At 66.5% G+C, this 52,672-nt stretch carries 52 protein-coding genes and 2 pseudogenes; 23 read left to right on the top strand and 31 right to left on the bottom strand.

The features are described 5' to 3' along the window. The 5 genes from G9373_RS27895 to G9373_RS27875 form a co-directional block, all read right to left on the bottom strand. Nucleotides 1–923, bottom strand: a 923-nt coding sequence (locus tag G9373_RS27895; RefSeq protein ID WP_346842853.1) for a hypothetical protein, incomplete at its 3' end; no start/stop codon positions are given. A gap of 160 nt (nucleotides 924–1,083) precedes the next feature. Beyond that, nucleotides 1,084–2,382, bottom strand: a complete 1,299-nt coding sequence (locus G9373_RS27890; protein WP_007298851.1) for a DUF4010 domain-containing protein — start codon at nucleotides 2,380–2,382, stop codon at nucleotides 1,084–1,086. Next, nucleotides 2,369–3,307: a universal stress protein gene (locus G9373_RS27885; RefSeq protein WP_167117825.1), complete on the bottom strand. Its 939-nt coding sequence runs from the start codon at nucleotides 3,305–3,307 to the stop codon at nucleotides 2,369–2,371. The genes G9373_RS27890 and G9373_RS27885 overlap by 14 nt, the downstream gene beginning before the upstream one ends. Nucleotides 3,308–3,309: 2 nt before the next feature. Then, a complete protein-coding gene (locus G9373_RS27880) occupies nucleotides 3,310–4,098 on the bottom strand; it encodes an ABC transporter permease (protein WP_265147509.1) in 789 nt (262 codons plus the stop codon). Between the two features lies 1 nt (nucleotide 4,099). Continuing rightward, complete coding sequence (locus G9373_RS27875; RefSeq protein ID WP_054245531.1) at nucleotides 4,100–5,011, bottom strand: ABC transporter ATP-binding protein; 912 nt, start codon at nucleotides 5,009–5,011, stop codon at nucleotides 4,100–4,102. A 156-nt stretch (nucleotides 5,012–5,167) separates the two neighbouring features. Here G9373_RS27875 and G9373_RS27870 point away from each other — a divergent pair, with 156 nt between their 5' ends. After that, nucleotides 5,168–6,181: a hypothetical protein gene (locus G9373_RS27870; RefSeq protein WP_054245532.1), complete on the top strand. Its 1,014-nt coding sequence runs from the start codon at nucleotides 5,168–5,170 to the stop codon at nucleotides 6,179–6,181. A gap of 25 nt (nucleotides 6,182–6,206) precedes the next feature. Here G9373_RS27870 and G9373_RS27865 read toward each other — a convergent pair whose 3' ends face one another. The 9 genes from G9373_RS27865 to G9373_RS27825 all read right to left on the bottom strand — a co-directional run bounded on the left by G9373_RS27865 (nucleotide 6,207) and on the right by G9373_RS27825 (nucleotide 13,563). Further along, nucleotides 6,207–6,674: a hydrogenase maturation protease gene (locus G9373_RS27865; protein ID WP_005257892.1), complete on the bottom strand. Its 468-nt coding sequence runs from the start codon at nucleotides 6,672–6,674 to the stop codon at nucleotides 6,207–6,209. After that, complete coding sequence (locus G9373_RS27860; protein ID WP_054245534.1) at nucleotides 6,671–7,963, bottom strand: nickel-dependent hydrogenase large subunit; 1,293 nt, start codon at nucleotides 7,961–7,963, stop codon at nucleotides 6,671–6,673. The genes G9373_RS27865 and G9373_RS27860 overlap by 4 nt, the downstream gene beginning before the upstream one ends. After that, entirely contained in the window at nucleotides 7,947–8,732 is a 786-nt protein-coding gene (locus G9373_RS27855) for an oxidoreductase (protein WP_064080041.1), read from the bottom strand. The genes G9373_RS27860 and G9373_RS27855 overlap by 17 nt, the downstream gene beginning before the upstream one ends. Then, nucleotides 8,732–9,580 (bottom strand): FAD/NAD(P)-binding protein, encoded by an 849-nt coding sequence (locus G9373_RS27850; protein WP_005571454.1) that lies wholly within the window; start codon nucleotides 9,578–9,580, stop codon nucleotides 8,732–8,734. Before G9373_RS27850 ends, G9373_RS27855 begins: the two co-directional genes overlap by 1 nt. Continuing rightward, nucleotides 9,577–10,038, bottom strand: coding sequence for a cyclic nucleotide-binding domain-containing protein (locus tag G9373_RS27845; protein ID WP_167117819.1), 462 nt, complete (start codon nucleotides 10,036–10,038; stop codon nucleotides 9,577–9,579). Before G9373_RS27845 ends, G9373_RS27850 begins: the two co-directional genes overlap by 4 nt. After that, nucleotides 10,035–11,192, bottom strand: a complete 1,158-nt coding sequence (locus tag G9373_RS27840) for a 4Fe-4S dicluster domain-containing protein (RefSeq protein ID WP_043792494.1) — start codon at nucleotides 11,190–11,192, stop codon at nucleotides 10,035–10,037. Before G9373_RS27840 ends, G9373_RS27845 begins: the two co-directional genes overlap by 4 nt. 126 nt (nucleotides 11,193–11,318) lie before the next feature. Next, nucleotides 11,319–11,606 (bottom strand): DUF1876 domain-containing protein, encoded by a 288-nt coding sequence (locus tag G9373_RS27835; protein ID WP_005257904.1) that lies wholly within the window; start codon nucleotides 11,604–11,606, stop codon nucleotides 11,319–11,321. A 69-nt stretch (nucleotides 11,607–11,675) separates the two neighbouring features. After that, nucleotides 11,676–13,097 (bottom strand): wax ester/triacylglycerol synthase domain-containing protein, encoded by a 1,422-nt coding sequence (locus G9373_RS27830; RefSeq protein ID WP_054245536.1) that lies wholly within the window; start codon nucleotides 13,095–13,097, stop codon nucleotides 11,676–11,678. A 211-nt stretch (nucleotides 13,098–13,308) separates the two neighbouring features. Continuing rightward, nucleotides 13,309–13,563, bottom strand: coding sequence for an SHOCT domain-containing protein (locus G9373_RS27825; protein ID WP_005257908.1), 255 nt, complete (start codon nucleotides 13,561–13,563; stop codon nucleotides 13,309–13,311). Nucleotides 13,564–13,777: 214 nt separating this feature from the next. On the opposite strand from G9373_RS27825, the gene G9373_RS27820 reads away from it, so the two are divergent. After that, nucleotides 13,778–15,016, top strand: coding sequence for a serine hydrolase domain-containing protein (locus G9373_RS27820; protein ID WP_005574439.1), 1,239 nt, complete (start codon nucleotides 13,778–13,780; stop codon nucleotides 15,014–15,016). Between the two features lie 22 nt (nucleotides 15,017–15,038). Here G9373_RS27820 and G9373_RS27815 read toward each other — a convergent pair whose 3' ends face one another. After that, a complete protein-coding gene (locus G9373_RS27815) occupies nucleotides 15,039–15,935 on the bottom strand; it encodes a universal stress protein (RefSeq protein ID WP_005574437.1) in 897 nt (298 codons plus the stop codon). 442 nt (nucleotides 15,936–16,377) lie between these two features. On the opposite strand from G9373_RS27815, the gene G9373_RS27810 reads away from it, so the two are divergent. Both G9373_RS27810 and otsB read left to right on the top strand, forming a co-directional pair. Then, nucleotides 16,378–16,911: a flavodoxin domain-containing protein gene (locus G9373_RS27810; protein WP_005257913.1), complete on the top strand. Its 534-nt coding sequence runs from the start codon at nucleotides 16,378–16,380 to the stop codon at nucleotides 16,909–16,911. 72 nt (nucleotides 16,912–16,983) lie between these two features. Continuing rightward, nucleotides 16,984–20,625, top strand: a complete 3,642-nt coding sequence (gene otsB / locus G9373_RS27805) for a trehalose-phosphatase (protein WP_054245537.1) — start codon at nucleotides 16,984–16,986, stop codon at nucleotides 20,623–20,625. A 38-nt stretch (nucleotides 20,626–20,663) separates the two neighbouring features. Here otsB and G9373_RS27800 read toward each other — a convergent pair whose 3' ends face one another. Beyond that, nucleotides 20,664–21,266, bottom strand: coding sequence for a hypothetical protein (locus tag G9373_RS27800; RefSeq protein WP_054245538.1), 603 nt, complete (start codon nucleotides 21,264–21,266; stop codon nucleotides 20,664–20,666). Nucleotides 21,267–21,562: 296 nt separating this feature from the next. Between G9373_RS27800 and G9373_RS27795 the strand changes: the two genes are divergently transcribed. The 4 genes from G9373_RS27795 (at nucleotide 21,563) to G9373_RS27780 (ending at nucleotide 25,387) form a co-directional block, all read left to right on the top strand. Beyond that, nucleotides 21,563–21,853 (top strand): hypothetical protein, encoded by a 291-nt coding sequence (locus G9373_RS27795; protein WP_054245539.1) that lies wholly within the window; start codon nucleotides 21,563–21,565, stop codon nucleotides 21,851–21,853. Nucleotides 21,854–21,948: 95 nt separating this feature from the next. Then, nucleotides 21,949–22,620 carry a response regulator transcription factor gene (locus tag G9373_RS27790; RefSeq protein ID WP_054245540.1) on the top strand — a complete coding sequence of 224 codons (672 nt, stop codon included), beginning with the start codon at nucleotides 21,949–21,951 and terminating at the stop codon, nucleotides 22,618–22,620. A gap of 45 nt (nucleotides 22,621–22,665) precedes the next feature. After that, entirely contained in the window at nucleotides 22,666–24,384 is a 1,719-nt protein-coding gene (locus G9373_RS27785; RefSeq protein WP_054245541.1) for a GAF domain-containing sensor histidine kinase, read from the top strand. 121 nt (nucleotides 24,385–24,505) lie between these two features. After that, nucleotides 24,506–25,387: a universal stress protein gene (locus G9373_RS27780; RefSeq protein WP_054245542.1), complete on the top strand. Its 882-nt coding sequence runs from the start codon at nucleotides 24,506–24,508 to the stop codon at nucleotides 25,385–25,387. 12 nt (nucleotides 25,388–25,399) lie between these two features. Here the strand turns inward: G9373_RS27780 and G9373_RS27775 are convergent, their stop codons facing one another. Beyond that, a complete protein-coding gene (locus G9373_RS27775; protein WP_054245543.1) occupies nucleotides 25,400–27,733 on the bottom strand; it encodes a heavy metal translocating P-type ATPase in 2,334 nt (777 codons plus the stop codon). Between the two features lie 204 nt (nucleotides 27,734–27,937). On the opposite strand from G9373_RS27775, the pseudogene G9373_RS46730 reads away from it, so the two are divergent. The 3 genes and pseudogenes from G9373_RS46730 to G9373_RS46720 all read left to right on the top strand — a co-directional run. Then, a pseudogene (locus G9373_RS46730) lies at nucleotides 27,938–28,372 on the top strand (cation-transporting P-type ATPase); the annotation flags it as partial. Between the two features lie 31 nt (nucleotides 28,373–28,403). Further along, nucleotides 28,404–28,871: pseudogene (locus G9373_RS48270) on the top strand (hypothetical protein); the annotation flags it as partial. A 76-nt stretch (nucleotides 28,872–28,947) separates the two neighbouring features. Continuing rightward, nucleotides 28,948–29,145 (top strand): cation transporting ATPase C-terminal domain-containing protein, encoded by a 198-nt coding sequence (locus G9373_RS46720; protein ID WP_242323422.1) that lies wholly within the window; start codon nucleotides 28,948–28,950, stop codon nucleotides 29,143–29,145. 11 nt (nucleotides 29,146–29,156) lie between these two features. On the opposite strand, the gene G9373_RS27765 is transcribed toward G9373_RS46720, so the two are convergent. From G9373_RS27765 to G9373_RS27735, 7 genes are all read right to left on the bottom strand, one after another. After that, complete coding sequence (locus G9373_RS27765; protein WP_005261629.1) at nucleotides 29,157–29,405, bottom strand: acyl carrier protein; 249 nt, start codon at nucleotides 29,403–29,405, stop codon at nucleotides 29,157–29,159. Between the two features lie 9 nt (nucleotides 29,406–29,414). Further along, nucleotides 29,415–30,599, bottom strand: a complete 1,185-nt coding sequence (locus G9373_RS27760) for a dihydrolipoamide acetyltransferase family protein (protein ID WP_054245544.1) — start codon at nucleotides 30,597–30,599, stop codon at nucleotides 29,415–29,417. A 15-nt stretch (nucleotides 30,600–30,614) separates the two neighbouring features. Continuing rightward, complete coding sequence (locus G9373_RS27755; RefSeq protein ID WP_005261633.1) at nucleotides 30,615–31,589, bottom strand: alpha-ketoacid dehydrogenase subunit beta; 975 nt, start codon at nucleotides 31,587–31,589, stop codon at nucleotides 30,615–30,617. Then, nucleotides 31,586–32,584, bottom strand: a complete 999-nt coding sequence (pdhA, locus tag G9373_RS27750) for a pyruvate dehydrogenase (acetyl-transferring) E1 component subunit alpha (protein WP_005563393.1) — start codon at nucleotides 32,582–32,584, stop codon at nucleotides 31,586–31,588. Before pdhA ends, G9373_RS27755 begins: the two co-directional genes overlap by 4 nt. Beyond that, nucleotides 32,581–34,350 carry an acetate--CoA ligase gene (acsA, locus tag G9373_RS27745; protein WP_043788178.1) on the bottom strand — a complete coding sequence of 590 codons (1,770 nt, stop codon included), beginning with the start codon at nucleotides 34,348–34,350 and terminating at the stop codon, nucleotides 32,581–32,583. The genes pdhA and acsA overlap by 4 nt, the downstream gene beginning before the upstream one ends. Before the next feature lie 9 nt (nucleotides 34,351–34,359). Continuing rightward, nucleotides 34,360–34,608: a dsRBD fold-containing protein gene (locus G9373_RS27740; protein WP_043788195.1), complete on the bottom strand. Its 249-nt coding sequence runs from the start codon at nucleotides 34,606–34,608 to the stop codon at nucleotides 34,360–34,362. Between the two features lie 68 nt (nucleotides 34,609–34,676). Beyond that, a complete protein-coding gene (locus G9373_RS27735; protein ID WP_054245586.1) occupies nucleotides 34,677–35,030 on the bottom strand; it encodes a hypothetical protein in 354 nt (117 codons plus the stop codon). Nucleotides 35,031–35,207: 177 nt separating this feature from the next. On the opposite strand from G9373_RS27735, the gene G9373_RS27730 reads away from it, so the two are divergent. From G9373_RS27730 to G9373_RS27720, 3 genes are read left to right on the top strand one after another with little or no spacing between them, the layout of a single operon-like run. Further along, nucleotides 35,208–35,765, top strand: coding sequence for a GNAT family N-acetyltransferase (locus G9373_RS27730; protein ID WP_054245545.1), 558 nt, complete (start codon nucleotides 35,208–35,210; stop codon nucleotides 35,763–35,765). 9 nt (nucleotides 35,766–35,774) lie between these two features. Next, nucleotides 35,775–37,286: a bifunctional aminoglycoside phosphotransferase/ATP-binding protein gene (locus G9373_RS27725; protein ID WP_054245546.1), complete on the top strand. Its 1,512-nt coding sequence runs from the start codon at nucleotides 35,775–35,777 to the stop codon at nucleotides 37,284–37,286. A gap of 54 nt (nucleotides 37,287–37,340) precedes the next feature. After that, nucleotides 37,341–38,294 carry a 1-phosphofructokinase family hexose kinase gene (locus G9373_RS27720; protein ID WP_167117816.1) on the top strand — a complete coding sequence of 318 codons (954 nt, stop codon included), beginning with the start codon at nucleotides 37,341–37,343 and terminating at the stop codon, nucleotides 38,292–38,294. On the opposite strand, the gene G9373_RS27715 is transcribed toward G9373_RS27720, so the two are convergent. Both G9373_RS27715 and ppsA read right to left on the bottom strand, forming a co-directional pair. Next, nucleotides 38,295–38,660 carry a hypothetical protein gene (locus G9373_RS27715; RefSeq protein WP_054245548.1) on the bottom strand — a complete coding sequence of 122 codons (366 nt, stop codon included), beginning with the start codon at nucleotides 38,658–38,660 and terminating at the stop codon, nucleotides 38,295–38,297. Next, entirely contained in the window at nucleotides 38,657–41,026 is a 2,370-nt protein-coding gene (ppsA, locus tag G9373_RS27710) for a phosphoenolpyruvate synthase (RefSeq protein WP_005563405.1), read from the bottom strand. The genes G9373_RS27715 and ppsA overlap by 4 nt, the downstream gene beginning before the upstream one ends. A gap of 157 nt (nucleotides 41,027–41,183) precedes the next feature. On the opposite strand from ppsA, the gene G9373_RS27705 reads away from it, so the two are divergent. After that, nucleotides 41,184–41,906, top strand: coding sequence for a hypothetical protein (locus tag G9373_RS27705; RefSeq protein ID WP_005563406.1), 723 nt, complete (start codon nucleotides 41,184–41,186; stop codon nucleotides 41,904–41,906). A gap of 136 nt (nucleotides 41,907–42,042) precedes the next feature. Continuing rightward, the gene (locus G9373_RS27700; protein ID WP_167117813.1) at nucleotides 42,043–44,946 is read left to right on the top strand and encodes an arylsulfatase; all 2,904 of its coding nucleotides are present in this window, start codon (nucleotides 42,043–42,045) and stop codon (nucleotides 44,944–44,946) included. Nucleotides 44,947–44,989: 43 nt separating this feature from the next. Here G9373_RS27700 and G9373_RS27695 read toward each other — a convergent pair whose 3' ends face one another. Together G9373_RS27695 and G9373_RS27690 are read right to left on the bottom strand one after the other, a co-directional pair. Continuing rightward, on the bottom strand, nucleotides 44,990–45,865 hold the full coding sequence (locus tag G9373_RS27695) for a 3-oxoacyl-[acyl-carrier-protein] synthase III C-terminal domain-containing protein (RefSeq protein WP_005261658.1): 876 nt from the start codon (nucleotides 45,863–45,865) through the stop codon (nucleotides 44,990–44,992). Beyond that, complete coding sequence (locus G9373_RS27690; protein WP_167117810.1) at nucleotides 45,849–46,952, bottom strand: 3-oxoacyl-[acyl-carrier-protein] synthase III C-terminal domain-containing protein; 1,104 nt, start codon at nucleotides 46,950–46,952, stop codon at nucleotides 45,849–45,851. The genes G9373_RS27695 and G9373_RS27690 overlap by 17 nt, the downstream gene beginning before the upstream one ends. A gap of 178 nt (nucleotides 46,953–47,130) precedes the next feature. Here G9373_RS27690 and G9373_RS27685 point away from each other — a divergent pair, with 178 nt between their 5' ends. The 4 genes from G9373_RS27685 (at nucleotide 47,131) to G9373_RS27670 (ending at nucleotide 49,657) form a co-directional block, all read left to right on the top strand. Next, on the top strand, nucleotides 47,131–47,730 hold the full coding sequence (locus G9373_RS27685) for a CBS domain-containing protein (RefSeq protein WP_005563414.1): 600 nt from the start codon (nucleotides 47,131–47,133) through the stop codon (nucleotides 47,728–47,730). A gap of 2 nt (nucleotides 47,731–47,732) precedes the next feature. Next, entirely contained in the window at nucleotides 47,733–47,990 is a 258-nt protein-coding gene (locus G9373_RS27680; protein WP_005563417.1) for a hypothetical protein, read from the top strand. A gap of 109 nt (nucleotides 47,991–48,099) precedes the next feature. Next, entirely contained in the window at nucleotides 48,100–48,996 is an 897-nt protein-coding gene (locus G9373_RS27675; protein WP_043788197.1) for a universal stress protein, read from the top strand. Nucleotides 48,997–49,093: 97 nt separating this feature from the next. Next, complete coding sequence (locus G9373_RS27670) at nucleotides 49,094–49,657, top strand: CBS domain-containing protein (RefSeq protein ID WP_167117807.1); 564 nt, start codon at nucleotides 49,094–49,096, stop codon at nucleotides 49,655–49,657. 6 nt (nucleotides 49,658–49,663) lie between these two features. Here G9373_RS27670 and G9373_RS27665 read toward each other — a convergent pair whose 3' ends face one another. Further along, the gene (locus G9373_RS27665; RefSeq protein ID WP_005261667.1) at nucleotides 49,664–49,978 is read right to left on the bottom strand and encodes a DUF1918 domain-containing protein; all 315 of its coding nucleotides are present in this window, start codon (nucleotides 49,976–49,978) and stop codon (nucleotides 49,664–49,666) included. Between the two features lie 443 nt (nucleotides 49,979–50,421). On the opposite strand from G9373_RS27665, the gene G9373_RS27660 reads away from it, so the two are divergent. Genes G9373_RS27660 through G9373_RS27650 form a run of 3 tightly spaced genes read left to right on the top strand, consistent with a single transcriptional unit; the run spans nucleotide 50,422 to nucleotide 51,570 of the window. Beyond that, complete coding sequence (locus tag G9373_RS27660; RefSeq protein ID WP_167117804.1) at nucleotides 50,422–50,880, top strand: Hsp20/alpha crystallin family protein; 459 nt, start codon at nucleotides 50,422–50,424, stop codon at nucleotides 50,878–50,880. A gap of 39 nt (nucleotides 50,881–50,919) precedes the next feature. Further along, nucleotides 50,920–51,078 (top strand): hypothetical protein, encoded by a 159-nt coding sequence (locus tag G9373_RS27655; RefSeq protein WP_037205825.1) that lies wholly within the window; start codon nucleotides 50,920–50,922, stop codon nucleotides 51,076–51,078. 57 nt (nucleotides 51,079–51,135) lie between these two features. Further along, on the top strand, nucleotides 51,136–51,570 hold the full coding sequence (locus G9373_RS27650; protein ID WP_005563426.1) for a CBS domain-containing protein: 435 nt from the start codon (nucleotides 51,136–51,138) through the stop codon (nucleotides 51,568–51,570). 53 nt (nucleotides 51,571–51,623) lie between these two features. Here the strand turns inward: G9373_RS27650 and G9373_RS27645 are convergent, their stop codons facing one another. Further along, entirely contained in the window at nucleotides 51,624–52,373 is a 750-nt protein-coding gene (locus tag G9373_RS27645; protein WP_167117801.1) for a hypothetical protein, read from the bottom strand. 87 nt (nucleotides 52,374–52,460) lie between these two features. After that, nucleotides 52,461–52,672: WS/DGAT domain-containing protein (locus tag G9373_RS27640; RefSeq protein WP_167117798.1), on the bottom strand; the 212-nt coding region annotated here is incomplete at its 5' end.

Below are 52,672 nucleotides of genomic sequence, written 5' to 3'. Positions count from 1 at the left end.
GTGCCCGCTCCCACCCTGATCAGAACCTGCGGCATCCCGTCCCCGGAAGACAGCTCTCGCAGCATTGTCCGTGTCGCGGCGCGTTCGGTCAGATGGGTGACGGGGCAGGTGGCGAGTCCGCGGTTCGTGCAGGCGAGCAGAACGGCGGAGAGTGCTTCGCCGCTCCGTAGCCAATCAAGTCTCGAATCCGTGGATGTGGAGAGCAGGAGGATCGCGGCGCGGTCTTCCGACGGGCTGCCGTCGGGTGTGCTCGCGCGGCCGGGTGGAAACTCACGTGAGAGGTGCACCGAGTGCTGCTGCGAGTCGGACGGACGCGCCTGCTCCGGCACTCCGTCGGGGAACAGTCCGCGCCCCGACCACCACCGCAGTTCGGCTTGGTAGGTGGGGTCGTCGTGCCGTAGACCGGTCATCCGGCGTGATGCGTCCTCGAGTGCGGGACGGCTTCGCTCGCCGAGGTCTTCGAGTTCGACGCCTGTTCCTGCAATGATTCGCACCAGCTGCTCGAGTGTCTCCGTCCACGCGGACGGTGCGTCCAGTGGCAGTCGTTCGGTTCGCCTCCGTTCGATCGCCGCCGCCATTCGGGCGACGAAATCTGTCGGTGTCGGAGCCGGGACGAAGCCGATCGTCGACAGGAGTTGCCGGTCGGAAGAACGCGGCAGCCGCTCGATCAGAGGACGCCAGCGATTCGCCGCGAATGCGTAGTCGAGGTGATTCAAGGCCGCACCGCAGGAGATCACCATCTGACGGCCAAAGCCATCGGTGGCGGGCAGCAGCCGGTCGGGATCGCTGTACAACCGCAAGGTAGTGCCCATCACCCAACGCCACGGTTGGCTGTTGTGCAGCGACGGCGCGCGGCACGCCAGCGCCACAGCTGATTCGACGGTACGTCGGTCGGGTACCACGGGCAGCTCTCGCGTGTTCACAGTGTGTCCGTGTGTGTGGTGGGTGCTCCGCCGGTCATCGTGTGTCTCCTGCTTGTCCTGGCTTCGAGTGTTGTGCTCGCGGCTCGGTGGCTCTAGGGCCGTAGGTCATCGACACCGTCCGGCGGAGACGGCACGGTCCGACCAGCGCATCTGCGGCTGATCACTGGATGAGCACGACCCACACGGTCGCGGCTGTCACAGCGACCGGTGGGGCCAGCCACGCCGCCAGCGTCACGGCGAACCGGAACGAACCGGCAACGGCGGCGAGGACCAGTTTGGTGAGCAGGTTCGTTCCGACGGCGACAACCGCCGCCACGGTCGCGGTGTCGACGGTGATCTCGGCACCCGCCGCGGACGCCGCGGCGAGCGACGAGGAATGGGCATCGGCCAATCCGCCGACAGCCGATGCAGCGACCACACCGCCACCTCCGAAGCTGTCCGCGGCGCCCTTCGTCATGACGAGGAGGACGAGCAAAATTCCTGCCAGTGAGAGTGTTGCCGGAACCGAGATCGGGCGGTCGAGCAAACCCGTGGCCGGCTGTGTCCCCTGGGCGCGGCTGCCCGACGATCGGTCGTGCGAGCCCCGGAGCACGAGAACGGCGGTCTCCGCGACGACGAGTGCGGCAGCTCCGCCGAGTATCAGTGCCAGCTGTGCCGACACCTCGGAGTTGACGACCCAGGTGATACCGACGACGAGCAGGATGGTGGACAGATTCACGATCAGTGCCGCAGGTAAAGCATCCGGCGAATCCCGTTCTCGGCGCGCTGTCCGCGCCATGACGGCGGTGGTCGCAGCGCCGGAGACGAACCCGCCGCCGAAGCCGACGATCAGCAGTCCCCAGCGTGGGCCGAGGATCCGGGTGGCCACATAGCCCACCCAGCCGATCAGGCTCAGCATGAGCACCAGTCGCCCGATCGTCGCAGGGTTCAACGCGCCGTAGGGCCCGACGTCACGGTCTGGAAGTAGGGGGAGGACGAGGAAGCCGATCGCGAGCAGTACGCAGAAGTCCGTGATGTCGCGTTCGTCGATCATGTGCTCCGCGAATTCGTGCATGGGGTATTTGACGGAGAGGAGGACGAGCACGATCACGCCGAGCGCAACGGCGAGTGACGGATAGTGCCAGGCGAGGGCACCGAGCAGGAAGGCCACCAGGGCGGCGAACGCGGTGGTGGTCCCGACGTCCGGTCGCGGCGGGATATGGGTGCGTACCCAGTACCACCCCACGACGAGGGCCGCGATCCCCACGAAAGCCGCCGTGACTACGGCGGTGCCGAGGTGCGCTGCGATGGCGCCGGCGAGGGCAATGAGCGGAAAGGTACGTGCGCCGGGCAACTCCCAAGACCCCGGGTCCGCACCGTCAGGTGGGGTGCGGGCCGCGTGTTCCCGCTCGATTCCCAGCCCGAGCCCGATCAGCAGGGCGGCGGCGTAGCCGTAGGCGTGGAACTCAGCGATGTCCACGGTCGCCGAACTCCGTGGCGCGATCATGAACCGAACCGGTGTCCCGGTGCACTTTGCTGATCATGACCGGACATCGGGCCCGGTGAAGCATGTCCTGGCTCGTCGACCCGAGAATCGCACGGCCGAGCGCGCCGTGCCCATGGCTTCCGACGACGAGAAGTTGCGCGTCCTCACACCAGCGGAGCAATACCTCACCTGCACCACCGGACTCGACAATCTCTCGCACGACCACGTCGGGATATCGCTCGACCCAGCCGGCGAGACTTTCCGCCAGAACTGCCCCTTCCCGTCGGCATGACCCGACCCCGACCGCGTCGTTCTCGGTATCGTGTGGAAAATCCGACCTCCACGAATGCACCGCGATCAGCGGCGCGCCAAATCGCCCGGCGAATTGGAAGGCGTCGGCCACGGCGGCGACACTGCACCGGCTGCCGTCCACACCGACGACGACCGCGCGTCGGTCGGGAATCGCGTGCTCTTCGGCTCCCCGCCACACCACGACCGGGCACGGTGAGTGATGGGCGAGTCGCAGCGCCGTCGCATTCAGATACCCCTCCACCGGGCCTCGTGCCGTCGACCCGATCACCACCATCGACGCTGAGTCCGCCAACGGCAACAGGATGTCGGCCGCCGTCGACCCGGTCGGTGAGGAACACTCCACGGCGAGGGCACGCCGGTCGGCCCTGATGCCGCGCAACGCGCCGGCCAGGAACGTTTCCGCGGCGATGCGGTCCTCGTCTTCCGACGGCAGGGGCCTGGGTTCTGCGTAGAAGACGGGGGGTGGGGTCAGCACGTGAACCAGGTGCAACGTTGTTCCCTGCTTCTCCGCGACCGCGGCGGCCCAGCGCGCCGCAGCTCTCGCTGCCGTCGAGCCGTCGACTCCGGCGACAACCGGCTCGAGAGAAGGTGTCCTCGCGTCGGTCACGGTTATCTCACCACATCGCGCTGGGCGAACCCCACGAGCGCGACTCCGAGCAACACTGCAATCGTGAGCGAGGAGACGGATGCTGCCGCGAACGAGAACCCATGGCGCAACGGATCATGGCCGGCGTACTGATAGAACGGTGAATATCGTTGCCACGGCGCCAACCACGCCACCACAGGCCCGAGCCCGTTGAGCACATATGCCAGTATCGCGGCCACGGCAGGAACCGAACGACTCAGTGCGGGGCGGCCGGTGACGGCGCCGATCGCGAATGCGAGTGCGCCGAAGACCAGCGCCAGAAGCGCCAGGTGAGTCATTGCCGCCGCGACGTTTCCCACCGGCAGATCCATGTCGGCGAGTATCCCCTCCCCGAGCAGGGCGAGTCCCATGACCGCCGACAGTGCCACGGTGCCCACGGCGAGGGCACCGAATTTCTCCGTCAGGATTCGCCCGCGGCTCAGGGGCGTGACGAGCAACTGATCGAGCGTTCCCCGCTCCTCCTCTCCGGCGACCGCCGCCGCGCCCGTTCCGACGGCATAGATCAGAAGCAGCAATGGACCCATGAACGACAGCAGTTCGATCTCGATGTATCCGACCGGGGTAGACATGTCGGCCCCGGACATCGCGAACAGGGCACGAAACGCCTCGGGCATTTCGTCGAGGAACTGATTCATCGACGGCTGGTCGCGAACACTGGGCCAGATCGCCACGTACATCGCCACCAACAGCGCGAGCCCGACGACCCATGCAGGGAACGCGCGGCGCTGATCGTACAACGTCTTGGTGAGCACGCTACGCAGCATTTCGGTCTCGACTCTCGTAGAACGCCATGAATGTCTCCTCGAGGTCGGCCTCGGCGCACTCGAAGTCGACGATGCGGAATTGCGAGATCCGACGAATCAGGGCGTCCAACGCTGACTGCGGTGCACTGCACGTGAGCGACGTGCCCGCGACGGTGAGGTCGCGGAGGCCGGCCACTTCACGGAAGTCCGATTCCCGGATCGGCGTCGCACATTCGGCGGTGACATGGTGCAGCGACTTCTGGCGTAGTTCGTGAAGACTCTCGACGGCGATGAGGCGACCCTCCCGCAGTACACCGACGCGGTCGGCTACTTGCTGAACTTCGCTGAGTACGTGAGACGACAGCAACACCGTTCCGCCGGATGCGGTGTGCTCGCGAACGATCGCATGGAACTCGTGTTGCACGAGCGGATCGAGGCCGCCGGTAGGTTCGTCGAGAATGAGCAACTGCGGGCCGGACATGAGCGCGAGGACCAACGCGAGCTTCTGGCGGTTTCCTTTCGACATCGTCCGGACGGTTCGGTCGAGGTCGAGATCGAGCCGATCGGCGAAAACTGTCGCCGCTTTGTCGCCCGGCTTGCCACGCAGGTGTCCGAAGTACGTGATGTGCTGGCGGCCGGTCATGCGGTCGTACAGTGCCAATTCGCCGGGGACATAGCCGATCAGACGATGAACCGCCGGCGCCGATGACCATGCGTCGAGGCCGAACAACTGGGCCGATCCCGCAGTCGGACGCAGCAAGCCCACGAGCAGACGCAGCGTGGTCGACTTTCCGGCGCCATTGGGGCCGAGATAACCGAAGACCTCACCCTCGACAATATTCAGGTCCACCGCGTCCAGGGCGAGCACGGAGCCGAACCGCTTGGTGAGGCCGACCGTGCGAATGGCGATGTCGCTGGACATCTTCTCAGGCTTACAGCGGCGCAGTTGCCGTCAGTAGGGTCTTCCGGCCCGAATCGTCCGCGGGTGTCCGGCAGTGACCATCGGCCCTAACCTCAGGCCACTGGAAGGCGAACACTGAGGTGGACGCACCGACCGTCCGACCCGGGTCTGGGCGGAGTGCGATTCACCGAGGAGGCGATCGTGGACACCACCATTCCCGACGAGAACGTCGTCCGCATTGCCGTGGACCTCGCCTGCCGGGCACCGTCGGTACACAACAGTCAGCCGTGGCAGTGGACGTACGCCGACGGGCAGCTCGACCTCTACACCGAACGCGGCCGGCTCTTGGCTTCCACGGACCCGTCGGGCCGGCAATTGGTCGTCAGTTGTGGTGCGGCGCTGAATCATCTCCAGACGGCATTGACCGGGCTCAAATGGTCGGTGGACATCCGGCGCGTCCCGGAGGGTCCACACTCGGGGCATCTGGCGACGATTCGGTTCCGCCACGACGCCCGGCCTCAGTCGCACGACTTCGATCTGCTTGCAGCGATCCGGCACCGATATTCCGACCGCAGGCCCTTCGGCCCGGTCAGCGTGAAAACCCCGCTGCCCGCGACATTGACCGATATGGCGCGGGGCATGGACGTCCACCTGACGGTGCTGGGACAGGACGCTCGTCCGACACTCGCGAAGGCGACGGAGCTGACCGCGGCCGCACGGAAATACGACTCCGCCTACCAGGCCGAACTCCACTGGTGGGCTGGTCATTCCATTCCTCAGGGTGGAATACCGTCGGATTCCCTCGCAACCGCGGAGAACCGTGACCGCGTCGACATCGGACGCCGCTTCCCGGCGGGCCGCGACAACGACGCGAGAACGGCGATCGACCGCTCGACGGTTCTCGTGTTGAGCACCGACACCGACGGCCGCGGTGCGTGGCTCCGGGCCGGTGAGGCCCTGTCCGCGGTGCTGCTGGAGGCTACCGTCGGCGGTCTCGCGACGTGTCCCTTGACGCACACGACCGAACTCCGTCAGAGCCGGGAGATGATCCGCGGACTACTCCCCGACCGCGGCTTCCCGCAGGCCCTGATTCGGGTAGGCACGACTGAGAAGAAGTCTCCGCCACGGCAGACTCCGCGACGCCCCGTCGAGTCGGTGTTCTCGATCGGCCGCCGCCACTCCGCTCGTTGACGATTCCGGCGACACCTGCGCACGGTCAGGACATTCGGTCGGAGGGCTCACCGATCACCGACAGCACCGCCGACACCGCCGTGTCGACAGCTCGACCCACCGCGGGTGAGAGCCCGCGGCCACCGCCCAGATCAGCGACCTCCACCGCCAGGACGATCATTCTGTGGGGCAGCCGATCGAGCACGGCGCCGAGGCGGATTGTCTGGTCGAGCGCGATTCCGTGTGTGCTGAACGTCCCCGCCCGAACGTCGCCGAGTTCGTCCGGAGTGAGCCGATAGACGGTGCCGGGTCGAGGCGGGTCGCATACGACGGCGTCCACGATGACGGCCAGCTGCGCACCGGTCCACGCTTCGAGCAGAGTGGCCGGGTCCCCATCGGACACCGACACGTACACGTCCGGGGCGACGTGGTCCGCGACCTGCCGCGCAACCGCCGGGCCGATCCCGTCGTCGCGGCGGAGATCGTTTCCCAGCCCGATCACCACGACGGTCATCGGCGGTCGACCGTGAGGGTCAGAAAGTGGGTGGCGCAGGAGATGCACGGATCGTAGTTGCGGATGGTTCGTTCGCACAGCGTTGTCAGATCGTCATCGGCCAGCATGAGATTCCCGTCCACCGCGCGCCGTAGATCGTGTTCGATGGCAGCCTGATTCTGCGAGGTCGGAGGAATGATGGTGGCGGCGCGGATCAATCCGGTGGGATCGAACTCGTATCGGTGATACAGCAGTCCACGGGGTGCCTCGCTGACCCCGTGCCCGACCGTGCGTATCGGTGGCCCGGCGGTGAACGGCTCCGCAGGCCGCTCGTAACGGTCGATGATCCGCAAGGCTTCCTCGACGGCATAGACGACCTCGACGGCGCGGACGACGATGCTACGGTACGGGTTCCGGCACTGCGCGCCCAGCCCGGCGTCGGCGGCGGTCTGCGCCGACACTCCGGCAAGCTGCGACGAATTGAGTGAGTATCGAGCCAGTGGTCCGGTGAGGTAGCGGCGGCCGTCGAGCTCGGCATGGAGTGCGGTCGAGTGCGGCACCTGACGCTCGACCACGTGTTTCGGGAATTCGTCAGCGGTGCAACGTAATCCGGTCGACGACCAGATCTCGCCGTCGTCGATCGCGTAGCGGGAGTCCTCGTGAAGTGCGAGGAGGTCGTGGTCGAGTTCGACGTCGGGGAAGTCGAAGGACGACACCCATCGGACGGTGGCCACGGCGTGATCGAGTGCCGTGCGCAGTTGGTCGGACAGGGGAATCAGTTCGGCTGTGGTCGGCATCCGGTGGAACCCACCGATTCGGACGTTGACCGGGTGGATCGGTCTGCCACCGATCACATCGAGGATCGCGTTTCCGGCCTTCTTCAAGGACAGGCCCCGCTCGACGGCCTCCCGATCGCGCCGGGCGAGGGCAATCGAATCCGGGAGCCCCAGAAAGTCGGGTGCGTGCAGGAAGTAGATGTGCAGCACGTGACTGGCAATCCACTCGCCGCAGTACAGAAGTCGCCGCAGATCCCTCACCGCGTCGTCGAGTTCGAGTTCGCATGCCTGCTCGATGGCATTGCATGCGCTCACCTGGTAGGCGACCGGGCAGATACCGCAGATACGCGAGGTGATGTCCGGGGGTTCGAGAAAGTGGCGGCCGCGGAGGAAGGATTCGAAGAAGCGGGGCGGCTCGTAGATGTTGAGTTCGACGCGTTCGGCCCTCCCCTCGCGCACGGTTACGTCGACCCGGCCCTCACCCTCGACCCTGGCGAGGGCGCGCACGGTCAGTTCCCTATTCCGGGGCGCCACGGTCGTGCCCTTCCGATCCGTACGCCGCCACGTTGAACGTGGCGAAGATGCGGCCGATGGCGTCCTCGTTCATCCCGCACGTGCGCAGCCAACCGCTCATCGCGGCGAGATTCGGGTCGGTGGTGGGACCGAAGCAGCCGTAGCACCCGCGGGAGACCGACGGACACAGCGCCCCGCACCCGGAGTGGGTCACCGGGCCGAGGCACGGTGTGCCGTCGGCGACCATCACACACGTCAGTCCGCGCCGCTTGCACTCGGTGCACACGCTGGTGTCGGGGATGTTCGGTCGCCGGCCCGACAGGTACGCGGTGATGACCTCGAGGAGCTGACGCCGGTCGATCGGGCAACCGCGCAGCTCGAAGTCGACGGGGACGTGCGCCGAGATCGCGGTCGAGGTGGCGAGGGTGTCGATGTACTCAGGCCTCGCGTAGACCACCGACAGGAAGTCGTCGATGTCGGCGAAGTTGCGTAACGCTTGGATGCCGCCCGCCGTCGCGCAGGCCCCGATCGTGACGAGAAACCGGGACTGCGCCCGCACCGCGCGGATGCGGTCCCGGTCGGCGGCCGTGGTGATCGACCCCTCGACCAGCGACAGATCGTACGGGCCCGCGGTGATCGTGTTCGACAACTCCAGGAAGTGGGAGATCTCCACGGCCTCGGACAGCGCGAGCAGCTCGTCCTCGCAGTCGAGCAACGTCAGTTGACAGCCGTCGCAGGAGGCGAACTTCCACACGGCGAGTTTCGGCTTGGTGTTCGGTGGTGCGCTCATCACAGCTCCGGTACCCGTAGGAGTGGTTCGGCGGTGGCGTAGTCGACGACGGGACCGTCCCGGCACAGCAGCAGTTCGCCGAGCTGGCAGTGTCCGCAGGCCCCGACGCCGCATTGCATGTTCCGTTCCACCGACACTTGAATGTCGCACGGACTCACCCGGTGGTCCGTCAACGCCCGGGCGCAGAACCGCATCATCGGCTCCGGCCCGCACAACAGTGCGGTGGTGTGTTCGGGGTCGACATCCACCCGGTGCAGGGATTCGGTGACGAATCCGACGCCTCCCGTCCATCCCGCGATCGGCTGGTCGATCGTCAACTCCACGGTGAGGTCGGTGCGGGCCTGCCATGCCGCGAGTTCGCTGCGGTAGAGGATGTCGGCGGGGCTGCGCGCGCCGACGACGAGAGTGAGTCGGCGGAACTTCTCCCGCGCGGCCAGTGCGGCGAGCACCACGGGGCGCAGAGGCGCCAACCCCACTCCCCCGGCGACGATCACGAGGTCGCGGTCCGAGCCGGCCGGCAGGTTCCAGCCCTGCCCGAAGGGGCCCCGCACGCCGATGATCGTGCCGAGCGGGGCGTCGTGGAGTGCCCGGCTCACGGCCCCGACGTCGCGGATCGTGTGGACGAGGGTCCCATCGGTTCGGGAGGGGTCTCCGGACACCGAGATGGCGACCTCGCCGACCCCGTGGGCGTACAGCATCATGAACTGGCCGGGGGTGAACCGCGGGAGCGGCATCGGAGGTTCAGAGGCCGGGACCAGGGTCATGGTGACCGAGTCGCGTGTCTCCACCGAACGGCACACGACCCGGTATCCGGTCGGCAGCATGCGGTCGGCCGGCACGACAGTCACCGTTCCCCTCGGTTCGCGTAGAGATCGAGCAGGCGGGCGCGGGTGGACTGCAGTCGGGCGATCAGCACCCCGGACAACGCGCGGGTGACGGCGTATCCGAAGTCGGGTTGGGAGAGCGCCATCTCCTCGAGCGCGGCGACGTCCACTTCCGCGGCGTCGGTGGTCGTCGCGGCCTGTGCATCGAACTGCCACAGCTGCCGGGTGCCGAGCCAGGACCAGCCGAGAACGTCACCGCCGTGCAGGGTTTCGAGTGCGACGGTGCCGCGGCCGGGTACCAGCGTGGTCAGGACGACACTTCCGGTGCCGAGCAGCCAGCACCGGGTCGCCGGCTCGTTCTCGCGGAAGACGACTTCCCCCGCGGCGAATCGAACCGGTGTGCTGAGTTCTGCGAGCCGCAGCCGGTGCCCGTGGCCGAGGTGGCCGAGGGCAGGGGGCAGCGGCGCTTCGTCGGCGTTCACCGTTGCTCCCGGTCGTCCTCCGGCCGATACGCCGGCATGAGCTGGACGAGCCGTGCGGCCTCTTCGGTGATGTCGATACCGACTGGGCACCAGTCGATGCACCGTCCGCATCCCACGCACCCGGAGCTGCCGAACTGGTCGAACCACGTGCCGAGTTTGTGGGACATCCACTGCCGGTACCGGCTCTCCCCTGACGTCCGGACGTTCCCGCCGTGGACGTGGCTGAAATCGGGTTCGAAACACGACGACCAGTGCTGCCAGCGCTCGGCGTGCTCGCCGGTCAGATCGGTGACGTCCTCACTGGTGGTGCAGAAGCAGGTGGGGCACACCATGGTGCAGTTTCCACAGGTCAGGCACCGGCTGGCGACGTCCTCCCAGACGTCGGCTCCGCGCGCGTCGCGGAGGAGGGCATGAAGATCCACCTCGGGCATTGCCCGTCCCATCCGGCCGGCTGCGGTGCTCACGGCGTTCCGGGCCTCGTCGACCTCTGCGGTCGCGGCGGTGCGGTGGGCGACCTCGGCGAGGACGGCGGCACCGGATTCGGTGCCGGCCTCGACGACGAAGCGGTGACCGTTGTCGTCGATGCGCTCGGTCAGTGCCAGGTCGTATCCGGGCCCGGCCGCCGGTCCGGTCCCCATCGAGGCGCAGAAACACACACCTCCGGGTTCGGTGCAGTGGGCGGCCACGATGAACAGTTGCCGGAACCTGCGGGCGGTGGTGCTGTCGGAATCGGGGTCCGGGCACAGCACCCGCCGCAGGACCGCGATCGCCGCGAGATCACAGCCTCGGACCCCCACGAATGCGTAGGGCCGCTCGTCGGGTGCCGGTGCGATGAAGGCACCGTCCCGGTCGACGGACCACTGCTGCTGTCGTGGCGGATGGAGGAAGCGTTTCCACGACTGCGGGCCGGCCGAGTGGCCGAAGACCGCGGCGTCGTCCCGCCGACGCAGCCGATACGTCCCGGGTCCGGTCGTCACACCCCAGCCGGACGGCAGCTGCGCGCCGGATTCGAGTTCGGCGAGAACGATGGCCGAGTCCTCGACGGTGGGACCGACGACGCAATAGCCGCGGGCGCGGAGTGTCTCGATCAGTTGGTCGAGGCCGCGGCGATCCAGAACACTCGCATCGGGGTGCACGGTCGGTTGCCCATCCATGCGCTCACTCCTTTGCCGGCCCGGCGGGTGTGGGCCCTTCGTCCATTGAGCCAGGCGCATCACCCCGGAACCAGGGCCGTTCGGCCTTTCCTCGGTTCGTGTCGAAGCCCACCCCGGCGGGCCCGGTTATTCGGTGAGGTGAACGCTGCTGTGAGTGGCCGCTTCCACATCGGCGGCGGTGAGCTCGATCAATTGGTGGGCAAGGTCGGCCAACGCACGTGCCGTGGCCAGTTCGTCCCCGATCTCGGGGATCTCGGTGTCCGCGGGATTCCGGCGTGCGAGCCCGACCCCGACGAGGGTGTGGGTATCGCGGGTTCGGAGCCGGGCCTGTGCCCGGGTCTTGGATCCGCCCTCGTCGGCGTCGTGTTCGTCGATGACGATCTCCACGGACCACTTCTTCTCGTTCATGTTCATCGGCCTCCGTTCGGTGTGGACGCGGTGTCGCGCCCTCGATGTGGTTCTCGGGTATGGGGTGTGCCGCGATCACGAGGCCACGACCACCCTCGTATCGGTTGTCTTCGCGCACAACCCGAGGACGGAGCGAAACCCGTCGGCTATCGAATCGGTCAAGGCGGCGAGATCCGGGACGGCATCGGCGTCGGCGTTGATCCCGACACAGCATCGTGAGGTGTAGGACATCAAGGTGACGTTGAACGCCGATCCGAGTGTGGGGCTGAACGCGTAGTAGTGCAGAATCTCCGACCCGGCGATGAACAGTGGCACCGGCGATCCGACGACGTTCGAGGCGACGAAGTCGACGTGTTTGAGCATGTTTCCGAGTGTCGAGGCCGGAAGCAGGTTCAAGGCGCCGGCGATCGTCGGTGACAGCGGAATCGCGGACTCGTGGCGCCAGGCATCCACCGCGGCGTGCACCCGGCGCATCAACTCGGCGGGGTCGTCGACGTCGGTGGGTAGTGCAAAACGTGCCAGGGTGATGCGGTTGCCTCCCATCGGGTCCGTCTCGGCACGCAGGCTGATCGGCAGCGTCATCCGCAGTTCACTGATCTCGGCGCCGTGCAGTCGGTGGTACTTCGCCATTCCCAGCAGGACAGCAGCGAGAAACGCGTCGTTGAGGGAACAGGCACCCGCCGCGGCCGCCTGAGCGAGGGCGTCCACCGGCACGTCGAGCACCGCGCAGTGACGCCGCGTGCTGCGTTTCGTCATCACCGGGGACAGTGTGGAGACCACGGGACGCGTGAGGCGCAGTGTGGAGCCGGCCAGGGCGACTGCGTCGCGCCAGGCGGCCCTCGGAGTCCGGAACAGTCGAACACCGTTGCGGCCGAGCGTGTTCGATGCCCGACGGGCCACGTCCGTGGCCGTGTCCCGGTACCAGGAGAGGCGGCCCGGCGGGTCAGGCGATTCACCGTCCGGCGTGGCGGTCCGTTGCTCGGTCCGGTCCGGCCGTGCCCCCCCGTCGCGGGTGAAATCCACGATCTCGCGGGCAATCTGCATTCCACTGACACCGTCGGTGAGAGAGTGATGCACCTTCATCACGAGGGCGGACTTGCCGTCGTGTAATCCGTCGAGAACGGTGAACTCCCAGAGCGGACGGCGCTTGTCGAACGCGGTCATCTCGGCGGTCCGGGCGAAGTCGAGAACCCCGTCCCATGTTCGGGGTTCGGGAAGGGTGTAGCGGCGCAGGTGCCAGCTGAGATCGAAATCCGGATCGTCTGCCCACCTCGGCGGCGCCAAGCCCATCGGGGCCTCGATCGCCGCCCGCCGGAAGAGGGGTACCAGGTCGACCGCCCTCCGCATCATGTCGACGAATCGGCTCTGATCCGGACTGCGGTCGAGTAGCGCGACCGCCACGATGGTCGAGCGGAGGATCGGATCCTCCTCCATCCGCCACGACATGAAGTCGGTCTGGGTCATGTATCGCTGATGCGTCGTGCTCACGTCGGTCAACTCGCTCGTGCTCGGGTGTGCGGTCGGTCTGGGTCGATGGGCTCGGGGTGGCCGCCGGGGACTCGATCCCTGTGGTTCCCGGCGGGCGACGGAGTCACATCGGCATCATGTGCATGGGTGGGAGAACACCCATGCTGTGCAGCCACATCATGAACATGTGGAACATCGGCATCGCATCCATCACGGTCACCTCCTTCGACGTGCGCTCATGTCAGGGTGTCGTCCCGGCGCGCAGAATGGAGAGGCGACTCCGGTATTCCTGCTCGTCGATCTCACCGCGTGCGAACCGCTCGGCAAGGACCGCCTCGGCACTGCGAAGCGGCGGTGCCCCACCGGGCGGTGCCGGGAACGGGTGACTCACATAACGGATCAGCAGGATGATCCCCACGATCAGTAGGCCCCAGAACAGCGCCATCCCGGTGAACATCAGTGCATACCCCCAACCGCCGAAATCGTTGTCGTACATCACGGGGCGGCCTCCTACGGTCTGTTCGGCGGTGTGTGTCCAGGTCGGTCCGCCGTACTACCAGTGTCCAACCGTGCGAGGGGTCGTTCACAGGGTCTTTCGGCCGTTTCCGGTGGTTTTCGCCCCGGCGGAATCAGGGCGCCGTATCCGGCGTTGTATACAAGCATTGGTGGTGGCATCGGGCGACCGCCGAAGGATAGAAGACGTGCACACCATGACGAACCCTCGCGAACTCGCCGCAGGAAATCCGCCGGCCCGCAAGCGTACGGTGGCGCGTCCGGACCTGCCCACGCCCAGCATGATGCTCGTCGATCCCCGGTTCGGTGAGCTGGCCGGTCAGTTCTTCCGACTGTTCGGGCAGCCCACCGACGGGGGTGGCGCTCTCGCGCTCTACCTGCACGGTGAGCCGGTGGTCGACATCTGGTCGGGATGGGCGGCGCGCGACACGCGCTGGCGATCCGACACCGTGTCGGTGTCCTTTTCCACCGGCAAGGGTGTGGCGAGCACGGTGCTCCACCGGCTGGTGGACCGCGGGCTGATCGACTACGACGCACCCGTTGCCACGTATTGGCCGGAGTTCGCGAGTGCAGGCAAGGAGTTGGTGACGGTACGGGAGCTGCTGACCCACCGGGCCGGGCTGCACCGTGTGCGCGGACTGGTACCGGGGCCGTCGGCCCTGTTCGACCACGACAGCGTCGTCGGCGCTCTCGCATCCGCGGCACCGGATCGCCGCCGCGCCGTCATGCCGGGCTATCACGCCGTCACGTTCGGATCACTGGTCGCGGAACTCACCACTCGGGCGACCGGCTCGTCGTTCACCGACCTGGTCCGCACCGAGATCGCCGAACCCCTCGGAATCCGCGAGTTCTGGTTCCAGGTTCCCGCGGAGGAACGCCACCGCATCGCGAAGTCCTTCCCTCGCATCACTCCGTTCGGGGTGCCCTGGGAGACGGCGTCCTTTGCTCTGTCGTGCTTGCCTGTGCTTCGGAACATCGCACACGCAGGCATGCCGGAGGGGTTCGACGAACTGGTCCGCAATCCTGCCATTCACGACTACGTGATGCCCGGCTGGAACGGTGTCTTCAGTGCCCGCGCCCTCGCCCGCATGTATGCGGCGATCGCGAACAAGGGCATGGTGGGCGGCAGGAGGTTCCTGACCGAGGAAACTCTCGCGCAGATCGGTGAGGTGCAGACGACGGCACGCGACTATGTGCTCGGTATCCGGATGAACTGGCGCCTGGGCTATCACGCGGCGTTCGTCGCCAGCCGCAATCAGTATCCACACGCATTCGGCCACTACGGACTCGGTGGTTCCGGTGCGTTCGCGGACCCGGAGACGGGGCTGTCGGTGGCGTTCGTGACGAACAGGATGGGCGGTGCACTGACCCCGCTCGCCGACCTGCGCCTGGCGAAACTGGGCGCGCAGGCAGAATCGATCGCTCGGCGACTGTAAGCGTGGTGCCGCAGCCGTGGGTCTAGCTCGCCCGGCGGCAGATCGTGATCGGGCAGGCGACGTGATGAAGCAAATTCTGACTGGTCGATCCCAGAAACGCGCCGGCCAGACGGTTGTGGCCGTGGCTGCCGACGACGACCAGCTGCGCGTCGCGGGCATATTCGAGGATCAGCTCGGCCGGATTGGCCTGTTCGACGACGGTGGTCAGTTGCAGATCCGGACACTTCTCGCGCCAGCCGGCGAGATTTTCCGCCATCAGAACGGATTGTTCTTCTTCGACGACGGCCCAGTTCACCATCGGCAGGGCGGCAGGGCGCTCCGAGAGGTCGCCGGCGCCCCAGCCGTGCACCGCGAGGAGCGGTACCTCGAAGAACGTGGCGAATTCGACGGCCGTGGTGATGGCGAGTGAGCTCAGTTCGCTGCCGTCGACTCCGACGACGACAGGACGGTGGTCGGGCACCGGGGACGGTGCCTCCGATCGGAACACGGTAACCGGACAGTGCGCACGGTTGACCACCTGCATGACGGTGGAGCCGGTGACGAGCGTTTCCAGCGCCCCCGCACCGGTGGAACCCACCACCACCATCTCGGCGTGCGCGCTCAATCCTGCGAGTGCCGGTCCCGCAGGGCCGGGATGGGTGCTGCACGAGACCGTGACGTCGGGGAACGCGCTCTTCACGTGCCGTTCGGCCCGATCCAGGATCTCGTGGGCAGACTTCTCGACTTCCTGGGCGAACTCGTTCTGGAAGAGAAGCGCGGCTTCGCTGTAGTGGTATCCCGGACTCGGCAGGACGTGAGCCACTCGCAGTGGCACGGACTTCCGCTGAGCGACCGCCGCTGCCCACACAGCGGCTCTCATCGCTCGTTCCGAACCGTCGACACCGACGACGATGGACTTTCGTTGCGCGAGAACGCTCATATTCTCAACTCCTCCGGTCACCGTCACGGTCCCAGACGCGGCAACGGCGCCGGTAGAGGCATAGGTCATCTGCCTGCAACGCGGCGGTGCCCGACGCCTGCGCACGCGGCAGGGGCGTGCAACGTCCCGGAAAGTGACGGTAGACCCTACTCGGTGGGCGACATCGTTGGTTGAATCCGAAGTGACACGACACCTCGGAGTTCGCCATGAATCCCCCACCTCACCATCGTCGACAGGGAAGTCGGTCGACGACGAGACAAACACAGCCATCCGCGCCCGATACCGATGACGATCGGATCGAATGGCCCGATCCGAGTCCGTTGGCCGACTGGTGGGCACGCGTGATGTTCGGTGCACACCAGTCGACTTGACACCATCGGCCGGAACATCCTCGTGCACAGAGCGCCGGGACCGAGCGGTACCACCCATAGAAGGAGTCGACATGCGAACACTTGTGGTCTACGAATCGATGTTCGGAAATACCCGGCACGTGGCAGAGGCGATCTCCCGCGGTCTCGAGTCCGCGGGCGCTGTGACGGCGATCCCGGTCGCCCGAGCCGGCGACGAAGACTTGTCCGGTTACGATCTCGTGATCGTCGGCGGTCCGACGCACGTCCACGGGATGAGTCGCGAGTCGACCCGCCACGGGGCCGCCGTGACCGCCCACAAACCGGACAGCACCGTGGCCTTGGAACCCGACGCGGAAAGCGAAGGCCTCCGCGAGTGGCTCGACGGGCTCCCCCCGAGCCACGGGAAGGCGGTGGCCTTCGACACTCGGTCAGGCGGCCCTGCGCTCCTGACCGGCCGAGCATCGAAAGGTATCTGCCGAAAGCTGCGCCTGCGCGGGTTCGATCTCGTCGCCGAGTCCGAGAGTTTCCTCGTCGACAAGGAATCGCGGCTCGAGGAAGGCGAGGAGACACGCGCCGAGCAGTGGGGTCGGACACTCGCCCAACAGGTCAGTTCCACTCCCGCCTAGCACATCCCGCGCCGACCGGGCTCGTTATCGGCCCGTGACTGCGACCGCGTTCGCCACCCGGGAGCTGAGCCCATGGCACAGACTGCGATCGATCTGCGTCGGCACGATGCGGTCATCCTCGACCTCGACGTCGTGACGACCGAGTCCGCCGGGGCCGACACCACGATGGCACTCGTCGGTCGATTGCAGAGTCTCGGGGTGGCGACAGCGATCTTCTCGTCCGATCGCGACGTTCAGCCGATGCTCGACTCCGCTGGGATCGCCGAGGTGTTTCCCGTTCGGGTCGCAGGCGCGTCGCCGGCCGACGCCGCCGATCGGCTGGGGGCGCGTCCGGGCAGCGCGGTGGTCGTCACGACCTCAGAAGCAACGGCAGCCGCGGCCAGCCGTGGCGGCTTCGCTCTCGTCATCGGGGTCGCTCCCGACCGTCGCGCCGACAGGTTGAGTCGATGTGGAGCAGACGTCGTCGTCGCCGACACCTCCGAGATCCAGGTCCGCGCAGGCGATCTCCGGTTGTCCGAGATTCCGGACGCGCTGACGTCTCGGCACGAACTCACCGCCTTCCTCCGTGTCCGCCGGCCCGCTGTGTTTCTCGACTTCGACGGCACCCTCTCGGATATCGTGTCCGATCCGTCGGCGGCCGTTCCGGTCGACGGTGTGGCCGCCGAGTTGGCCCGGTTGACACGCGAATGCCCGGTGGCCGTGATCAGCGGACGCGACCTCGCGGATGTGCAGGCACGGGTCGGCATGGCGGAGATCTGGTACGCGGGCAGCCACGGCTTCGAGTTGGCGGGGCCGCAGGGGCAGTACTACGAGAACCCTGACGCTCTCGCCGCGGTACCGGTACTGCATCACGCCACCCGCGCGCTCACCGACCGCCTCCGCGACGTGCCGGGCGTGTTGATCGAGCCCAAGAAGTACACCGTCGCCGTGCACTATCGCAATGTTGCCGCCGACCGGATAGACGAGGTCGTCGCCACGGTCCGTGACGTCGCCACGTCCGGGGAGGTCCGGCTCAGAGTCACCGGTGGGCGCAAAGTAGTCGAACTCCGTCCCGACGTCGATTGGGACAAGGGACGCGCACTGAACTGGGTCCTCGAGCACATCCACGACGCGAGATCCCTGCTTCCGATCTACGTCGGTGACGATCTCACCGACGAGGACGCATTCGACGCCGTGTCGGCGACCGGGGTGGGGATCGTCGTCCGCAGCAGTGAGATCGGGGATCGACGGTCGGCGGCAAGATTCGCCGTGAACGATCCGGCTCAGGTCCGCGAACTGTTGCAGCGGCTGGGGGATCTTCTCGGCCGCGACCCCGAGACCGCGTCCGCGGCCGATGCATGGATGCTGTTCTTCGACGGCTACGAACCCGCGACCGAGAAGCTACGGGAGGCCATCTGCACTCTGGGGAACGGCTACTTCGCCACTCGCGGGTGCGCCCCCGAGGCAACCGCCGGCACCGTCCACTACCCGGGCACGTATCTCGCGGGTGTGTACAACCGCTTGAGCGACGAGCGTGGCGGGATGGCGATCGTGAACGAAAGCATGGTGAATGCACCGAATTGGCTGACGACGACCTTTCGTATCGAGGGCGGGCCGTGGTTCGACGTCGATGCCGTCGACCTGCTCGAGTACCGCCAGTACCTCAATCTGCGTCGCGCCGTGCTCACCCGCCGGTTTCGGTACCGGGACGACGCCGGGCGCACGACGTCGGTCATCCAGCGGAGATTCGTTGCCATGCACTTACCCCACGTCTGTGCGCTGCAGACGACGATCATCGCGGAGAACTGGTCCGGCTCGTTCGAATTGCGTTCGGCTCTGGATGGTTCGGTGCGCAACACCCTCGTCGAGCGGTACCGTGATCTCGCCGCCGAACATCTCGTGCTACTCCGTTCCGGCGCGCTGTCGGCGGACTCCGTCCTGCTGGCGATGCAGACCAATCAATCGGGCATACCGGTGGCCATGGCGGCACGAACCACGCTGTCGCCCCACGACCGACACCGCGCGTCCACGTACCGTCTGCTCGACCGCGACGGCCGCATAGGCCACGACATCACGGTAGACCTCGGCGTGGGTGAGTCCGTGACGTTCGAGAAGATGGTGACAGTGTTCACGGGGCGCGATCACGCGCTGTCCGAGCCGGCCGAGGAAGCAGCACGCTGGGTGCCGTCGATCGGCGGGTTCGAGGAAGTGCTGGACGGTCATGTGCTGGCCTGGGAGCACCTGTGGGACCGTATCGGCATCACTCTCGGTGATTACCAGGACGTCCTGCGCATCGCCAGGCTCCATCAGATGCAACTGCTGCAGACGGTGTCGCCGAACACTGCCGACCTGGACGTCGGTGTGCCGGCCCGAGGATTGCACGGCGAGGCGTATCGGGGTCACGTCTTCTGGGACGAATTGTTTGTTTTCCCGGTCCTGAACCTGCGGGTGCCGACCTTGACCCGGTCGTTGCTGCGCTACCGGTACCGTCGCTTGCCGGAGGCCCGCCGCGCTGCGCGGGCGGCCGGTTATCGCGGCGCGATGTTCCCGTGGCAGTCGGGTAGCGACGGCCGGGAGGAAAGCCAGCAAGTGCATCTCAATCCGCGGTCCGGTCGCTGGCTCCCGGACCCGAGTTGGCGTCAACACCACATCGGCATCGCGATCGCCTATAACGTGTGGCACTACTACCAGGTCACCGGGGATCTGGAGTTTCTCAGTGATTTCGGCGCCGAGATGCTGGTGGAGATAGCCCGATTCTTCGCCGGCCTCGCCTCCTACGAGGGGACCCGCGGTCGCTACACGATCCGCGGAGTGATGGGACCGGACGAGTTTCATTCCGGCTACCCCGAGGCACCGCACGAGGGAGTCGACAACAACGCGTATACCAACGTCATGGCCGTGTGGGTGATCCTCCGGGCGATCGAGGCGCTCGATGCGATTCCGACCCCGAACCGGTCCGATCTCGTCGACTCTCTGAGCTTGGATTCCCACGAGATGGCGCGGTGGGCGGACGTGAGCCGCCGAATGTTCGTTCCTTTCCACGATCGGGTCATCAGTCAGTTCGAGGGGTACGAAGAGTTGTCGGAACTGGACTGGGCCGGCTACCGGGAGCGGTACGTCGACATTCAACGGCTCGACCGCATCCTCGAGGCGGAGGGGGATGACGTCAACCGGTACCGGGCGTCGAAGCAGGCCGACGTTCTGATGCTGTTCTATCTGCTGTCCGCCGACGAACTGCGAGATCTGTTCGAGCGACTCGGATATCAGTTCGAACCGGAGGCAATACCGCGCACCATCGATTACTACATCGCCCGGACCTCGCACGGTTCGACGCTGAGCGCGGTGGTGCATTCCTGGGTGCTGGCCCGCGCCAATCGTGACAAGGCCATGGAATTCTTCGAAAAGGTGCTCGCGTCCGACATCACGGACATCCAGGGAGGTACGACTTCCGAGGGGATCCACTTGGCAGCCATGGCGGGAAGCATCGACCTGCTTCAGCGCTGTTTCACCGGACTTGAAACGCGTGGTGATCGACTCGTCTTCAGCCCGGAATGGCCGAACGCGCTCGGTGCGCTGGAGTTTCCGATCGTCTATCGCGGGCACCAGTTGTGGCTGACGATTAACGGTCGACGCGTTCAGGTCAGCGCGGGCGCCGGAAATCGACGCGCGATCGAGATCTCGTGTCGTGACCAGATGGTCCGACTGGAGCCGGGGTGCACGGTGAGTCTGGGCTAGCGGCTGCGTAGCCCGTCCGGGACAAGCGCATCACGATGTCAACTGACCGGCCATCCCGGTGTGCGGCCGAGATCCTTCCATTCTCGGTCCCACTGACGCATCCGGCTTCGTCCGTTCATCCACCGCACCCCCATATACAGCAGGAGGGAGCAGACCGCCGCGGCGACCCAGACCGTCAGTGCCGCGCTCACGGCGATCGCCGCGTTCTGCACCCCTGACCGGGGTTCGTCGACCACGTTGCCGTTCGTGTCCACCCACACGGTAACGGTGTCGCCGCTATGAGTGCCGGGTGTGGTTTCCACGGCGGTCGAGCGCAGGGTGCCGTCCGGTGCAGTCCACTGAGCCGTCGCACGGTCCTGGGTTTCCGGTGAGCGGCTGGGCGCGTCGGCGACCACCACTTGTCGCGGATCATCGATGAGAACGGCTGATTGTGCATGTCTGGTCTGGAGTTCGGCATGAGACCGTTCGTTCAGGCCGGTGTACGTCACGGTTCCGAACGCCGCGGCGAACGGGACCACGATCAGGACGAATGTGATCAGGACGGCCGCGACGACGGAGTCGCAACGGTCCGTGGCTCGCATGAGCGGATTTCGGCTCCAGGGCGCCAGCCGCCACCAGCGCAGTGCCTGATCAGTGGTCATCACAGCCTCCTCGGACCGTCCTTCTGTTTCCGAGTCTTCCGCGTACGAGGAGGACAGCCTAGGGCACAAGGTCATAGGCAGGGGTTGCCCTGTCCTGCAATGTCATTCTGCGATCTGCCGGTATCGGAGCGCGGCTTCGCTGCACGCCGGATGGCACACCATGCTTCGCCGTCCTCCCGCAGAGATCGACAGGAGTGACTTTCGGCCCTGGAATCGGGCGCTCCGTTATCGCACCGTTGTGGAAGAGGCCGACGCACAACATCGGAACCACCCGTCGGCGAAGGAACGAGGACCTCATGTTCGAACGTCACACCACCGCGTCGCCGCCGCGCGACGACCGTCACCGGCGCGACGACGAACCCGGCGAGTTCCTGTACCTCCACCCGATCGGGCTGGTGCTGGCGCTGTTGTCGGGAGCAGTGACCGCAGGCCTGGTCGTCCTGCTCGGCGCCTGGCTCGCAACCCCGCTGGTCGGGGTCGGCGCGGCCGCGACACTCGTCGCCACCGTCGGCCTGGCCGTGGCGATGTTGATGCCCCACCGACCACGCCGGCACGGGGCGCGCCCGGTCCGTCCAGCTGCTCGATGAGCACCGGGCTCCTCGGGCGACGCTTCTGATGCCTGCTGCTCCCGGCGTAGTCTGATCTTCCGGAGCGATCACACAGCAAGACTGGAGGTTGCGGCATGATCAACGTCTTTCTCGTGGACGACCACGAGGTCGTCCGGCGCGGAATCGCCGATCTCCTCACCGCCGACCCCGATCTGACCGTCGTCGGTGAAGCCGCGTCCTACTCGCAGGCGATGGCACGAGTGCCGGCCCTGAAACCCGACGTCGCGGTCCTCGACGTCCGTCTCCCCGACGGCAACGGAATCGAACTGTGCCGCGAACTGCACTCGCTGATGCCGGAGTTGCATTGCCTCATCCTGACCTCGTTCACGGACGACCAGGCGATGCTCGACGCGATTCTCGCCGGGGCCAGTGGATACGTCGTGAAGGACATCCGGGGTATGGAACTGACCCAGGCGGTCCACGACGTCGGGGCAGGAAAGTCGCTCCTCGACAGTCGCGCCGCCGCCGCCCTGATGATGAAGATCCGCGCGGACGCCAGTGAGAAGGACGGAATCTTCGGGCACCTGACCAATCAGGAACGGACGCTCCTCGCCCTGCTCGGTGAAGGGCTGACCAACCGTCAGATCGCTGCACGGATGTTCCTCGCGGAGAAAACCGTCAAGAATTACGTCTCCCGGCTGCTGACCAAACTCGGAGTCGAACGCCGGACTCAGGCAGCGGTACTTGCCACGAAGATGCCGTCGAGACCGTCCGACACCTCACAGGCGAAGCCCCGAGCCCAGTAGCGGTTCCGCCCCGGCGCGCCTCCACGACGTGGGACAATACGTGTCGTGACCCGTCAACCCGATGAACGGGACAGCGCACCTCGTCTCGGCAGCCTCTCCGAGCTCCGGCTCCGTGAACTCCTGACCGAGGTGCAGGAACGCATCGTGCAGATCGTCGATGCCCGGGAGCACGTCGACGGACTCCTCGAGGCGATGCTCTCGGTCACGTCTGGCCTCGACCTCGACAACACGCTCCGCACCATCGTCCATGCCGCGATCAATCTCGTGGATGCCCGGTACGGTGCGCTGGGGGTGGTCAGCCCGCGCGAGGGCTTGAGTGAGTTCGTCTTCGAGGGCATCGACGAGGAGACACGCGAACGTATCGGCGACCTGCCCCGCGGTCGCGGGGTACTCGGTTTCCTCATCACCAATCCCAAGCCGGTCCGACTGAAGGACCTCTCCCATCACGCCGCCTCGGTAGGATTCCCCGACCACCATCCGCCGATGAAAACCTTTCTGGGCGTTCCTATTCAGATCCGAGACGAAGCGTTCGGGAATCTGTATCTCACCGAGAAGGCGAACGGTGCACAGTTCACCGAGGACGACGAGGTCCTTCTCCGCGCACTCGCGGCCGCCGCCGGGATCGCGATCGAGAACGCCCGCCTGTACGAGGAGTCCCGGACGAGGCAGGCGTGGCTCGAGGCGACGCGTGAGATAGCGACCGAACTACTCGCGGGCAGCGAGACCGCCGAGGTGTTGCAGGTGATCACCGACGACGCGCTCTCCCTCACCGATGCCGACAGCGCGTTTCTCGCGGTGCCGGACGACCCCGACATCCCGTCGGACGAGGTCACCGAACTCGTGGTCACCGCGTCGGCCGGAACGGTGTCGGCTCGCATCGGCCGAACGATTCCACTCGAAGGGTCGACGTCCGGCGAAGCCTTCCGTGAGCGGACACCGCTCCGCGTCAACGCTCTGGCCTTCGATCCCGGGTTCGAGACGGGAACCCGGTTCGGTCCGGCGCTGGCGCTGCCGCTGCGTGCAACGCAATCGGTGGCCGGTGTACTGGTGGTGCTCCGTCATGCCGACGCAGCGCCGTTCACCGAGGACCAGCTGGCGTTGATGTCGGGGTTCGCCGATCAGGCGGCCGTCGCGCTGCAGCTCGCCAACAGTCAGCGCCGGATGCACGAATTGGACGTGCTGTCCGATCGGGATCGGATCGCGCGGGATCTCCACGACCACGTCATCCAGCGGCTCTTCGCGGTCGGCCTGTCGCTCCAGAGCACTCTGCAGAGGGCGAAGTCACCCGAGGTCAAGCAGCGACTCGGGCAGTCGGTCGACGATCTTCACGATATCGTGCGTGACATCCGTACCGCGATCTTCGACCTTCACGGCGGTTCGGGTGCCGTGACCCAGTTCCGGCGGCGGTTGCACGAGATCATCGCCGAGATCACCGCGGATTCAGGGCTGCGCACGACCGTGCACATGTCCGGGCCGCTGTCGGTCATCGATGCCGTCCTCGCCGAACATGCCGAGGCGGTCCTGCGTGAGGCACTGAGCAACGCGGTGCGCCACGCAGCGGCCGGCACAGTCACCGTCAGCATCTCCGTCTACGACGATCTCGTCATCGAGGTCGCGGACGACGGCAAAGGGTTTCCGGAGGGCGTCTCCCGAAGTGGCCTGGACAATCTGGCTGCCCGAGCACAGGAAGTCAACGGGCGCTTCACCATCGACACCACCCCCGGCGGCGGAACCACTCTCCGGTGGTCGGCTCCACTGCCCTGAGCCGGGATCGGCTCGCCCGTCCGCCGAGGTGGGGACCTTCTCCCCTACGCCGGCGTCGGAGGCACCGTAACGATGAGAGGTAGCGGCAACTCCTGCCGCGCGTTGCCCCGAGGAGAACACCATGACCGCCCGCCGCCCGATCGTTGTCGGAACAGACGGTTCACCGTCGTCCCTCCAGGCCGTCGCGTGGGCCGCACAGGAGGCGGCGTTGCGTAATGCCCCACTGTCGGTGGTCTCGACCACGTTCGTGCCCGGCGCCTACGGTGTCCCGATCGGCATGCCGGAGAGCTTCTTCGACGACGAGGAACGCAACGGGAAGAACCGGCTGGCTGCCGCGGCGGAAATCGCCGCCCGAGCGGTACCTGGACACTCCCTCGACATTCACACCACGCTCTGCACCGGAACGCCGGCCGGTGAACTCCTCGAAAGATCGAAATCCGCCGCGATGGTCGTCGTCGGCTCGAACCGGCAGGGAATCATCGAGCGCGGCTTCCTGGGATCGGTCAGCGCCGCGGTCGCCACCCACGCACCGTGCCCGGTGGCGGTCATCCGCGGGCTTCCCGATTCCGAGGTCACCCGACTCGAGGGGCCCGTCGTCGTGGGTGTGGACGGGTCGGAACACAGCGAGCCCGCCATTTCGATGGCGTTCGAGGAGGCCGCCCTGCGGCAGTGCGAACTGGTGGCCGTTCACGCCTGGTCCGACGTCGACCTCCCGGTGCACTACGAGGGCGGTAGCGTCTCCGGGTGGAAGCAGGTCGTCACCCAGGAAACGGCCCTCCTGTCGGAGAGTCTCGCCGGCCGGGCCGAGGATTTCCCGGACGTCAAGGTTCGGACGATGGTCGTGATGGACCGACCGGTGCGCAACCTGCGCGAACAAGCCGACAACGCGCGACTTCTCGTCGTGGGCAGCCGCGGACGCGGCGGCTTCACCAGTATGTTGTTGGGATCCACGAGCAGGGCCTTGATGCACTCCGTCCGCTGCCCACTCCTCGTCGTCCGGTAGCGCCGACGGCTGTCAGTGATCGTCGTCGACTCTCGGGGCGAGGGCGAAGTAGTCCTCTTCCTCCTGGGCGAAATGCAAACGCAGCACCGCATACAGCCCGTACAGGCAGGCAAGAAGGTCATCACGCTGGTCCGGGCGGACTTCGCCGTGCGCCTCGACCGCGCCGAGGTGAGTTCCCAGGCGCCGGCTGAGTCGATCGATCTCCGCATGAGCCCTACTCATCGGGGCGGTGGCCTCCGCCGTTCCGAAGGCGTCCGCCAGCGCGGGATACAGTTGGGTCTCCTCGGCACGTTCATGGGGCAGGACCTGCTCCACCAGGACGGTGTGTGCTCTACGCACCGCCGCCAGTGTCTCGGTTCCGGGTTCGGCGGTCACCCGCTCTGCAGCGTCACGTATCAGCGCCAGAGCTCCCCGCAGATCGTCGTGCTCACGATCGAAACGCTGCAACAGCAGGCCGGTTTCTCGCGTCACCGTGAGTTCGGAGGAGCGGCCGCCGCGAAGGGCGCGCAGGGCGTTGAGGATGACCGCCACGTCGATTCCTTCCTGCAGCAGGGCGCCGGGCGCGGGAGCGATCCAGCCGAACGCCGCGGCGATCATCGCCAGCAGCGACAGCGTCATGCCGATCCCGGCACTCTGGATCGCGATCCGCCTCGACCGTCGTGCGATCTCCATCGCGTCCGCCAACCGGGCGAGGTGATCGGTCGTCAGCACGATATCGGCAGCCTCCGAACTGGCCGTGGCTCCCCGCGCCCCCATCGCCACTCCGACCGACGCCGCCGCCAGGGCGGGGGCGTCGTTGATCCCGTCTCCCACCATGATCGTGACAGCCTTGCGCTTCTCCGCCTGAACTGCTGCCACCTTGTCCATGGGAGTTTGCTCCGCGAGCACGGCGTCGAGTCCGACGATGGATCCGATTTCGAGTGCGGGCGCCGGGCGGTCTCCGGTCAGCATGATCAGTCGGTCCAGTCCGGCTGCCCGCAATCGCCGCAATGTGCGAGGCGCGTCTCGACGAAGAGGATCCCGCAGCAGGATCGCCCCTACCAGTGCGTCGTCGACCTGTACCCAGGCCACCGCCGCGCCGTCCAGGGCCGATCGCGTCGAGACGGCCTCCGCCCAGTCCGGCAACACGCCGTGATCCGAACCGACCTTCACCGCACGACCGTTCACGATGCCGGTGACCCCGGTCCCCGCCTGCTCGCTGACATCGGTGGGCAGTGGAAGCGGACAGCCCCGTGCCCTCGCGAAGCGGACGATCGACTCGGCGAGAACATGGGGTGACAGCTGGTCGACGGCTGCGGCGAGTTGAAGTACCTCGTCGGGATTGTGGCCGGGGGCGGTTGCGACGTCGAGTCCCGATGGCCTGCCGGTCGTCAGGGTTCCCGTCTTGTCCATCACCAGGGTCCGAGCTCGCCCGAGTGTTTCCAGTGCTCCACCACCGCGGATGACGACACCGATCCGTGAGGCGCGGGACAGCCCCGACACGATGGCGACAGGGGCGGCGAGCAGCAACGGACACGGGGTCGCGACCACGAGAACTGCGACCGCGCGCACGGCGGAACCGCTCAGCCACCATGCGACGGACGACACCAGGAGGGTCAGGGGAAGGAACCAGACGGCGAAGCGGTCCGCGATCCGTACGATCGGTGCCTTGTCGGCAGCGGCCTCCTGCGCCAGTCGGACGATGCCCGAATAGGTGCTGTCCGCGGCGCTCGCGGTGGCGCGCAGCTCGATCGTCGATCCGACGTTCACCACCCCACTGCGCACCGACTCCCCGACCCGTCGTTCGACGTGGAGAGACTCCCCGGTGAGCGCGGACTCGTCGAGGACGGCCGATCGGTCCGCGACGACGACGCCGTCGACGGGGACAACCTCTCCGGAGGCGACGACCAGCAGATCGGTGGGCTCGACCTCGTCCAAGGGGACGAGGAGGACGTCGTGGCCGATCCGTTTGTGTGCTCGTCGTGGTGCGTGTTCGAGAAGGGCGCGCAGATCGCGTGACGCGCGCCGCTCCGCCGCGGATTCGAGCGTGCGCCCCGTCGCGAGCATGAACCCGATGAGGGCACCTGCCAGATACTCGCCGACCGCGAGTGTTCCCGCGAGGGCGAGCACGGCGATGAGGTCGACACCAGCTGTGCGCTGACGGAGTGCCACGACGACCCAGCCCACAGCGGGCGCCAGGGACACCACCGTGCCGATCGCCCAGCACGCGTCCGCGACGCTCGGCCGACCGAGCGAAGTGGCCACCACGCCGGACACGAGCGCCACCGACGTGACTGCGAGCAGGGTGGGTGCCAACAGCCTCGTCAGGCGCGCATTCCACGTTTCGCGGGTTCGTGTGTCGTGCATATGCCTTCCCTCGTCGAGGGCCGACGCGTGAGGACGCGTGTCTCCATCGTCGCAGCCCGGACCCGGTTCGGGCTGCGTGCGACCGTAAGAGAGGACCAAGGTCCCTTTCCCCGCAACCGTCGATGGCGCACCGTCGGAGAAGAACCCCGCCGGGCCCGTCCCACGTGATCCGTACCGGATCGACCCGACGACCAGGAGTGCGCGATGGTGACGCCGACGAAGACAGCTCGCGTGGACCCTCAGGAGTCGACCGACCGGCTACTGCGTGACCTCCGCACCAGACGGGATGGATTGTCACGGAGGGAAGCGGAGCGACGAACACTCGTCTACGGGACCAATGAACTGATTCGGCATCGCGGTCGCACCTGGCCCCGGCAGTTACTGCGGCAGTTCACGCATCCGTTGGCGCTGCTCTTGTGGATGGCTGCCGTACTCGCCGTCTTCAGCGGCTCAGCGCCGCTGGGTGTCGCGATTGTCATCGTGATCCTGCTCAACGCCGCGTTCGCGTTCGTGCAGGAACGACACGCCGAGCAGGCGGTCGAAGCATTGGCGGCGTTTCTGCCGACCAGGGCGCGCGTCGCCCGTCAGGGAACGACGGAGACGGTCGACGTCCGGTCGCTCGTGCCGGGGGACGTGATCTTCCTGACCGAAGGAGACCGCGTGTCCGCCGATGCGCGACTCCTGCCGGGATCGCTCGAGATGGGTCTGGCGTTCATCCCGCTGGGGACGCTCATGGCGGGGTTGTCGCTCGACGATTCGGTCAATTTCGCAATCGGGCTCCTGGTCGCCAACGTGCCGGAGGGCCTACTGCCGACGATCACGTTGGCTCTCGCGGTGGGCGTGCGTACTCTCGCCAGACAGGGCGCCCTGGTCAAACGTCTCTCCGCTGTGGAAACACTCGGCTCCACCAGCGTCATCTGTACCGACAAGACCGGCACTCCTCGTCCGGTCGTGGGGTCTGCTGGGAGGTGTGTCGGCAGTATTGGTGATGACGCTCTTCTTCGCGACACTTCTCGAAGGTGGCTGGTATCTGGGTGCCGATGTGGGTGCCGGAATCCTGCACCACACCTGGCAATCGGCGACGACGATGAGCTTCCTCGGCATCGTCGCCTGCCAGATCGGCACTGCGTTCGCCTCGCGAACCGAGCACGCATCGCTCGCAAAGGTTGGAGTCGCGTCCAACCCCCCTGTTGCTGTGGGGAATCGCCTTCGAAGTGTGTTTCGCCGCGCTGGTCGTCACGGTGCCGGTGCTTCGACATATCTTCGGAACCGTGATTCCGCAGTGGCATCAGGTGCTGTGGCTCCTTCCGCTGCCGTTCATCGTCTGGGGATGTGACGAAGCGTGGCGGTGGCACCGGCGACGGACACCCGGGAGCGTTGCGCCCCGGTCGCCCGCCGAGGTCCCGCAGTAGCCGCGTCGCCCTCACGTGTGTGTTTGCGAGGCAATGTATTCGACGATGTCCTCCACGGTCACCAGTGTCGCGTAGTCGGATTCCGGGATATCGACGCCGAACACGGCATGCAGGCGCACGAGGAAGTTCAGCCAGTCCATCGAATCCAGATCGACCTGATCGCGCAACGGCACATCCGAGGACAGTTCCTCGTCCTCGATCTCCGGTGCGATCTCCCGCAATGCGCGTATGACTCTCGAGTCGATCGTCTCGCTGTTCATCTGTCGTCCTCACCACTTGTCCGGCTGTTGGAGCAGTTCGTTGATTCTGGTCAGGAACTGTGCGCCCCGTGTTCCGTCGCTGGCACGGTGATCGGCGGCGAGGGTAGCTGTCACGACCGTCGCGACCTGCAGATCTCCGTCGAACACCCAGGGGCGTTCACTGGGCCTCCCGAAACCCACCAACGCCACCTGAGGCGGATAGATCACACCGAAAACCGAGGTGACCCCACGTTCCCCGAGGTTCGTCACGGTCAACGTCGGGTCCGACATCTCGGAACTGCGCAGCGAACCGGCACGGGCCCGGGTCACCAGATCGCCGAGTTCCACCATCAGCTGGGAGAGGGGTTTGTCGGCGGTGTCGTGGACCGCGGGAGCGACCAGACCTCCGTCTCTCAGAGAGATCGCCACCCCGAGGTGGATGTGGGGTGCCGGCCGGAACTCGCCGTCCAGCCAGAACCCGTTGAGGTCCGGGAACTGCCGGGCAGCGAGCGCCACCGCCTTGAGTTGCACAGCGGCGAGGAGGACTCGTTCGGTGATCGGACGGGCGGCATTTTCGGTGCGCAACCAGTCCGTCGCCGTCCGCAGTGGAATCTCGTCCATCAGGTAGTAGTGCGGGATCTCCCGCTTGGAGCGGCTCATGGAAGCAGCGATCGCGCGACGCATATCGCGGGTCTTGGCCGTGGCCTCGGCCTTGGCCTTCGCCTCGGCCGGTCCAGGCTCGATGCTGTGGGCTGCCGCGCGCTGAACATCGTCGAGCGTGACCGCAGCACCGGCGCCTGTCCCGGTGACACCGGCGAGATCGATCCCTGTCCTTTCCGCTTCCCTGCGCGCCCTGGGCGAGACCTTGCGCCGTGGTGCCGGTGCTGGTTCCGGTGCCGGTGCTGGTTCCGGTGCGGTGGCGACCGTGGTGGTGCCGGGCACCGCATCGGCAGACGGTCGCTCGGGCGGTGGTGATTCTCCGGGACTCGACAGCGTTGCCAACGGGGTTCCGACCGACACGGTCGTTCCGGGCTCGACGAGCAACCGGTGAACGGTGCCGCTCTGCCAGATCTCCACGTCCACGGCCGCTTTCACGGTGTCGACCGTCGCTATCGCCTGACCGCGCTCGACCTCGTCACCGGGTTTGACCAACCAGTCCGTCAACGTTCCCTCATCCATGTCGGCGCCCAGGGAAGGCAGCGTGAAATCAAACATGGCTATGCCTCGTTCCTACCGATCGCCGATCACATTCCACGCCGTGGACACAATGGTCTCGACCTGAGGAAGGGTCGCGTATTCGAGATGCTTGGCGTACGGGACCGGGACCTCGGCGCTGCACACGCGGCGAGGTGGCGCGTCGAGCTCGTAGAATTCGCGTTCGACTATCTGCGCCATGACTTCCGCCGCGAGACTGCCGGTGCGCCAGCCCTCGTCGACCACCACGGCACGGTGTGTCTTCCGGACCGACGCGGCGATGGTGTCGGTGTCGAGGGGGCGCAGCACCCGAAGGTCGACGACCTCGGCGGCGATTCCCTTCTCTGCCAGTACGTCGGCGGCGGCGAGGGCCTTGGGCAGCGAACCGCCGTACGTGATCAGGCTGATGTGGTTTCCCTCCCGGCGTACCGCTGCCGAGTCGATGTCGACCGGGACGGGCCCCTCGAGGTCTTCCGACGAGTTGTACAGCTGGGTGTGTTCGAAGATGATCACCGGATCGGGGTCCGCGAGGGCCGGTCGGAGCATGCCGCGCGCGTCCGCCACTGTCGCGGGCGCCAGGACCCGGATTCCGGGGATGTGGGCGTACCAGTTCTCGAGGCTGTGCGAATGCTGCGCGGCGAGTTGCCTGCCGGCGCCGGTCGCCATGCGCACCACCACGGGGACGGAGAATTGTCCGCCCGACATGTGCCGGAGCGACGCTGCGGTGTTTACGATCTGGTCGAGCGCGAGCAGGCTGAAGTTGACGGTCATCACCTCGATGATCGGGCGCATCCCGCCCACGGCCGCCCCGATCCCCACTCCCACGAAACCCAACTCCGAGAGCGGGGTGTCGCGGATCCGCTCGTCCCCGAATTCGGCGAGCAGGCCCTTGGACACCGCGTACGTGCCGCCGTAGCGTCCGACATCCTCACCCATGAGGAACACCCGCGGATCGGAGTGCATCGCCTCACGGATCGCTTCCCGCATCGCGTCCCGGTAGCTGATCTTCACGACGCCTCCTCTGTTCGCGCCGGCGTGAGCACGTCGCGCAGGAGGTCCCCGGGCGCCTCCCAGGTGCCTGCCTCGGCGAAGTTCACCGCGGCATCGACCTCCGACATGACGCGGTCGTCGATGCGGAGGAACTCCTCCTCCGAGAACAGCCCGAGCGCTTTGAGCCGCGCCGAGAAGGTGTGAATCGGACCCCTCTCCTTCCAGGACTCCACTTCCGCCTTGTCGCGATACAGTTCCGGGTCGAACATCGAATGGGCACGAAATCGGTACGTCTGGAATTCGATGAAGAAGGGGCCGCCGGTCGTGCGGACGTGCGCGGCGCCGGAGCGGGCCGCGTGCAGGGTAGCAATCACATCCATGCCGTCCGCCTTGAGCGTCGGGACGTCGAACGACGCGGCTTTGACGCACAGATCCGTTTGAGATTCCGAGCGGGACAAGGCCGTGCCCATGGCGTACAGGTTGTTTTCGCAGCAGAACAGCACCGGCAACTGCCACAGCGATGCGAGATTCATGGTCTCGTGAAAGGCGCCCTCCGCCATCGCGCCCTCGCCGAAGAAGCAGGCCGTCACTCGGCGCTTACCCTGCATCTTGTCGGCCAACGCCAGACCGGCCGCGAGCGGCAGACCGCCGGCGACGATCGCATTGCCCCCGTAGAACCGGGTGGCGGCATCGAACAGATGCATCGATCCGCCTCGCCCCCTCGAACAGCCTTCGCGTTTCCCGAACATCTCGGCCATGATCGAGTTCATCGGGACACCGTGCACCAGCGCGTGGCCGTGCTCGCGGTAGGTCGCGACCACCGCATCGCCCGGAGACAGGGCATGCAAGGCCCCGACCGCGACCGCTTCCTCCCCCACATACAGATGCAGGAACCCGCGGATCTTCTGGGCGCCGTACAGCTCCGCAGCCTTCTCCTCGAAGCGTCGAATGCGCAGCATGTCCGTCAGCAACTCGACCGCGAACGCCTTGTCGTAGGGAAAGTCCGGGGCAGTCATCCACCCACCTCCAAAGTCGATGTGTCCCCCTCCGGCAGACCCAGTTCGCGTGCCTTCAGCAGCCTGCGCATGATCTTGCCGCTCCGTGTGTGCGGGAGAACCTCCACGAACTCGATCTCCTTGGGGGCGACCGAGGCGCCGAGTTTCTTGCGGGAGTACCCGAGAAGTTCACGGCGCAGGGCGTCGTCCGCGTTCCAGCCCGTCTTCACGGACACGAAGGCTTTGACCACGGCACCCACGATCGGATCCGGCTTGCCGATGACTCCCGCTTCGGCGACCGCGGGATGCTCCATGAGGACGTTCTCCACCTCGAACGGACCGATGAGGTGACCCGCCGATTTGATGACGTCGTCGGCCCGACCCACGAACCAGTAATAGCCGTCCGCGTCGCGCTTGGCCAAGTCGCCGGTCAGGTACCAGTCGCCCGCGAAGGCGCGCCGGTACCGGTCGTCATTGTGCAGGTAACCGCGGAACATCGAGGGCCAGCCTCGGCGTATCGCGAGTTCCCCCTCCACATTCGGTGTTTCGACGGTTTCGATGCCGCCGTCCCCTGTGCGTCGGACGATGGCGGCGTCGATGCCCGGGAGGGGTCGTCCCATCGATCCGGGTTTGATGGCGAAACCGGGTGTGTTGGCGATCATGATGCCGCCCGTTTCGGTTTGCCACCAGTTGTCGTGGATGGGCCGACCGAGCACGTCTCGTCCCCACAGAACGGCGTCGGGGTTGAGTGGTTCGCCGACACTGGCGATGAGCCGCAGGTGGGGGTAGGAGTATTTGTGCGCCAACTCCGGCCCGGACTTCATCAGCATGCGGATCGCGGTCGGCGCGGTGTACCAGACCGTGACGGCCTGCTCCTCGAGGATGCGGTACCACCGTTCGGCATCGAATTCGTTGCTGTCGACGATCGACGTCACGCCGTGCAGCAACGGTGTGATCACCCCGTACGACGTGCCGGTGACCCAGCCAGGATCCGCCGTGCACCAGAATACGTCCGATGGATGCAGGTCCAGGGCGAACAACCCGGTCGCATAATGGGTGGCCACGGCGCCGTGGACATGGACCGCGCCCTTCGGGGTACCGGTCGTTCCGCTGGTGAAATGTAGCAGGGCAACATCGTCGGCGCAGGTCGGGGTGATATCGCAGTCCCCGTCGGCGTCCACCATCATGCTGTGGAAGTCGAGCGTGTCCGGAACGTCGGTGATCGAACCGGCATCCCCCACCACCAGCACGTGGCGCAAGGACGGCACCGAGTCGCGGATCTTCTCCACCCGCCGCCGATACAGCTGCTCGGTGGTCACCAGGACTTGGGCGTCGCCGAGCCGAAGTCTCGTGGCCAACGGCTCGGGGCCGAAGGCGGAGAACAACGGGGAGACCACGCTTCCGTTGCGCAACGCCCCGAGGATGCTGACGTACAGCTCCGGAATACGACCGGTGAACACGAAGACGGGGTCGCCCTTCCCCACGCCGAGTCCGCGCAGCACGGCGGTGAACTTGCGGACTCGGTGCGCGAAGTCACCGAAGGTGACCTCGGTGACGGGTAGCTCGCCGGCGCCCTTGTTCGGACCCACGAACCGGAACGCGACCTTGTCCCGCTGCGGCCCACAGTCGTGGCGGTCGACCGCGTAGTACGCGATGTTGCAGCCACCGGGGGCCGGCCCGAGTCGACGCTCGATGGCAGACCACGAAAACCGGGACCGTTCACCGTCGTAGTCGGTGAAGTTCGGTGCCACTCCACTGGTGGGCGGCGATGTGGGAGTGATGCTCATGGCCGCTGATCACAATCCGCGTCCGCATGCAGCCGCGTCCTCTGTGGCTGCCAGCTCGAACAATTGGTGCGCCAAGTCGGTCAATGCACGAGCAGCAGCCATCTCGCGGCTGACCTGTACTGTGCCGTGTCGAGAGTGGCAGCCGGCCTCTCCCCGTCCCTCGAGGAGGGTCTTGTCGTGTGTACGCAGGCGCGCCCTGGCCTGGGAACGGGTCGGCTCCGCGTCGGGTTCGTATATCTCGATCTCCACAGGCCACATAGTTGCGGGCAGCGGTCTGGTCACCGCCGCTCCGGGCCCCTGCACATCGCGCCCGTGCCACTGGTCCGTCATGGCCACTCCTGTTCGATTGCTGTGTGGTGACGCTCGGTAACGGGGCCCGGTCCCCCGGATCGGTGGGCCACGATCACTCGGTTGCGCGGTGTGGGATCACAACGCTCGGACGTCGACCGTTCAGGATGCCGTTCGAGTGCCGTGACGAGCCGTTGCCGGGCAACTCGCTCGGCCAGTTCCGGTATGTCGGCGATCGGCACCCCCGCGAGATCCGAAATGCTGCCCGCGACTATCCGGGCAATCGCGTCCCGCGTGAAACTCCCCCCGAACTCGGGAATCAGCCGCTCCACCACCGGGGCCTGCGCATGCACCATCGACGTGGTCTCCGTGTCACTGTTCGTGCTGGTCATTGCGTTTCGAGGATCCTTCGATGCCGGGTGGGCGTCCTTGGTTTCCTTCAGCATCGCGAACCCACCGACACCGGCAATAGAGGCGAAGGACCGTAGTCGAGGACCAAAGGCTCTGACGCCGCGTCCGCCTCCCACGCTTGAATGAATTCCGACGGCCGACGACGGAGGTGACGGTGCATGAAAGCCCGGATGCCACGCGCGGTCACCACGGGTGTCGTCGTGCGCTCCCTTCGACCCACCGACCGAGACGACGTGCAGTCTCTGCACGAGCGGATGGACCAGCACGACGCGTACCTGAGGTTCTTCGGCGCCCGTCCGACGCATCTCGGGGATCTGGCCGCGTCACTGTGCCGGCAAGACCCCGGGCATTGCGCACTGGGCGCCTACATCGGTGGCGTCCTGGTAGGAGTCGCGAACTACGTGAGCCCGGTACACCAGTTGGACAACGACTCCCCGTTGGTCGAATTCGCGCTGGTGGTCGATCACAATTACCAATCGCACGGAATCGGAACGATGCTGCTGACCCGGCTCGTCGACGCAGCGAGGGCGCACGGTATCGGGCGGATGACGGCGGAGGTGCTGGCGCAGAACACCGTGATGCTCGAGGTGATCCGAGAGCGGGGGTGGGCCCACGCGCTGCGTCGTGACGGGACCACGCTTCACCTCGACCTCGACCTCGATGAGGACGCGCAGGCTGACGGACCTTCGGCGCTGCCCCGGCCCGTCGTGATGTGACGCACCATCATGTCGGCGACCGAGAGAACTCAGAGGTGTTCGCCACCGCAGGCAGTCGGTGGCCTCGAGGTGGACGGAGTCGAGACGCACACGGCCTATGTCGTCATGGTCGGTGATGTCGTCTTCAAGGCGAAGAAGCCGATCCGGACGGCGTTCGCCGACTTCGGCACCGCCGAAAGGCGTCGCGCGGCCTGTGAGCGTGAAGTGACATTGAACCGCAGGCTGTGCCCCGACGTGTATCTCGGAGTCGCCGATTTGACGGACCCGGCGGGAGGACCGACCGAAGCGCTGGTCAAGATGCGCCGGATGCCGTCGGACCGACGACTGACCCGGCTGCTCTGCGGGGGCGGTGACGCCACCGCACACGTGGATGCGATCGCCGCCGTCGTCGCCCGATTCCATGCCGGAGCGGACCAGTCGGCGGACATCGATCGTGACGCCATGCCCGGCGCGGTGGCCGCGCGGTGGTGCGCCAACGTCTCCGAGGTGACGAGTTACCGGTGCGATGTCCTCCCGGCTGCGGACGTCGACGAGGTGGAGCGACGGGCCCTCAGGTATCTGAAGGGGCGGAAACAGCTGTTCGAGAACCGCATTCGGGAAGGCCGGACAGTCGATGGTCACGGCGATCTTCTGGCGGACGACATCTTCTGCCTCGACGATGGGCCGCGCATTCTCGACTGTCTCGACTTCGACGACCACCTACGCCACGTCGACGGTATCGACGACGCGGCATGCCTTGCCATGGATCTCGAGTACCTGGGACGCGAGGACCTCGGGTTGCGGTTCCTCGATCGATATTGCGCCGCGGCACACGACCAGCCCCCGACATCGTTGCGGCATCACTACATCGCCTATCGGGCGTTCGTCCGCGCGAAGGTGGCCTGTTTGCGGTACACGCAGGGCTCCCGCGTTGCCCGCGAGGATGCCCGGGCGCACTGCCGCCTGGCCTTGCGGCATCTGCGCGCCGGAACCGTGCGAATGGCTCTGGTCGGTGGGCTGCCCGGCACCGGAAAGTCGACGCTGTCACGCGGATTGGCTGATGTCACCGGATCCGTCGTCATCTCCAGCGACCGCGTCCGCAAGGAACTCGCCGGCCTCGATCCGCATTTCGGTCAGGTGGCCGGATTCGGTGAGGGCCTGTACAGCGGCACCATGACCGACCGCACCTACGCCGAGGTGCTGCGGCGCGCTCGCGACCATCTCACGGCGGGAAGGTCGGTCGTGCTGGATGCGTCGTGGACCCACCCGATGCTCCGGGAGCGCGCTGCGCTCGTCGCTTCCTGCACCCACAGCGATCTCGTCGAACTCGTATGCAGGGCACCACGCGCCGTGGCGATCGCGAGAATCGGGAGCCGTCCAACCGGCGACTCGGACGCCACCCCCGTCGTGTACGACGCGATGGCCGCGAGTGCCACGGCGTGGCCCTCGGCCACCGCGGTCGACACGGACACGGCCGCCGGGGACAGCGTGCAGACGGCGGAGCGGATCTGGCATTCCACGTCGGGGTGGCGAGATGAGTAGTCACAGCTACCGTTCGCCGGTAACGGCCCGGCGTGCCCGACGACAGGAGAGCCCATGCCCGACATCGTGACGTTGACGATGAATCCTGCGCTCGACATCACCACGAGCACGAATCGGGTGGTGCCGACCGACAAGGTGCGCTGCGGCGCACCTCGCCGCGATCCCGGCGGCGGCGGACTGAACGTGGCCCGGGTACTGCACGTTCTCGGAACTCCCGCGACGGCGGTGTTTCCTTCGGGCGGCCATACCGGCCGGGCCCTCGAGGATCTCGTGGCCACCGAGGGTGTCGGGATCCGGAGTCTGACGATCCGCGGTTCCACACGGGAGAGCCTGACGATCAACGAGAACGAGACGGGTCTGCAGTACCGTTTCGTCCTGCCGGGACCGACAGTGACCGCAAGGGAACAGGTGGCCTGTCTCGACCTGGTCATCGAGGTCGCGTCGGGCGCCGACTATGTGGTGGTGAGCGGAAGTCTGCCACCGGGTGTGCCCGCCGATTTCTACCAGCAGGTGGCAGACGTCGTCGGCGACCTCGGTGCGCGAGTCATCGTCGATACGTCCGGTCCGGCCCTGAGACAACTTCGGGGTGGTGTGTTTCTCGTCAAACCGAGCATTCGCGAACTCCGGGACTGGACGGGGCGGGAGTTGTCGGCGATCGACGACCAGGTGGCTGCGGCTCGGGAAGTCATCGACCGGGGGATCTCCCAGGTCGTCGTCCTCTCGCTCGGTGCCGATGGCGCTCTGCTGGTCACGCGGGACCGTGACGAGTATCTCCCGTCGGTCCAAGTCCCGGTGGTCAGCGGTGTCGGTGCGGGCGACAGCATGGTCGCCGGCGTGGTGTGCGGCCTGGCACACGGTCGTTCGTTGAGCGACTCGGTGCGGTACGGGATCGCCGCGGGGGCGGCCATGCTACAGACACCGGGCACCGCCCTGTGCCGGCGACCCGACGTCGAGCGGTTCTATGCACTGCTCACCGACGGATCCGCCGCGGGCACCATCGTCGGATAGTCAGGCGTGAGCGAGATGGAGACCGGCCGCGCTCAGTTCCGCGTAGTTCGGATCGCATCGTGAACCATCCAGCGCGAGTTGACAGTACACGGCGTCGTAAGCTCGTGAGTCACCTGTCGAGGCGATGGGACTGGTGCGACGCTCCAGCATGGTGGCGCCGGGCCATCTCGACTGGATCGCCTCGGCGAGCTGCGCCCCGTCGATATCGGCGACGATGAGCGGACCGCCCTCCCCCACCACGACCACCTGACGGGCGTCGGGCAGCTGCCACACGGCGACCGGCAGCACCGTGTCGGTGCCACCGGGACCGTGCACGGTGACCGAGTCGCCGGTGCTGCTGATCAGTGTCGCGACGGGTTCGCTCATCGGGTTCCTCCTCGCCGGTCCCCATCCGCGGACGTTCGCAGGTCTGACCTCGCTCGGTCGAGCAGGATCCTGCGTTCCGCAGCCGCGATGTTGTGGCGCGTAATGGCGGCGACGTCCGGTGCCACGGACACCGAGGTGATGCCGTTGCGTACGAGATGTTCCGCCAGAGCGGGGTTGGTCGACACTGCCTGCCCGCACAGGGAGGTGGTGAGCCCGGCACGTGTGGCACGCTCGATGATGACGTCGATGGCGTCGAGTACGGCGGGGTCCATGGTGTCGAACAGATCCCGGCAGATCTCGGAATCCCGATCGACTCCCAGCACGAGTTGGGTGAGGTCGTTGGTACCGATGGAGACGCCATCGATGCCGAGGGCCGCGTACTCCGGAATCCAGTACGCGACGGAGGGGACCTCCGCCATGATCCATCGGTGCATGCGGCGATCCGCGCCCAGTGGATGGGAGTCGAGGTCGGCAAGGCACTGAGCGAGCTCCCACCGGGTGCGGACGAACGGGATCATCAGATGCACGTTCGGGTAGCGCTTCCTGACGGTGAACAGCACGTCGAGATCGAGGCGGAACAGTTCGGGTTCGCGCACGTAGCGGAAGCAGCCGCGGTAGCCGATCATCGGGTTGTCTTCGTGCGGCTCCACGTCGCCACCGGAAAGGTTGGCGAATTCGTTGGTGCGTAGATCGATCGCCCGGTAGATGACGGGGCGCGGCGTGAACGCGGCGGCGATGCGTTCGACCGCCGCCGCCATCTCGGCCACGTACTCGTCGCGGCGTCCCTGCGCGATCATCGCTGCCGGGTGTGTCCCACCCAGCGCGTCCATGATCATGAACTCGGCGCGCAGCAACCCCACTCCGTCGACGTCGGAAGCGGCCACACGGTCGGCGGCGTCCGGTGTAGCGAGGTTGACGTACACGGAGGTGGCCGTCGCCTCCGGTGCGGACCCCGTACCGGTCCGCTCCGTCACCGGTCGCGGTGCGGAAACGGCACCCTTCGCCGACGACTCCGGTGCAGAGGTGGATACCGCTCCGTCGTAGACCACCCCCGAATCACCGTCGACCGTGACGATCGCCCCCTCCACCAGTTCGGTGGTGGCGGTCCGGGTACCGACGACCACGGGACGTCCCAGCTCGCGACCGACGATGGCGGCGTGACAGGTGATCCCGCCGCCGTCCGTGACGATTGCCGCCGCACGGCGCAGCACGGGAAGCCAGTCGGGGCGTGTCATGGGTGCGACGAGTATCTCTCCGTCGGACAACCGGTGGGCGTCGGACACGGACCGCAGGATGCGGACGCGGCCGGTCGCCGTTCCGGGGCCTGCGCCGAGCCCGTGGACGAGGGCCTTGCTCGTCGATTCGCGATGTTCCTCCGTGCGAGCCCGGGGCTGTCCCAGAGTCGTGATGGGGCGCGTCTGGACGATCCACAACCGATTTGCGGCGAACGCGAATTCGAGGTCCTGGGGGACGTGATAATGGTCTTCGACAGCGACGGCGAGCAACGCCAATCGTTCGAGTTGCTGGTCGGTGAGAACGCGTCGGCCTCGTGCCGTGGCGGGAATCTCTACCGAATGCTCCCCTTCGTCATCCGCGGTGATGGAGAAGGACTGTGACCCGATGTGGGCGTCGATCACTGCGAATCCCGACTTCGCCACCACATAGGTGTCCGGCTCCACCTGGCCTCCCACCACGACCTCGCCCAGTCCGGTCGCGGCTTCGACGACGATGCGATCGCGTGCACCGGTTCTGGGATCTGCGGTGAAGACCACGCCCGACTGGTCGGCGTCCACCATCAACTGGACGACGACCGCGATCGACGGCTCGTCGGTCACTCCCTGAACGCTGCGATAGGTGAGTGCGCGCTCGGACCACAGCGACGCCCAGCATTTGCCGATTGCCTCGATCAGCGCGTCGTCACCGGACACGCCGACGAAGCTGTCGTGGATACCTGCGAACGAGGTGTCGGCCGCGTCTTCGGCGGGGGCGGACGAGCGGACCGCGACCCTCGGCGCCCCCGCGCCGAGCTCACGATACGCAGCGAGAATTTCCGCCCGCAGGGCAGCAGGCATCGGAACGCCGAGTACGGTCGACCGCAACTCGTGCGACGCTGCGGTGAGGGTGTTGTCGTCGGTCCCGGCTTTCGGCAACCCGTGTTCCCGAAGGGTGTCGCGCACTCCCGCCTCGTCCATCGCCCCCAGATAGCCTTCCGCGGTGACGGCAAATCCTGGTGGGACCGGATAGCGGGCGCGCGTCAGCTCACCGAGATTGGCCGCCTTGCCCCCTACCGATGGTGCGTCCGCCAATCCGAGTTGATCGATCGGCTTGACCCAGCGGTGTTCGACCACCGTCTGTTGCACGTTCATGAGGTCTCCTCGTCGTCATGGTCCAGCGAACACCGTCGACTTCGGACCGCACAGGGTCCAAAGTCACCGCCGCTTCGCGCGGGGCCGAAATACCCTGTCGAACTCTGGTCTGCGGCTCGATGATGGGACGTAACCTCGACCGACAGGAGGTACCGTCGTGGCGCGCTCGGCCGTCATCCGGCAGTCCCTCGGTGGTGCGGTGTTGATTGCGACGCACGTGATCCTGACGAAACCGCTGCGCCGGCGGCGCACGACGTGGGGCGCGACCGCAACGGAGGCGGCGGCAGCGCTGCCGGGAGACGAGCTGATCCCCCACCCCGCATGGCGCTACACGCACGCCGTCACGGTCGACGCGCCGCCGGAAGTGGTGTGGCCCTGGATCGTCCAGCTGGGTCAGGGCCGCGGCGGCTTCTACAGTTACGTCGGACTCGAGAACCTCATCGGTTGTCGCGTGCGTAACACCGACAAGGTACTTCGGGACTACCAGAACCTGGACACCGGCGACGAAGTGCGGCTGCACCCGAAAGCGCCCCCGCTGACTGTCGCGTCGGTCGAACCGAATGCACGCCTGGTCCTCCATGCCCGCGACCCCCGCACCGGCGACGCCTCCATCTGGGCGTTTCATCTTCTTCGCGACCAGGCTGGGCGCACCCGGTTGATCGAGCGGGGCTGCAGCTCCTGCGGCCCCGGACTCGTCAGCCGTCTCTTCTTCGGGCCTCTGCTGATGGAGCCGATCGGCTTCGTCATGAGCCGGAAGATGCTTCTCACGATCCGGGCCCTCGCATCGGCCGCCGGCACCGAAGCTGCACGACCACGGCCCCCGAGGCGTGGCTTCGTCCCGCGACGGATCGATCTCGGCCGCCGCCGCGAGTGCGGCTGATCAGGCACCGTTCGCAAACGGGACGAGTGGCGCAACTGAGGTCTTTAGATCCTTGTCGCCGAGTCTGCCGCCGGACGAGCATCGAGAGCAGGCCGCCCACACAGAACCGGCGACACCGATGACGGAGAGTCCCCCCATGACTGAAGACAACGCGCTGGTCCTCGTCGCCGGCTATCCGGACCTCGACCGTGCCCGTGAGGACTTCGACGCGCTCACCGCTCAGGTGCGCGGCAAGCAGATCACCCTTCGGGGTGCAGTCCTGGTAACGAAGGACCCGGACGGGAACCTCACCATGATCGACACGGGCGACCATCTGGGCCGTAAGGGCGCCGGCTGGGGTGCCGGGGTCGGCCTGGTGGTGGGGTTGTTCGCCCCGCCGATGCTGGCTGCAGCCGCCGTCGGCGCCGGTGCCGGCGCGCTGGCAGGCAAGTTCGCCTCACACCGCATCACGAGCGGCCTCGAGACCAAGATCGGTGAGGCGCTGGCCTCCGGGACATGTGTGTTGATCGCGGTCCTGCCGTCGGGCAGCCGGCTGCAGGTGGAGCAGGCGCTCGGCGGCGCCCCCCTGAAGTCGGTCGCGGAGTTGGATGGTTCGAGCCTGAGGGACCTCGAGGCGTCCCTGGCCTCTGCAATGGGGAAGTTCGATCCGGACCGCACGCGGCTACCGATCCCCAACCGAACCTTCGGGGGCACCATTGGCCGCACGGTGCAGGACTCCGTACCGGATTGGACGATCGTGCCCGGGCCGAAGCCACCGGACGGTGCTCCGAACGTGCTGATCGTGCTGATCGACGACGCCGGTTTCGGTGGACCGGACACCTTCGGCGGTGCTATCCGCACCCCCACCTTGAGCCGGGTTCAGCAACAGGGATTGACCTACAACCGCTTTCACGTGACCGCGGTGTGCTCGCCCACCCGGGCGGGGCTTCTCACCGGCCGCAACCACCACCGCGTGGGATTCGGCTCGATTGCCGAGTACCCGGGCCCCTTCCCCGGATACACGGCCGTGCGGCCGAGAAGCTGCACCGCACTCCCCCGGATTCTCAGCGAGAACGGGTACGTGACCGGCGGCTTCGGCAAGTGGCATCTCACCCCGGACAACGTGCAGGGCGCCGCCGGACCCTTCGACAACTGGCCGCAGGGGTGGGGCTTCGACCACTGGTGGGGATTCCTCAGTGGTGCGGCCGGACAATACGATCCGATCGTCACCCAGGACAACTCGGTCCTCGGCGTCCCGGAGGGCAAAGACGGTCACGGCTACTACTTCCCCGACGACCTCACCGACAAGGCGGTGGAGTGGCTCCACGGTGTCCAGGCTCAGGACCCACAGAAACCGTGGTTCATGTACTACTCCACCGGGTGCAGCCACGCCCCGCACCATGTGGCCAAGGAATGGGCAGACAAATACAAGGGGCAATTCGACGACGGCTGGGACACCTACCGCGAGAAGACGCTCGAGCGTCAGAAGGTACTCGGGATCGTTCCCGCGGACACCGAACTGACCGAGCGACCGGACCTGTTTCCCGCCTGGGATACGTTGTCCGACTCCCAGAAGAAGCTCTATGCCCGGCAGATGGAGGTGTTCGCCGGGTACTCCGAGAACGCCGACTGGAACGTCGGGCGGCTGCTCGACTCGATCGAGGACATGGGCGACCTCGACAACACGCTCGTCTTCTATATCTGGGGTGACAACGGCGCCAGCATGGAAGGGACGATCACCGGCTCCTTCAACGAGATGACCTTCCTCAACGGGGTGGTACTCGACGCCGAACACCAGTTGAAGCTGATCGACGAATACGGTGGGATCGAGGCGCTCGGCGGCGACCACACCGCTCCGCACTTCGCCGCCGCCTGGGCGCACGCGAACAACACCCCGTTCCAGTGGGGCAAGCAGATGGCCAGCCACCTCGGTGGCGACCGCGACCCGATGGTGATCGCGTGGCCGAACCGGATCACCCCCGACTCACAGGTGCGGGGGCAGTTCACCCACTGCATCGACATCACCCCCACCGTCCTCGCCGCGATAGGGCTGCCCGAACCGACCACCGTCGACGGGATCGACCAGGAACCCATGGACGGAACGAGCTTTCTCCCCACATTCGCCGACGCCGACGCGCCCGAACAGCACACGGTGCAGTACTTCGAGATGTTCGGCAGCCGCGCGATCTATCAGGACGGCTGGTGGGCGTGCACCCGCCTGGACAAGGCCCCCTGGGACTTCTCCCCGGAGACCATCAAACGGTTCGCACCGGGTGTCTACAACCCGGACGACGATGTCTGGGAGCTCTACTACCTGCCCGACGACTTCTCCCAGGCCCACAACGTCGCCGCCGATCACCCCGACAGACTGGAGGAGCTGAAGCAGCTGTGGTGGCGTGAGGCGGAACGCAACCGGGCTCTCCCCCTGCTCGGGGGAATGTCGATCTTCTTCGGCCTGCTGCCGCCGATGCCGACGACCACGCGATTCACCTTCAAGGGCGACGTCCAGAACGTGCAGCGCGGCATGGTCCCTCGCGTGGCGGGACGCTCGTACGCCATCGAAGCGAACCTTCACGTACCCGAGGACGGCGCCGAGGGTGTCATCGTTGCCAACGCCGACTTCATCGGCGGCTTCGCACTGTGGGTCGACGGCACCGGCATACTCCACCACACGTATTCCTTCCTCGGTGTGGAGACCTACAGGCAGGCGTCCGAGCAGAAGATTCCGACCGGTGACGTCACCGTGAAGATGCTGTTCGAGACCGAGGAGCCCAAACCGGGCAGCGGTGGTCACGTGTCCTTGTGGGCGAACGACGAACTGATCGGGGAAGGTGATATGCCCCGGACGGTGCCCGTGGCCTTCAGTTCGTACGCGGGAATGGACGTGGGCCGCGACAACGGCCTGGTCGTCGACCGCGATTACGAGGACAAGGCCCCGTACCGGTTCACCGGGACCGTCCACGAGGTCGTGTTCGATCTCCAACCGGCACACCACGAGGCCGAGCTCGCGCTGCACGAGCACGCGGCGATGCAGGGTGTCGGGCACGGCGCGGCCGGCTGACCCGACGATGCCTTTGCCCGGGCTCAGATGCCTTTGCCCGGGCTCAGGGGTGTTCGCTGTACAGGGCGGCGCCGGCGGTGACCCCTGCACCCACGGCGATGATCAGGACTCGGTTCCCGGCCGGGATACCACCCGTCCGGCGGTCCAGGGCCGCCACGAGGGACGCGGTATGCATCCGTTCGTCGTCCGCGACCACGATCCGTGGCACGGGGACGCCCAGGTGCTCGGCGAGCGTCGCGCGGAACTTCCGCCGGGCGGGAGCGGCCACGATCAGATCGACATCGGCGAGGTCGAGGGAGGATGCTTCCAGGCATTCCCGTGCCGCCTGCGCTCCGGCGGTCGCGAATCGCTCGTCCATCGAATCCGATTCCCGGAACCGCAGTACGTTCCGGGCGTCCTCGAGTCCGACGGTGGCGCAGAAACTTTCACCGGCATCGTAGCGATTCACCCAATGGACGGGGCCCAGGCCGAATTCGTCGTCGGTCCAGCGGCAGAGAATGGCTCCACCCGTCGGCGCGAACGGAAAGTGCTCGCTCATCCCACGTCCGGGATCGGCGTCACTGGCAACCACCAGCGCCCAGTCGATCGTGTGCGACCGCAGGAATCCGTCGACGATCTGCAGACCGTTGAGAGCCCCACAGGATCCGTTGGCGACATCGAAGGAAAAGGTCCCGTGCGTGTCGTCGTGGGGGTCCTCCGGGTGGGCACCGATATCATCCTGGATGAGCGCCGCGAGGGCGGGCTCTCCCAGATTCCGGTCGCGGTACAACCCGACGTTGACGAGCAGATCCAGGTCGTCGGCATTCCGACCGGCCCGTTCGAGGCAGGTCTGGGCGGCCGACACCGCGAGATGCAATGCACTGTGGCGGGTACGCCAGCCGCCTCGTGTGACGTCGAGCCGATCAATGACTGTGCCCATAGCGTGCCACCAATTCCTCGTCCAGGGTCAACAGAACGACGCCGATCTCCAAACCCGATGCGAGGGCGATCAACGCCACGGTCTCACCCGCTCGGATGCGGCCTGCTTCGAGTTCCTCGACCAGCGCGACGGTGTGGGTCGTCGAGGCCGTATTTCCGTAGCGGTCGACGGTGATGACCGCGTCGTGCCGTGGAGAATCGCCCAGCGTGGCGGTCACCTCGGCCATCCCTTTGCGGATCGCCCGCGCCGAGGTTTGGTGTGTGATCACGTGATCGATGTCGTGGAGGGAGATCCCGGCGGCGTCGAGCACCTCGTGCAACAACAGCGGGGTGTCCGCGATCGCCGCCCGCTGGATCCCCCGCGAATTGGTGAACATCCGGGCGCCGGGGTCGCCGCCCTTCGGGTACGCGAGACAGAGCCGACTGTAGTCGGCGACGGTGGTGAATCCGGCCAAACCGATCCCGGCCGATCCGGCGGGGGCACGTTCGAGGAGCAGCGCGGCCCCGGCGTCGCCGAGCGTGAGGGACGCAAGCTCCTTGCTCATGATGTTCCGGATGTGCTGGGCAGCATTCTGTCCGAGCTGCGAAATGTACTCACCACTGACGACGAGTGCCCGTTCGACGATTCCCTGACGGATCCAGTTGTTCATCACCGTCACACCGGTCAACATGCCGGCGCACGCGTTCGAGAGATCGAAGGTCATCGCCCCCTGCGCGCCGATCGCCTGGGCGACCGCACTACTCATCGTCGGTTCCAGCCATTGGGTGAGACCGCCGTGAAACTTGGTGATGCTACAACTGACCACCACGTCGATCGACCCGGCGTCCCGGCTCGACCGTTCCAGGCAATCCAGTGCCGCCGAGATCGCCAGTGTGTAGGAGTCCTCGTCCCCCACCGACACCCGGCGCTCGCGGATCCCGGTGAGCCGCTCGAGGTCGATGTGAGTCGAGTGACGGGTGGTCGACATCAGGTCCGTGGTCGTGAGATGTGTCGCGGGTAGATGCCGGCCGGCCCCGGCGAGACGCGTAGCGAACGGCATTCGCGGGTCGCCGTTCTCGGTCTCCATGACCAGCCAACGCTTGACCATTCTTTCCACCTCCGTGCTCACTCCACAATCGCGCACCGGCGATCTCGTCACCAGGGCATTTGGACCCTTCCGGGGGATCGTTCGAACCAACACCGAGGAATGCGACGAGGTGAGGTCCTAGGACCCTTGTCCGGTGACAGTGGCACGCCGACGCTGAGGGACGAGGAGAGGAGTCGTCATGCAGGCACGACACGTCATGAGCAGCCCGGTCACCACGGTGGACCGATCCACCTCGGTGGACGAATGCCTTCGGTTGGTCGGAAGTTCGGGCTTCACGGTGCTTCCGGTCGTCGACGAGCGGAAGCATCTCGTGGGCATCGTGTCCGAGGGTGATCTCCTCCGTGCACGATTCCGTGAGCTGGGCGGGGCCGATTCGCAGCCGGACGAGATGACCGCAGGCGACGTGATGGCCAGTCCCGTGGTGGCGATGACGGCCGACGCGGAGGTCAGCGAACTCGCATCCGCCATGCTTCGATCTCGGCTGCGCGGCATCCCCATCGTCCACGATCACGACATCCTCGGGATCGTCACCCGTCCCGATCTCATCGCCGTCCTCACGACCGACGACGCTCAGGTCGCGAAGGAAGTGCAGCACCGCCTCGACGTCTACGGTGGAGCCGGCCGATGGCGCGTAGACGTTGCCCACGGCTCCGCCTCGATCTTCGGCGTCACGCCTCACGACCCGGAACGAAATGTCATCGCCGCCCTGGCCGACACCGTGCCGGGCATCGCCGAGGTGCACTTCCCGCCCGAATCGACATCTCCCGGTGGGACGTAGCAATGCAAGCAAGATATCTCGAAGCCCGAGACCTGCGATGGCCATGGGTCGCCGCCGCCACCGTCGTGGGCCTCGCGGCATTGTCGGTGACGTCTCCCCTCACCGTCCTCGGGGGCGCAGCAACGATCGTCTTCATCGGACTCGGCATCTTCCGCAATCCACACCACCGTGTCGTCGGCGCCGCGATCGTGTCGGTCGGTGTCGGACTGATGGTCCCGGGTTTGCCCGCCCTACTTCTCCACGGTGTGAACTCGCTGTGAGCGGCCGCCCCGCGATCCGGAGAGGGCTGTGTGCCCTCTCGAGACGGTCACGCGGCGGTGGCACATTCTCGACCAGGCCTGCACGAACGAACAGAGACGAGGAATCGACATGCAGACAGATTCACCGATCGTCGTAGGTGTGGACGGATCGGCGCAATCGCTCGACGCCGTGCGCTGGGCAGCCGACGCGGCCGTCCACCACCGAGCCCCGCTACTTCTGGTGTCGTCCCTCCTGAAGGCGCCCGGCACGTTCGGCGACGCCGTCAACCTGTCCGCAGGCGCATTCACCGGCGTCGAATACGGGGGTACCCAGCGGCTCGCCACGGCCGCCGAACTCGCCCGGCGGAGCGTGCCCGGCAACCATCTCACCCTCCGGACGGCGCTACGTCACGGCTCGGCCGTGACGGTCCTGCTCGACGCCGCGAAGTCGGCTCGCATGCTGGTCGTCGGTTCCCGTGGCCTCGGAGAGTTCACCGGCGGCCTGGTGGGATCGGTCAGCTCCGCGGTCGCCAGTCATGCAGCGTGCCCGGTGGCGGTGATCCGCGGAATGCCCGAGACGGATGCGCCGCCATTGGACGGTCCGGTGGTGGTCGGTGTCGACGGTTCGCCGAACAGCGAACCGGCCATCGCGGCTGCCTTCGAGGAAGCCTCTCTGCGCGGCGTCGATCTCGTGGCGGTGCACGCGTGGAGCGACTTCAGCCTGTTGACCGTTACCCCCGCCGATCTCAGCGACAACGATCTTCCCTGGTCGGCAATCGAAACCGCCGAACAGGCCGTCCTGTCGGAGAGCCTCGCCGGATGGAAGGACAAGTATCCGGACGTGTCCGTCCGCAAAGTTGTCGTCCGAGATCGACCGGTTCACCACCTGCTCCAGCAAGCACGGGAATCGCAGTTGGTGGTGACAGGCAGCCGGGGGCGTGGTGGTTTCGCCTCACTGTTGCTCGGTTCGACCAGCCGGGCGCTTCTGCACTCCATCACCTGCCCGCTGCTGATCGTCCGACGTTGATGTAGGTCGATGCGTCCACTGGCCAGAACGACGCGTCGGCCCTGCCGCCTGTCGGCGCCCGATTGCAGCGCCGGTTTGTCGAAAGGAAGGAGCTGTCATGCACGCGCAACAGATCATGAGTAGCCCGGTCACCACTGTGACTCGGTCGACCCCGGTCGACGAATGCCTCCGCATCATTGCGAGTTCGGGGTTCACCGTCCTGCCGGTCGTCGACGAGTCGCAGCATCTGGTGGGCATCGTCTCCGAGGGCGATCTGCTCCGCGAAAAGTTCGCTACGCTCCCCAGAGCCGATGTCACAGCGGCCGACACGATGACCAGCCCAGTCGTCGCTATGACAGCGGACACCGACGTCAGCGACCTCGCGTCTGCGATGCTGCGCTCAGGTCTGCGCGGGATCCCCATCGTCCACGAACACGACGTCATCGGAATCGTCACCCGGCGTGATCTTCTCGAGATCCTGACGCTGGACGACACGAACATAGCGAGGGAAGTGCAACACCGCCTCGATGTGTATGCGGGATCGCGGCGGTGGACGGTGCGGATCGCAGACGGCAAGGTGACGATCGCCGGGCTCGCGCTCGACGATCCGGAACGGGGGGTAGTGACTGCCCTCGCCGAGACCGTGCCGGGCGTCGCAGACGTTCAGCTCACCCAGTCCTGATCGATATCAGGACTTTCGGGGGCGGGTTCGGAGAGTCCGCTGCTCGATGTGCGGTTTCCCGGCAATGGCGTCTTGGAGCGCGGAAATGCGCCGCCGCTCGTGACTGTCCTCCTCGCTCTTCGCAGCGGCCGTCACCACATGCGCGTCCGGGCCGGGGAACACGAGCGCCTCGTGATCGTCCCGTATCCACCTGACGAGGTACGGCGGTGTGCCGTCGGCGCGACGAACCTCGACGATGTGCCCGACCTCGTCCGGGCTGTCGACGACCGTGCCTTTCACCACCAGCCAGTCCCCTGGTTCTGCATGCATGTCGATCTCCATTCGTCGCGATCCGACACGGGCGACCCGTGCGTGTGCCGTAGTTCGATCGTCGTGGTCCGTGCGATTTCCGTGACGGTGCTGTCGAGGCGGGTGAGGTAGTGGGGGCCGACCCCCTTCAGAGTCCACTCGCCTCGGGTGGTGACAATAGGGCCGAGGGTCCTCGGTTCGGACTCGCCACACCTGTCACCACCCGCTACGCAGATCGGCGAGGTCAGTCCGGCGGATCGTCGACATGAGTGTCGACAGTCGCGGCCACAACTTCGCCGAAGTACGTGCTCGACGAGGCACGGCAGGCGCTGTCGCTCTGAGCCGAATGTGCGAGACAGGGGTCAGGCCGCCGACCGCAGTCCGCGAATTGAGGACCGTCGGCCCTACTGGCTTCACCCGATGACGAGTGGACTCGAAGACGCCAGCAACTACTTCCGAATCCTCTGGAGTCAATCATGAGCATTCTGTCCCCCCGCCGCCCACACCAGGCCCTGCTCCCGTCCCTGCCGGACTGGTCCGACCTCATGGCCAGATTCGAGGCGATGCCCCCCTGGACCTCCCTCGAAGGCCACATGATCCGCGTCGAGGAACACCTCGACAAGGGCCGCTACACCCTGCGCGCCGAACTCCCCGGAGTCGACCCTGCCAAAGACGTCGACATCAGCGTCCGCGACGGACAAATGACGATCAAAGCCGAACGCACCGAACAACACAAGGAAGGCGCCCGATCCGAATTCCATTACGGCAGCTTCTACCGATCCATGCCCCTGCCCCCCGGCGCCAAGGAAGACGACATCGACGCCACCTACACCGACGGCATCCTGACTGTCACGATGCCGGTCACCGAATCCCCGACACCGGAAAAACACGTCGAAATCACGAAAACCACCCCCACCAGCGAAGAGACCACCTGACCGCCGGTTCGAACCCACCCGCGGCCCATCGAGGACAGCATGCCCAAGACGATCATCCCCGTCATCGGAGCCCTGTGGCTTGTCCTCGCGGCGATCGGCGCCTGGAGCACCATCGCCTTCGCGATCGCCGCGCCGGCCGCCGTCCTCCTGGGCACGTACCTGCTGGCCAGTGCCGTCACCGGTTCCAACGGCCACTGAAGCCTCAGCGCGGACCATCGAAACAATTGTTTGCAACCATTTTGGAGATCACCACTCATGACCACAGCACGTGACATCATGCACACCGGTGCAACCTGCATCGGCGAACACGACACCCTCACCACCGCCGCGCAACGCATGCGCGAGCTCGACGTCGGAGCGCTACCGATCTGCGGGGACGACGACCGCCTCCACGGCATCATCACCGACCGGGACATCGTCCTCAAATGCGTCGCCGCCGGCACAGATCCCAACACGATGACCGCCGGCGACCTCGCCCAGGGCAGCACCTACCACGTCGACACCGCAGCCACCGTGGAACAGGTCGTCACCGTGATGGAAGAACACCAGATCCGCCGCCTGCCCGTCCTCGACGACCACCGGCTCGTCGGCATGATCAGCGAAGCCGACATCGCCCGGCACCTGCCCGAACACGCCGTCGGCGCGTTCGTCGAAGCCATCTGCGCACCGAAAGCCCTCCCCAGCCACTGAAACCCACCACGACGATGAGGGCCCACAACAGCCCACGCCGTGGCAATCGGTCTCTACCTGCCCTCCGGTCGGATTTCGTTGCCGCCGGGGGTGTCGGCGGCCCCGACCATCTGATCGACCCGCTCGTGGAAGATCCGCCAGCGTCGCTCGTTCTCGTGCGTGAGCACCGCGCTGCGAGCCGCGAGATCCGCGGCATAATCGAGCATTTCCGAGGCCGAGAACAGGTACCGCGGAACGACACGGTGTGCAGTGAGGTCCGCACGCAGGGCGGCCGGGGTGAAGTCGACCCGCCCGAGGATCGCGACCGCGCGGTCGAGGTTGCGGGCGATGAGTTCGGCCATCGACGCGCACTGCCAGTCGTTGCTCACGATACGGTGCCGTTCGGCCAGCAGATCCGCAAGTTCCGGGTAGCTCAGCAATGCCTCCAACATGTCCCATGCCGCCGACATCGCCGACGCCAGCCACTGCCCGATCGCCCGGTTCGCCTCCCCTAACGCGCTGAGATCACGTTTCAGATTCGTGATCTCCGCGGGCTCGCCACCGCCCTCCATGAACAGGATCCCGAGCGTCTCGGTGGCGCGATCATCGTTGAGGTCGGAAGCGCCCGCGAACGGGCTGAGGGACGTCTCACCGGACGGTGCGACCACCGACCACCGTTCGGCCAGTGCCTTCAATGCCCGTGAGTTGCGTTGCAGCCGGATCACGTCGTGAAATGGTGATTCGGAATAGAACTTCTCGTGTTCCCGGTGAAACCGTGCGAGGTTGCGCACCGTGAGCAGCAGCTGGTCTCGCTCCGTCTGCATCGTTCGAGCGTGGCACAGCACGACGGGACATCGCCGGCGAATCGGCGAACTCTCGCATCGTCCGGGGTAATACTCCTCGCGAGTGGATCAATCCCGGTGCCGTGACGCCTCGAGTGACCGCAGCGTCTGTTCCATTCCGCGGGCAACCACGTCGACCTCGGGGCATACGGCACCGTCACCGACAACCGTGATCGTGAACTGCCCCGCATAGGAGAACGCGCCGGCACCCACCGCGATGTTTCCCATCAGGGCCACTACCGGGACGATCTCGCGCACGGCGGCCCCGAAGAGGTAGAGGG

Source organism: Rhodococcus sp. A14 (assembly GCF_011603105.1).
In the GTDB taxonomy this organism is placed as follows: domain Bacteria; phylum Actinomycetota; class Actinomycetes; order Mycobacteriales; family Mycobacteriaceae; genus Rhodococcus_F; species Rhodococcus_F opacus.
This window is presented reverse-complemented; position numbering and strand designations above follow the sequence as displayed.

Coding starts and splice junctions, on each gene's coding strand:
- G9373_RS27875 (WP_054245531.1), bottom strand. CDS start 5,011: ATGTCCAGCGACATCGCCATTCGCACGGTCGGCCTCACCAAGCGGTTC.
- G9373_RS27865 (WP_005257892.1), bottom strand. CDS start 6,674: ATGACCGTCGTGGTGATCGGGCTGGGAAACGATCTCCGCCGCGACGAC.
- G9373_RS27855 (WP_064080041.1), bottom strand. CDS start 8,732: ATGAGCGCACCACCGAACACCAAGCCGAAACTCGCCGTGTGGAAGTTC.
- G9373_RS27840 (WP_043792494.1), bottom strand. CDS start 11,192: ATGGATGGGCAACCGACCGTGCACCCCGATGCGAGTGTTCTGGATCGC.
- G9373_RS27835 (WP_005257904.1), bottom strand. CDS start 11,606: ATGAACATGAACGAGAAGAAGTGGTCCGTGGAGATCGTCATCGACGAA.
- G9373_RS27825 (WP_005257908.1), bottom strand. CDS start 13,563: ATGTACGACAACGATTTCGGCGGTTGGGGGTATGCACTGATGTTCACC.
- G9373_RS27820 (WP_005574439.1), top strand. CDS start 13,778: ATGACGAACCCTCGCGAACTCGCCGCAGGAAATCCGCCGGCCCGCAAG.
- G9373_RS27815 (WP_005574437.1), bottom strand. CDS start 15,935: ATGAGCGTTCTCGCGCAACGAAAGTCCATCGTCGTCGGTGTCGACGGT.
- G9373_RS27810 (WP_005257913.1), top strand. CDS start 16,378: ATGCGAACACTTGTGGTCTACGAATCGATGTTCGGAAATACCCGGCAC.
- otsB (WP_054245537.1), top strand. CDS start 16,984: ATGGCACAGACTGCGATCGATCTGCGTCGGCACGATGCGGTCATCCTC.
- G9373_RS27800 (WP_054245538.1), bottom strand. CDS start 21,266: ATGACCACTGATCAGGCACTGCGCTGGTGGCGGCTGGCGCCCTGGAGC.
- G9373_RS27795 (WP_054245539.1), top strand. CDS start 21,563: ATGTTCGAACGTCACACCACCGCGTCGCCGCCGCGCGACGACCGTCAC.
- G9373_RS27790 (WP_054245540.1), top strand. CDS start 21,949: ATGATCAACGTCTTTCTCGTGGACGACCACGAGGTCGTCCGGCGCGGA.
- G9373_RS27780 (WP_054245542.1), top strand. CDS start 24,506: ATGACCGCCCGCCGCCCGATCGTTGTCGGAACAGACGGTTCACCGTCG.
- G9373_RS27775 (WP_054245543.1), bottom strand. CDS start 27,733: ATGCACGACACACGAACCCGCGAAACGTGGAATGCGCGCCTGACGAGG.
- G9373_RS27765 (WP_005261629.1), bottom strand. CDS start 29,405: ATGAACAGCGAGACGATCGACTCGAGAGTCATACGCGCATTGCGGGAG.
- G9373_RS27760 (WP_054245544.1), bottom strand. CDS start 30,599: ATGTTTGATTTCACGCTGCCTTCCCTGGGCGCCGACATGGATGAGGGA.
- pdhA (WP_005563393.1), bottom strand. CDS start 32,584: ATGACTGCCCCGGACTTTCCCTACGACAAGGCGTTCGCGGTCGAGTTG.
- acsA (WP_043788178.1), bottom strand. CDS start 34,350: ATGAGCATCACTCCCACATCGCCGCCCACCAGTGGAGTGGCACCGAAC.
- G9373_RS27740 (WP_043788195.1), bottom strand. CDS start 34,608: ATGTGGCCTGTGGAGATCGAGATATACGAACCCGACGCGGAGCCGACC.
- G9373_RS27735 (WP_054245586.1), bottom strand. CDS start 35,030: ATGACCAGCACGAACAGTGACACGGAGACCACGTCGATGGTGCATGCG.
- G9373_RS27730 (WP_054245545.1), top strand. CDS start 35,208: ATGAAAGCCCGGATGCCACGCGCGGTCACCACGGGTGTCGTCGTGCGC.
- G9373_RS27725 (WP_054245546.1), top strand. CDS start 35,775: ATGTCGGCGACCGAGAGAACTCAGAGGTGTTCGCCACCGCAGGCAGTC.
- G9373_RS27720 (WP_167117816.1), top strand. CDS start 37,341: ATGCCCGACATCGTGACGTTGACGATGAATCCTGCGCTCGACATCACC.
- G9373_RS27715 (WP_054245548.1), bottom strand. CDS start 38,660: ATGAGCGAACCCGTCGCGACACTGATCAGCAGCACCGGCGACTCGGTC.
- ppsA (WP_005563405.1), bottom strand. CDS start 41,026: ATGAACGTGCAACAGACGGTGGTCGAACACCGCTGGGTCAAGCCGATC.
- G9373_RS27700 (WP_167117813.1), top strand. CDS start 42,043: ATGACTGAAGACAACGCGCTGGTCCTCGTCGCCGGCTATCCGGACCTC.
- G9373_RS27695 (WP_005261658.1), bottom strand. CDS start 45,865: ATGGGCACAGTCATTGATCGGCTCGACGTCACACGAGGCGGCTGGCGT.
- G9373_RS27690 (WP_167117810.1), bottom strand. CDS start 46,952: ATGGTCAAGCGTTGGCTGGTCATGGAGACCGAGAACGGCGACCCGCGA.
- G9373_RS27685 (WP_005563414.1), top strand. CDS start 47,131: ATGCAGGCACGACACGTCATGAGCAGCCCGGTCACCACGGTGGACCGA.
- G9373_RS27680 (WP_005563417.1), top strand. CDS start 47,733: ATGCAAGCAAGATATCTCGAAGCCCGAGACCTGCGATGGCCATGGGTC.
- G9373_RS27675 (WP_043788197.1), top strand. CDS start 48,100: ATGCAGACAGATTCACCGATCGTCGTAGGTGTGGACGGATCGGCGCAA.
- G9373_RS27670 (WP_167117807.1), top strand. CDS start 49,094: ATGCACGCGCAACAGATCATGAGTAGCCCGGTCACCACTGTGACTCGG.
- G9373_RS27665 (WP_005261667.1), bottom strand. CDS start 49,978: ATGGAGATCGACATGCATGCAGAACCAGGGGACTGGCTGGTGGTGAAA.
- G9373_RS27660 (WP_167117804.1), top strand. CDS start 50,422: ATGAGCATTCTGTCCCCCCGCCGCCCACACCAGGCCCTGCTCCCGTCC.
- G9373_RS27655 (WP_037205825.1), top strand. CDS start 50,920: ATGCCCAAGACGATCATCCCCGTCATCGGAGCCCTGTGGCTTGTCCTC.
- G9373_RS27650 (WP_005563426.1), top strand. CDS start 51,136: ATGACCACAGCACGTGACATCATGCACACCGGTGCAACCTGCATCGGC.
- G9373_RS27645 (WP_167117801.1), bottom strand. CDS start 52,373: ATGCAGACGGAGCGAGACCAGCTGCTGCTCACGGTGCGCAACCTCGCA.